We start from the raw sequence: 57671 nt of genomic DNA on the forward strand, positions 1-57671 counted from the left end.
TGGGCGGCATTGAAACCGACCAGAACTGCGAAACCCGCATCAAGGGGCTGTTCGCGGTCGGCGAATGTTCCTCCGTCGGCCTGCACGGCGCCAACCGTCTCGGCTCCAACTCGCTGGCGGAACTGGTGGTATTCGGCCGCGTCGCTGGTGAGCACGCGGCGCGCCGCGCGCTGGAAACCGCGCCGGCCAACGGCGCCGCGCTGGATGCGCAAACCCGCGACGTCGAAACCCGCCTGGGCAACCTGATGAAGCAGGAAGGCAACGAAAACTGGGCGAAGATCCGCGACGAAATGGGGCTGTCGATGGAAGAAGGCTGCGGCATCTACCGCACGCCGGAGCTGATGCAAAAAACCATCGATAAGCTGGCCGAGCTGAAAGAGCGCTTCAAACGCGTCAAAATCACCGACAACACCAGCGTGTTCAATACCGATCTGCTGTACACCATCGAGCTGGGCTACGGCCTGGACGTCGCCGAATGCATGGCGCACTCCGCATTTAACCGCAAAGAGTCGCGCGGCGCCCACCAGCGCCTGGACGAAGGCTGCACCGAGCGTGACGACGTCAACTTCCTCAAGCATACGCTGGCGTTCCACAACCCGCAGGGCGCACCGCGTCTCGAATACAGCGACGTGAAAATCACCAAGCTGCCGCCGGCCAAACGCGTCTACGGCGCAGAAGCCGAAGCGCAGGAGAAAAAGAATAAGGAGCAGGCAAATGGCTGAGATGCAAACCCTGAAGATCGACGTCATGCGCTATAACCCGGAAAGTGACGCCGAGCCGCATTTCGTCACTTACGCCGTGCCTTATGATGAACAGACCTCGCTGCTTGATGCGCTGGGCTACATCAAGGATAACCTGGCGCCGGATCTCTCCTACCGCTGGTCGTGCCGCATGGCGATCTGCGGCTCCTGCGGCATGATGGTCAACCGCGTGCCGAAGCTGGCGTGCAAAACCTTCCTGCGCGACTACGTCGGCGGCATGAAGGTCGAAGCGCTGGGCAACTTCCCGATCGAGCGCGATCTGGTGGTGGACATGACCCACTTCATCGAGAGCCTGGAGGCGATCAAACCGTACATCATCGGCAACGATCGCAAACCGGAGGATGGCCCGAACGTGCAGACCCCGGCGCAGATGGCCAAATACCACCAGTTCTCCGGCTGCATCAACTGCGGCCTGTGCTACGCCGCGTGCCCGCAGTTCGGCCTCAACCCCGAGTTTATCGGCCCGGCGGCGATCACGCTGGCGCACCGCTATAACCTGGACAACCGCGACCACGGCAAGAAACAGCGCATGCCGCAGCTCAACGGCCAAAACGGCGTCTGGAGCTGCACCTTCGTCGGCTATTGCTCTGAAGTCTGCCCGAAACACGTCGATCCCGCCGCCGCCATCCAGCAGGGCAAGGTGGAGAGCGCCAAAGACTTCATGATCGCCATGCTGAAGCCGCAATAAGGGAGAAAAATTGCCATGACAACTCAACGTAAGCCCTATGTGCGCACCATGACGCCCACCTGGTGGCAAAAGCTCGGCTTCTACCGTTTCTACATGCTGCGCGAAGGCACCTCGGTGCTGGCGGTGTGGTTCAGCATCGTGCTGCTCTACGGCGTGTTCGCGCTGAAGGGCGGCGCCGAGAGCTGGGCCGGCTTCGTCGGTTTCTTGCAGAATCCGCTGGTGCTGTTGATCAACGTCGTCGCCCTGCTGGCGGCGGCGCTACATACCAAAACCTGGTTCGATCTGGCGCCGAAGGCCGCCAATATCGTGGTCAACAGCGAGAAAATGGGGCCAGGCCCCATCGTGAAAGGGCTGTGGGCCGTCACCATCGTCGTCAGCGTGGTCATCCTGGCCGTGGCCCTGTTCTAATCCGGAGGAAACATGATAAATCAAGCACCTAAACGTTCCGACGAGCCGGTTTTTTGGGGATTGTTCGGCGCCGGCGGTATGTGGGGGGCGATCGTCGCGCCGGCCATCGTACTGCTGGTCGGCATTCTGCTGCCGCTGGGGCTGTTCCCCGGTGAGGCGCTGGGTTACGAGCGCGTGCTGGCGTTCTGCCAGAGCCTGATCGGCCGCCTATTCCTGCTGCTGATGATCATTCTGCCGCTGTGGTGCGGCCTGCACCGCATCCACCATGCGATGCACGATCTGAAGATCCACGTGCCGGCCGGCAAGTGGGTGTTCTACGGTCTGGCGGCGATCCTTAGCGTCGTCACCGTCATCGGCGTCGTCACGCTGTAAACCGCTCAGGCGGCCAACGCCCGTTGGCCGCCCTTTTCTCATCGGCTACACTGTCTACTCGCCCCCGGTAAACAGGAGTCACCGATGCGTTTATGGTCAAAGCTTAGCGTCATGCTTTCCGCCCTGCTCTCCGTCGCCTGCAGCGTCTCCCCGCCTAAAGACATCAAGGTCGTGACCCCTTTCGACAGCCAGCGCTATCTCGGCACCTGGTATGAGATTGCACGTCTGGATCATCGCTTCGAACGCGGTTTACAGCAGGTGACCGCCCACTACAGCCCGCGTGCCGACGGCGGACTGAAAGTCATCAATCGCGGCTTCAATCCGCAGAAACAGCAATGGCAAGAAAGCGAAGGCAAAGCCTACTTTATCGGTTCACCGCAGATCGCGGCGCTGAAAGTGTCGTTCTTCGGTCCCTTCTATGGCGGCTACAACGTGATTGCCCTGGATCCGGCGTATCGCTACGCGCTGGTTTGCGGCCCGAACCGCGACTATCTGTGGATCCTGTCGCGCACGCCGACGCTTGACGCCGCCGTGCGCGACCGCTTATTGCAGACAGCCAAAGGCTACGGTTTCGCCACCGACAAGCTGATCTGGGTGCAGCAGTCCGCCGGTCAGTGACTGCTAAACTTCAGCCCGAGTATGCCGACCACGATCAGGCACAGGCTGATGATGCGCGCGATATTGGTCGATTCCCCCAACAGCACCATGCCCATGATGGCCGCGCCCACCGCGCCGATGCCGGTCCACACCGCGTAGGCGGTGCCGGCGGGCAGCGTTTTCATGGCGTTGGCCAACAGCAACATGCTGACCACCATCGCGGCGATGGTGATAATGCTCGGCGTCAGCCGGGTAAAACCGTGGGTGTATTTCAGACCGATAGCCCAAACCACTTCGAGCAAACCGGCGATAAGCAGAATAATCCAGGCCATGAGACGGCCTCCCTACCACTGGGGTCGTCCCCGATAAAATGACGCGTAAACGGGCCGTCCCGTTCAGCGAGGTGATGCATGACGGGTAACCTCACCCGCACTGCGGCAGGATAGCAGCAGCGTTAACGCTCAGGCAAGGGATAGAAATGTGGCGGCTCTCCGCAGCCGGAACGCCGCCGGGTGGAATGCGGATTATTCCGCGCTGCGCTGAATAGCCTTGCCGCCGGCCTGAATGTCTTCACCCACACCGCGGGTGGTATTGCAGGCGGTCAGCGAGCTCAAAATCATCAAAGAGAAGATCGCGATAATACTTTTCTTCAGCATAAGAAAGTCCTTATTTGTCGTTGATGAAAAAGTACGGCTTTCTAAGCGTAGTCAAAATTGACGGAGGGTGTGGGATCGTGACCGGCTTTGTGGCGCAAATACATCGGGTTAAAGGCGGGATCAGCTGGCCGTGCGGGAGATGGCGCCGCCGAGATGCTGAACGTCTTCGCCGAAACCGCGAAACGTATTGCAACTGCTGAGGGAGAAAAGGAACAACAGGGAGAGCACGGCCAACAGCGTTTTCTTGAACATGCGGATTTTCTGCCAACGAACGAGGATGGGATAAAACAGAGGAACCGCGGGGGTTCCTCTGTTTTGAAACTTACTTAACGCGAGAGACGTATTCGCCAGAGCGAGTGTCAACTTTGATCACTTCGCCGATCTGGACGAACAACGGCACTTTTACTACGGCGCCGGTGCTCAGGGTCGCCGGCTTGCCGCCAGTCCCTGCGGTATCGCCTTTCAGGCCAGGATCGGTATCGGTGATTTCCGCTTCGATGAAGTTCGGCGGCTGAACGGCGATTGGACGGCCATCCCACAGGGTGATGATGCACTCTGCGTTATCCTGCAGCCATTTGGCCGCGTCGCCGACGGTTTTGCCGTCAACCTGATGCTGTTCGAAAGACTCAGGGTGCATGAAGTGGTAGAACTCACCGTCGCTGTACAGGTAGTTCATGTTGGTGTCCATCACGTCTGCGCCTTCGCAAGAATCGGTAGACTTGAAGGTTTTTTCCACGCGGGTGCCGGTCAGCAGACGGCGCATTTTCACGCGTGCAAACGCCTGGCCTTTGCCCGGCTTAACGAACTCACTGGCTTCGACGGCGTAAGGTTCGCCCTCGAACATGATTTTAAGACCCGGACGGAAATCGTTGCTAGAATAAGTCGCCATGATGGCCCTCTGAATATTTGAACTGGTAGCTTAGCCAAAAAAATGGCACACATTATAACCCAAAGTACGGCACATAGAGAAGATTGGTTGCATCAACTCGCCGATGTTATTACCGATCCCGATGAATTACTGCAGCTTTTGTCACTGAATACGCACCCGGAACTGCCGCAGGGGCGCGATGCCCGCCGGCTGTTTGCCCTGCGCGTGCCGCGCGCCTTCGCTGCGCGCATGCGCCCCGGCGATGCCAACGACCCATTGCTGCGCCAGGTGCTGACCGCCAGAGAGGAGTTCATCAACGCCCCAGGGTTCACCACCGATCCACTCGATGAGCAGCGCAGCGTGGTGCCGGGCCTGCTGCACAAATACCGTAATCGCGCGCTGCTGCTGGTCAAAGGCGGCTGTGCGGTCAACTGCCGTTACTGCTTCCGCCGCCACTTCCCCTATCAGGATAATCAGGGCAACAAGAACAACTGGCGGCAGGCGCTGGATTATATCCGCCAACACCCGGAACTCGACGAGATCATTTTTTCCGGCGGCGATCCGCTGATGGCCAAAGACAGCGAGTTGGAGTGGCTGGTCGGCGAACTGGAGACCATCCCGCACCTGAAACGCCTGCGCATTCACACCCGTCTGCCGGTGGTGATCCCGGCGCGCATTACGCCGGCGCTGTGCCGCCTGCTGTCGGCCTCGCGCCTGCAGGTGCTGATGGTCACGCATATCAACCACGCCAACGAAATCGACCGCGAGCTGCAGAGCGCCATGGCCCAGCTGCGCCTCGCCGGCGTCACGCTGCTCAATCAAAGCGTGCTGCTGCGCGACGTCAACGATGACGCCGACACGCTGGCCGCGCTCAGCAACGCGCTGTTCGACGCCGGCATCCTGCCCTACTACATTCACGTGCTGGACAAGGTGCAGGGCGCGGCGCACTTCATGGTCAGCGACGATGAAGCGCGCGTCATCATGCAGGCGCTGCTGAGCAAGGTGTCCGGTTATCTGGTGCCGCGCCTGACGCGTGAAGTGGGCGGCGAACCGAGCAAAACACCGATCGACCTGCGCCTGATGCAGGAGTGATGCGCGCCACATGGCCTGATGGAACGAAAAGAGGAATGCCGTGGCATTCCTCTTTTTTTATCTCTGTGCGGCGTTTGGCCTCAGCGCCTTACGGGCACTTGTAAACCTGGCCGACCATTTTGCTGTCCAGCGGCGCGAAGCTGGAGAGCAGGTTCTGGCTTGGGCTGTTGGCGCCGTAGATCACGTTGCCGCCCATTGCCGCCGCCTTGTTGCGCAGATCGTTGGCCGCACCGCGCATGGAGCTGCCCTCACCGCCGTTGCCGGACAGCCAGTTGCTCTGGGTGCCGGTCACTTCCCCCAGCAGCTGGCATTCCGCCGCCGGCTTGCTGTCGGTGAACTTGATCTGCTGACCCGCAGCGGTCAGTTCATGAGTGGTGCTGCAACCCGCCAGCAGCACCGCTGCCGAAAGACCCAGTAAGGCTTTAATCCGCATCTTGTTCCCCATTCGATGTTGAGAATTACGCAAAATCTTCTACCCGTCGCCTTTCAAGCTGTAGCGTTGTTGACTGCACTCGCTCACCCCAGTTACTTACTCAAGTAAGCGCCTGGGGACTCACGAGCTGGCCGCCTAGCTACAACTTGAAATTCATAGGGTATATCAGAAAGCGATGCCATCTCTTAAGCATCCGTTGCCGCGCGAGCGGGCCAACGTCTTGAGCGACAGCTGATGACTAACCAGTTTACCAGCTAAATCGCCCCGGGCGGCAAAAATATCATCAAATACAGAGCGGCGGCATTATACCCAGCCGGCACCGGCCGCCGAAGCCGACGCTTCCGGCTCTCCCGCCAGTTGGAATACCGCCACCGCCTGCGCCAGCAGGGCCGCCTGCTCCTCCACGCCGACGGCGGTGGTCGCCACCTCTTCCACCAGCGCGGCATTCTGCTGGGTTACCTGATCCATCTGGGTCACCGCCACCCCGACCTGCTCAACGCCCTTGCTTTGCTCTTGCGACGCGTACGAGATGTTATCCATCAGCGACGTCACCTGGTTCACCGAGCCGACGATGGCATTCATCGTCTCGCCCGCCTGTTCCACCAGCCGCACGCCGGCGGCGATATCGCCGGTGACGCCGTCGACCAGGCTGCTGATCTCCTTGGCAGAAGTCGCGCAGCGCTGCGCCAGATTGCGCACTTCGCCGGCCACCACCGCAAAACCCCGCCCCTGCTCCCCGGCGCGCGCGGCCTCGACGGCGGCGTTCAGCGCCAGAATGTTGGTCTGGAAGGCGATGCCGTCGATCACGCTGGTAATATCCCCCACCTGACGCGCGCTGTCGTTGATCGCCCGCATCTTGTCGACCGCGCTGGCCATCAGCGTTTCGCCGTTGCGGGCAATGCCGGCGGTCTGATTGACCATCCCGGCGGCCTGGTTGGCGTTATCGGCGTTTTGCCGCACCGTAGCGGTGATCTGTTCCATGCTGGCGGCGGTTTCCGTCAGCGCGCTGGCCTGTTCTTCTGTGCGGCTGGAGAGATCGGCGTTGCCGACGGCGATCTCATGCGTGCCGTGGTTGATCGACTCCACGCCGTCACGCACCTGCTGCACGGTGGCGCTCAGCTCCTGCTGCATCGCCTGCAGGCTGACGAACAGCATGCCAATCTCATCGTTGCTGCGCGCCACGATCTTGCTGCGCAGATCGCCACGCCCAACCTTTTGCAAATGTTCGGCAATCTGGCGCAGCGGCAGGATCAGGCGCCGGCGGAAATCACGCTGTACGGCGACCAGCAGCAGCAGGATCGCCGCCAGGGTGCCGCTCAGCAGGCGGGCGAACACTTTCTGAGTCTGCTCCGCCTCCTCCACCGCCAGACGGTGGGCGGCCACCGTGGCCCGCATGTAGTCGGCAAACTGGCCGTCCAACCGTTGGCGCACCTGACGCTTCTCGGCCGCCATGGCGTGCAGCCGTTCAATCAACGATGCCTGCGGCGTCTCGGCCAGCAGCATCAACTCTTGCTTCAGCACTCTCTGCTGCGCCAGGTAGACCTTTTTCATCGCCTCGCCCAGCTCCGGGCGCGATACCGTCAGGCCCGGCGTATCCCAGAACAGATTGAAAGCGACATCGGCGCCGCGCAGCTCGCCGCGCGCCTCATCAATGCCCTGCTGAATATCGGCTCTGCTGGTTTGCGCCATACGCTCGAACGCCAGGTTGTCGATCAGCGTCTGCGTTTGCAGCAAGGAACGCCAGCTGCGGTTCAGCGCCGCTTCCTCGTCGGAGAAAGTGCTCATCCTGCCGATGCTGTTGCCGTTTTGCTGCATGAAATAGAAGGCGATGGCGCCGGTTCCCATGGGCATCAAGCCCAGCAGCAACAGCATCAACATCAACCAGGTGGCTATTTTCATATTTTTCAGCATAAGTCGTCTCCGTTGACAGTCACCCCGGCGGGGGAAAATTCCCCGCCCGGTAGGGGCTATATCGGTACGAAACGACAGCGGTTTAGGGCAAAAGCAAAATAATGCAATAATTCATTCAGTGAACTAATAACGCGCTAAACAAACATTCTTTTTATTGATTTTTAAGATAAAAAAACCCCGGTCGTTTGACCGGGGTTCTCAGCACACAAGCGTGTGGGGGGATGATTACATCATGCCGCCCATACCGCCCATGCCGCCCATGCCGCCTGCTGCGCCCAGATCCGGTGCGTCAGCCTTCGGCAGGTCGGTGACCATGCATTCGGTGGTGATCATCAGGCCAGCCACGGAAGCCGCGTACTGCAGAGCAGAACGGGTCACTTTGGTTGGATCCAGGATACCCATCGCGATCATGTCGCCGTATTCTTCAGAGTAAGCGTTGTAGCCGTAGCTGCCTTCGCCCGCTTTCACCTGGTTGGCGATAACGGAAGCTTCTTCACCGGCGTTAACCACGATCTGACGCAGAGGGGCTTCCATTGCGCGCAGCGCAACTTTGATACCCACGTTCTGGTCTTCGTTGTCGCCTTTCAGCGCGGCGATTTTGCCTGCAACGCGGATCAGCGCGACGCCGCCGCCGGCAACCACGCCTTCTTCCACTGCAGCGCGGGTTGCGTGCAGGGCGTCTTCAACGCGGGCTTTCTTCTCTTTCATTTCAACTTCAGTCGCTGCGCCAACCTTGATAACGGCAACGCCGCCGGCCAGTTTCGCTACGCGCTCCTGCAGTTTTTCACGATCGTAGTCAGAGGTCGCTTCTTCGATCTGCTGACGGATCTGAGCAACGCGGCCCTGGATGGTCGCTTCGTCGCCCACGCCATCGATGATGATGGTGGTGTCTTTGTTGATGACAACGCGTTTCGCCTGACCCAGGTCTTCCAGGGTGGCTTTTTCCAGCTCCAGACCGATCTCTTCAGAGATAACGGTACCGGCAGTCAGGGTCGCGATGTCCTGCAGCATGGCTTTACGACGGTCGCCGAAGCCAGGCGCCTTAACGGCAGCCACTTTCACGATGCCGCGCATGGTGTTGACCACCAGGGTCGCCAGCGCTTCACCTTCAACGTCTTCAGCGATGATCAGCAGCGGTTTGCCTGCTTTGGCAACGGCTTCCAGCACCGGCAGCATTTCGCGGATGTTGGAGATCTTCTTGTCAGCCAGCAGGATGAACGGGCTTTCCAGCTCAACAGAACCGGTTTCCGGCTTGTTGATGAAGTATGGGGACAGGTAACCGCGGTCGAACTGCATACCTTCAACCACGTCCAGCTCGTCTTGCAGGCCGGTGCCTTCTTCAACGGTGATAACGCCTTCTTTGCCCACTTTCTCCATCGCTTCCGCGATCAGTTTACCCACGGTTTCGTCGGAGTTGGCGGAGATGGTGCCCACCTGAGCGATAGCTTTGGAATCGGAGCAAGGTACGGACAGTTTTTTCAGTTCTTCAACCGCAGCGACAACCGCTTTGTCGATGCCGCGCTTCAGATCCATCGGGTTCATGCCGGCAGCAACCGCTTTCAGGCCTTCGGTGATGATGGATTGAGCCAGTACGGTTGCCGTGGTGGTGCCGTCGCCCGCCGCGTCGTTCGCTTTGGAGGCCACTTCTTTCACCATCTGTGCGCCCATGTTCTCGAACTTGTCTTCCAGCTCGATTTCACGCGCAACGGAAACGCCGTCTTTGGTGATGGTCGGTGCGCCGAAAGATTTATCCAGCACTACGTTGCGGCCTTTCGGGCCCAGGGTCACTTTTACTGCATCAGCGAGAACATTCACGCCGCGGAGCATTTTCACGCGAGCGTCATTGCCGAATTTTACGTCTTTAGCTGCCATTGGTATTTCCCTTCAACTCGTTCAGTTCAGAAGATAAAGCGCAATTACGCTTCAACAATTGCCAGAATGTCGCTTTCGGACATGATCAACACTTCTTCATTGTCGATCTTCTCTGCTTTCACGCCGTAGCCGTCGTTGAAAATCACGATATCGCCAACTTTCACATCCAGCGGTTGGATGTTGCCGTTTTCCAGCACACGCCCTTTACCCACTGCAACCACTTCACCGCGAGTGGATTTACCCGCAGCAGAGCCAGTCAGGACGATGCCGCCAGCAGATTTTGATTCAACTTCTTTGCGCTTGACGATAACGCGGTCATGCAATGGACGAATACTCATTGAACGCTCTCCTGTAAGAAGGTCTCTATCAGATTTAGGGTTGTACACCGGATGGTTGTTATTACCGGCCTCGTGGCATTTGAGATGGGGGCGTTCCAGCCCCCTTCAAGGGGGCTAACGAAAAAAATTTCGCATTTTTGGTTCGGCGAGTGCCGCAGAGATGAAAAACGCGGCCTGGGCCGCGTTTGCTTAACGATCGTGAGGTTTGCGATCCTCGTCCGGGCGGTGTTCCAGCACCGGGCGCTCGTCGTCCTTGCGCTGGAATTCGCCGTCAAAGGTGTTGCCGTTGGCGGCGTCGCCGCCCGTCCAACCGCCGGGGCGATACACCGACAGATGCGGCATCAGCTTCAGCGTCAGCGATTTTTGCACCGGCGGCAGCAGCAGCAGCAGGCCGAGGAAGTCGGTGAAGAAGCCCGGAATCAGCAGCAGGAAGCCCGCCAGCACCAGCGAAACGCTTTTCACCATTTCCGCCGCCGGGCTTTCGCCGGCCGCCAGTTTTTGCTGCATCTGCACGAAGGTTTTCATGCCCTGATTGCGCACCAGCGAAATGCCGACGCAGGAGCTGAATACCACCAGCAACAGGGTGACAGCCACGCCGAGCACGGCGGCGACTTTGATAAAGATGGATATTTCTATGTAAGCCAGCAGAAATATCAGCAGTAGCGGTAACCAGCGCACCTGGTTCTCCTATCGGTAGGTAAAGCGCGGCCGCCACGGGGGCGACGGCGCGAAAAAAGAGGCCGTAAACGGCCGACACTATTACAATGAGGGCATCCCCCCACCATTTCAACCGAGAGCCGGTTTTTATTGCTAAAGTTCACAAACGTGAAAGAAGTCACAGAACCGGAAAAGGGCATATCCTTAAACACCATAAGGTGATCTGGATTCAGTCATTTCTTATCAACCAGCATATGATCTGGGCAGCAACGGGCGATTTGGTTAATCGTTTCACGCCCCAAGCCTTCGGCAATATTAATTTAGGCTGTGCCCTTTAGCCTTGACCTGACAAATTATTAATTCGGCAGCAACACATAGAGAAGGTTCTCATGTCAAACAACATTCGTATCGAAGAAGACCTGTTAGGAACACGTGAAGTCCCCGCAGACGCTTACTACGGAGTTCACACTCTGCGTGCGATTGAAAACTTCTACATCAGCAACAGCAAAATCAGCGATGTTCCCGAGTTCGTTCGCGGCATGGTGATGGTGAAAAAGGCCGCGGCGATGGCCAACAAAGAACTCAAAACCATTCCGCGCAAAATCGCCGACGTGATCATCCAGGCCTGCGACGAGGTGCTGGATAAAGGCAAGTGCATGGATCAGTTCCCGGTGGACGTATTCCAGGGCGGCGCGGGCACCTCGCTGAACATGAACACCAACGAAGTGCTGGCGAACATTGGCCTGGAGCTGATGGGTCACCAAAAAGGCGAATACCAGTACCTGAATCCGAACGATCACCTCAATAAATGCCAGTCCACCAACGACGCCTACCCGACCGGGTTCCGCATCGCGGTGTACGCCTCCAACCAGAAACTGATCGACGCCATCAACCAGCTGCGCGAAGGCTTCGATCGCAAGGCGAAAGAGTTCGAAACCATCCTGAAAATGGGCCGCACCCAGCTGCAGGACGCGGTGCCGATGACCCTCGGCCAGGAATTCCACGCCTTCAGCGTGCTGCTGAACGAAGAGACCCGCAACCTGCACCGCACCGCGGAGCTGCTGCTGGAAGTGAACCTGGGCGCCACCGCCATCGGCACCGCGCTCAACACCCCGGAAGGCTACCAGCCGCTGGCGGTGCAAAAACTGGCGGAAGTCAGCGGCCTGCCGGTGGTGCCGGCGGAAGACCTGATCGAAGCCACCTCCGACTGCGGCGCCTACGTGATGGTGCACAGCGCGCTCAAACGCCTGGCGGTGAAACTGTCCAAAATCTGTAACGACCTGCGCCTGCTCTCCTCCGGCCCGCGCGCCGGCCTGAACGAAATCAACCTGCCGGAGCTGCAGGCGGGATCGTCCATCATGCCGGCCAAAGTGAACCCGGTGGTGCCGGAAGTGGTCAATCAGGTGTGTTTCAAGGTGATTGGCAACGACACTTGCGTTACCATGGCGGCCGAAGCGGGCCAGCTGCAGTTGAACGTGATGGAGCCGGTGATCGGCCAGGCGATGTTCGAGTCGATCCACATCCTGACCAACGCCTGCTACAACCTGTTGGAAAAATGCATTAACGGCATCACCGCGAATAAAGAAGTCTGCGAACACTACGTCTTCAACTCGATCGGTATCGTCACCTATCTGAACCCGTTCATCGGCCACCATAACGGTGACATCGTCGGGAAGATCTGCGCCGAAACCGGCAAGAGCGTGCGCGAAGTGGTGCTGGAACGCGGCCTGCTGACCGAAGCCGAGCTGGATGACATCTTCTCCGTGGAGAACCTGATGCACCCGGCCTATAAAGCCAAACGCTATACGGATGAAAATGAACAATAACAGACCTACCCGGTAGCCCTGAAAGGCACGCTAAATCCTCTGGATAGCGTGCCTTTTTACTTTTAGGCGCCCACAAAATTTTAACGTTTTATTTTCAATTTACACCCTAAATCATTGGGACTGCATCAAGGCGGCAAGAGCGCAAGTCCCCAGGAGCTTACTCAAGTAAGTGACTGGGGTGAGTGCTCGCAGCCAACACCGATGCAGTTTCAAGGATGACGGGAAATCTCATTTTAAGGAGTAAACACTATGCTAGCCTTGGAATTGGTTATCGTTCTGCTGGCCATCTTTTTAGGGGCCAGGTTGGGCGGTATCGGTATCGGGTTCGCGGGGGGGTTGGGCGTTCTGGTCCTGGCGCTGATCGGCGTCAAGCCGGGCAGCATCCCTTTCGACGTGATTTCCATCATCATGGCGGTGATCGCGGCGATCTCCGCCATGCAGGTCGCCGGGGGGATGGACTACCTGGTGCAGCAGACCGAAAAGCTGCTGCGCAAGAACCCCAAACATATCACCATTCTCGCCCCTATCGTCACCTACTTCCTGACCATCTTCGCCGGCACCGGCAACATCTCGCTCTCGGCGCTGCCAGTGATCGCCGAAGTGGCGAAAGAACAGGGCATCAAGCCTTGCCGGCCGCTGTCGACCGCCGTGGTCTCCGCCCAGATCGCCATCACCGCCTCGCCGATTTCCGCCGCGGTGGTGTACATGTCTTCGGTGATGGAAGGCCACGGCGTCAGCTACCTGCACCTGCTGATGGTGGTGATCCCGTCCACCTTCTGCGCCGTGCTGGTGATGTCGCTGCTGGTGACCTGGCTGTTCGACTCCAAGCTGTCTAACGATCCGGTCTACCTGAAACGCCTGGAAGAAGGCCTGATCACCCTGCGCGGCAACAACGCGCTGGCGATCAAACCGCGCGCCAAAGCCTCGGTGCTGCTGTTCCTGCTGGGCGTGCTGTGCGTGGTCGCCTACGCCATCATCAACAGCCCGGGCCTGGGCCTGGTGGCCAAGCCGCTGATGAACACCACCAACGCCATCCTGATCATCATGCTGAGCGTCGCCACGCTGACCACCCTGCTGTGCCGCGTCGACACCGACATGGTGCTGAACTCCAGCACCTTCAAGGCCGGCATGAGCGCCTGTATCTGTATCCTCGGCGTCGCCTGGCTGGGCGACACCTTCGTGCAGGCCAACATCGATTGGATCAAAGAGACGGCCGGCAGCGTCATTCAGGCGCACCCGTGGCTGCTGGCGGTGATCTTCTTCTTCTGCTCGGCGCTGCTGTACTCGCAGGCCGCCACCGCCAAGGCGCTGATGCCGATGGCGCTGGCGCTGAACGTGTCGCCGCTGACCGCCGTCGCCTCCTTCGCCGCCGTTTCCGGCCTGTTCATCCTGCCGACCTACCCGACGCTGGTCGCCGCGGTGCAGATGGACGATACCGGCACCACGCGCATCGGCCGCTTCGTGTTCAACCATCCGTTCTTCATTCCCGGCACCATGGGCGTGATCTTCGCGGTGGTATTCGGCTTCCTGCTCGGCAGCGTCATGCTGTAACGCTTCGACCGGGGCTTCGGCCCCGGTTTTCCTTCTGGCGATAAACTCGCCTTCTAGCCAATCCGCCTTCAGGGTATAGTGCCCATTCGAACCGATGAGAGGGCTGAAGATGTCTGATTGCGAAGCTGTCGTCATACTCTGTACCGCACCCGATGAAGCCAGCGCCCAGGAACTGGCGGCGCGGGTCTTGGGCGATAAGCTGGCGGCCTGCGCCACGCTGCTGCCCGGCGCCACCTCGCTGTATTACTGGGAAGGGAAACTGGAACAGGAATACGAGGTGCAGATGCTGTTCAAAAGCGATCGCCGCCGTCAGCAGGCCCTGCTCGACACCCTGAAACAACATCACCCCTACCAGACACCCGAGCTGCTGGTATTGCCGGTGATGGCCGGAGATAAAGACTACCTGTCATGGATCAACGCTTCATTAAACTGATTTTGCTGCTGTGCAGCCTGTTCTTCCTGCCGCAGGCGGCGCAGGCTTCGCTGTTCGCACCGACGGGCGGCAGCCAGTTCGTGCCCGTCGATCGGGCCTTCGCTTTCGATTTCAAACAGCAAGGCAACCAGGTAACGCTGAACTGGCAGATCCGCCCCGGCTATTACCTGTATCGTCAGCAGATCAAACTGGTGCCCCAGCAGGCAACGCTCGGCGCGTTTACCCTGCCCGAAGGGCTAAGCCACAAGGACGAGTTCTTCGGCGAAGTGGCGATTTTCAAACAGCAGCTGAATCTGCAGGTGCCGCTGCAACAGGCGGCGGCCAACGCCAGCCTCAGCGTCACCTATCAGGGCTGCGCCGAGGCCGGCTTCTGCTATCCGCCGGAAACCCGGGTCATCCCGCTGGACGCGGTCAGCGCCGGCGCTGCCGCGCCGCTCCCGGCGGCTGCCTCTGAGCCAGCCGAACAATCCGCAACACCGGCCAGCCTGCCGTTCTCGCCGCTGTGGGCATTGCTGATCGGCATCGGCATCGCCTTCACGCCGTGCGTGCTGCCGATGTACCCGCTGATCTCCGGCATCATTCTCGGCCGTGACCGGCCGCAAAGCAGCGGCCGCATTCTGGCGCTGGCGGTGGTTTACGTGCAGGGCATGGCGCTCACCTACACCCTGCTCGGGTTGGTGGTGGCCGCCGCCGGGCTGCAGTTCCAGGCGGCGCTGCAGCATCCTTATGTCTTGATCGGCCTGTCGGTGCTGTTCATCGCCCTGGCGCTGTCGATGTTCGGCCTCTATTCCCTGCAGTTGCCTTCCGCACTGCAAACCCGGCTGGCTAACTGGAGCAACACCCAGCGCGGCGGCTCGCTGACCGGCGTGTTCCTGATGGGCGCCCTGGCCGGGCTGATTTGCTCGCCCTGCACCACCGCGCCGCTCAGCGCCATCCTGCTGTATATCGCCCAGAGCGGCAATCTGTGGGCCGGCGGCGGCACGCTATACCTGTACGCGCTGGGGATGGGCATTCCGCTGGTGATCGTCACCCTGTTCGGCAACCGCCTGCTGCCGCGCAGCGGCCCGTGGATGCAGTACGTGAAAGAGGCCTTCGGCTTCGTCATTCTGGCGCTGCCGGTGTTCCTGCTGGAGCGAGTGATCGGCGATCTGTGGGGCATGCGCCTGTGGAGCCTGCTCGGCCTGGCGTTCTTCGGTTGGGCCTTCGCCCTGAGCCTGAGAAGCGCGCGCGGCTGGGCTCGCGCCCTGCAACTGCTGCTGCTGGCGGCGGCGGTGATCGCCGCACGGCCGCTGCAGGACTGGGCTTTCGGCGCCGACCAGGCGCAGCAGGCCGCTCAGCCACACCTGGCCTTTACCCGCATCAACAACGTCGCACAGCTCGATCTGGCGCTGCAACAGGCGCGCGGCAAGCCGGTGATGCTGGATCTGTACGCCGACTGGTGCGTAGCCTGTAAAGAATTCGAGAAATACACCTTCAGCGATGCGGCGGTGCAGGCGAGCCTGGCCAACGCGGTGCTGCTGCAGGCGGATGTGACCGCCAACAGCGCGGAACAGGCGGCGCTGCTGAAGCATCTGCAGGTGCTGGGGCTGCCGACGATCCTGTTCTTCGATCCGGCGGGCCAGGAACTGACGGCGCAGCGGGTCACCGGTTTTATGAAGGCGGAAGCCTTCAACGCGCATTTGCAGAAAGTGATGCGATAACTGACACTGAAGATCGGAAGTGAATGGGAGGAAGCACAAGTGCAACGTGAACACGTCCTTGATACCGCGCTGGGTCTGTTGGAACAACAGGGCCTGGCGACCGCCACATTAGAGATGCTGGCGGAAAAACTCGACGTTCAGCCCGGCGATCTCAAACGGTTCTGGCCGGATCGCGAAGCGCTGCTGTACGACTGCCTGCGCTACCACGGCCAACAGATCGACACCTGGCGCCGCCAGCTGCTGCTGGACGAAAATCTGAGCCCGCAGCAAAAGCTGCTGGCGCGCTATGACGTGCTGGCGGAATACGTGCAGCAAGACCGCTATCCCGGCTGCCTGTTTATCGCCGCCTGCAGCTTCTTCCCGGAAACGGACCACCCGATCCACCAGCTGGCGGAGCAGCAAAAGCTGACCTCGCTGGAGCTGACCCGCGAATTGCTGCGTGAAATGGACGCCGACGACGCCGACATGGTGGCGCAGCAAATGGAGCTGATTCAGGAAGGTTGCCTGAGCAAACTGCTGGTAAAACGCCAGCTCCAGGACGTATCGGTCGCCAAACGGCTGGCGGAAGACATCTTGCAGGTGGCGCAGTGCCGCCGCAACGGGGCGCTGAGCTGAATCGGCAGGGTTGGCAGCGCCACCAACCCGAGGCGATAGCCACAACAGGCGCATTTTTTGCGCCCTTTGCCTGAAAAGCCAGCAACCGGAGGCATTTTCGCGTATTTCACGCATAAAGCCGTTGACGGCTTTCGGCCAATACGGTTTAATGCTGCCCGTTGCCCGGATAGCTCAGTCGGTAGAGCAGGGGATTGAAAATCCCCGTGTCCTTGGTTCGATTCCGAGTCCGGGCACCATATTTAGAGAACCCAGCCTATGGCTGGGTTTTTCGCTTTCTGGGGTACGGACTCTCCATCGAACTGCGTTCGATTATTCGGCCAGAGGCCTCACCCTGCGGGCCAGCGCTGAAGCGCTGTTCAACGCGGCGCCAGCGCCGGTTGTCCGAGTCCGGGCACCATATTTAGAGAACCCAGCCTATGGCTGGGTTTTTCGCTTTCTGGGGTACGGACTCTCCATCGAACTGCGTTCGATTATTCGGCCAGAGGCCTCACCCTGCGGGCCAGCGCTGAAGCGCTGTTCAACGCGGCGCCAGCGCCGGTTGTCCGAGTCCGGGCACCATATTTAGAGAACCCAGCCTATGGCTGGGTTTTTCGCTTTCTGGGGTACGGACTCTCCATCGAACTGCGTTCGATTATTCGGCCAGAGGCCTCACCCTGCGGGCCAGCGCTGAAGCGCTGTTCAACGCGGCGCCAGCGCCGGTTGTCCGAGTCCGGGCACCATCTTCAGAAGAACCCGCCTATGGCGGGTTTTTCGCTTTCTGGGATACGGACTCTCCATCGAACTGCGTTCGATTATTCGGCCAGAGGCCTCACCCTGCGGGCCAGCGCTGAAGCGCTGTTCAACGCGGCGCCAGCGCCGGTTGTCCGAGTCCGGTCGCCCTATTCAGAAGAACCCGCCTATGGCGGGTTTTTCGCTTTCTGAGATACGGACTCTCCATCGAACTGCGTTCGATTATTCGGTCTTCCGCTTCCTCGGTGGGATCAGCCCAATCAGCGCCAGCACACAGGATTTGGCGGCTAATACCAGATTGAGATGCCCGGGGAAAGCGACGTTGATAAACCAAAAGGCCAGGAAGATCGCCAGAGAAACCGGCCAGGCGAGCACGAAGAACCGGGTATCGCATAACCGCTGGGCGCAAAACAGCAGCGTCAGCACCACCGCCAATAGCCCGAAAGGAAGATACAGAATCAGTCTCAGGTAAGGGGCGATAACATCAGCGAACGAAACGTTATTGATGACGGAAATCGTCAACTTCTGAAAAAATAACGTATCACGATTATAAATCTCTAAAAGATTTAGCCACGCAAAGCTGAACCCTATCGTTAACGACATCCATACTGCGTATTCTTTGCGGGATAGGGGATTGGTGATCAAACTCAGTCTCTCGTTCAGCCAGCGGTTCCGAACAAAGGATATAGCATAACAACGCTGAACCGGCGGTAAACGGCGGTTCAGCGTTGTTGTTCAACTCGTCCGAACAGACGATCTTTTTCTCACTCCGTCATTGTCTCCGTACGCGCAAAATGAATAAACTCAGGCGCCGCAATACGCAGATAATCCTGCGCATTGAGCACCACGGAGCGTTGCAGATCGCCGGCGTTAAACGCAATTTCATCGTAACGGTCAAACAGCTCCGGATCGGCGACCAGCCTGAGCTGCGGGTGGAAGCTGAACGGCGGGATCGCCCCCGGCACGCAGGCCGTCAGGGTCGTGATTTCCGCCGGGCTGACCAACGATGCCTTTTTACCGCCCAACTCGGCCGCCAACCGCTGCAGATCCGCCTGACGGTCCGCCGCCAGCACCGCCAAAATGTAATGCTTGGCGCCGTCGATGCGCGTTTGGCAGACCAGTGCCTTGGCGCCCTGCCCCTGTTCGGTGCCGCGCAGCGCCGCCACCGCTTCGCAGCGCCCCTCCGCCGGATGTTCTATCACCCGGAATGCGGCCTCTCCGGCGCTCAGCAGCGCCATGACCTGCTCAAATACTGTCTTGTCTGTCACCATGGTTCTCTCTCGTCACCCGCCTGTTTCTATTGACCTGCCAGCAACTCGCCGTAGCGGCGAATGTCGACGTTGCCACCGCTGATGATCACACCGACGCGTTTTCCCCGCAGCATCGATTTATGCGCGCAGGCGGCGGCGAATCCCAGGCAGCCGGTTGGCTCCACCACCATTTTCATTCGTTCGGCGAAAAAGCGCATGGCGCTAATCAGCTCATCGTCGGTCACCGTCAGAATGTCGTCAACGTCCCGGCGGATAATAGGGAAAGTATATTGGCCCAGGTGCTGCGTCTGCGCGCCATCGGCGAGGGTCTGCGGCGTCTCAATGTGAACGATGCGGCCGGTACGGAATGATTGCTGCCCGTCATTGCCCGCCAAAGGCTCTACGCCATAGACTCGGCAACCCGGCGACAGCCGGCGCCCGGCAAGCGCAGAACCGGCCAGCAACCCGCCGCCGCCCAGACAAACGAACAGCGCGTCCAGTTCGCCAACCTCGTCGAACAGCTCTTTAGCTGCGGTGCCCTGCCCGGCGATCACCTGCGGATGATCGTAAGGCGGGATCAGCGTTAATCCCTGTTGCTGCGCCAGATCCCGGCCGATCTGCTCGCGATCTTCATGATAACGGTTGTACTCCACCACTTTGCCGCCATAGCCGCGCGTCGCAGCCACTTTGGCCGCCGGCGCGTCGTGCGGCATGACGATCGTGGCGGGAATGTCGAGCAGCCGGGCAGCCAGCGCGATCGCCTGCGCATGATTGCCGGAAGAAAAGGCCACGACCCCGGCCTTGCGCTGCGCCGGAGAAAACTGCAGCAAAGCATTCATCGCACCGCGAAATTTAAAGGCGCCCATGCGCTGCAGGTTCTCGCATTTGAAAAATATGCTGGCGCCGAAATCGTCGTCAACCGTGCGTGAAGTCTGCACCGGCGTGCGGTGAGTATAATCATTGATGCGCGCGGCGGCGGCGGCCACGTCGTCATAAACGGGTAAAATCAAATCGGTCATAGCGTTACCTGTCAGTAAGGGTTAAAGGGCGGCCAACGCGACAGCTTCCACTTCCACGGCGGCGCCATAATGCAGTTGCGATACGCCGGCCACCGCGCGCGCAGGGCGAAACTCGCCGATCCATTCGGCATACAGCGCATTGAAGGTCGGCCACAAATCGATATCCGTCAGATAGACGCGCACCTGAACCAGCTGCGCGCGGCCGACGCCGGCCCCTGCCAGGCAGGCATCCAGATTGGCCAGCACCTGGCGGGCTTGCCGCGCGAAAGGTTCGTCGGCAAGACTCTCACCGGAAAAGGCGATCGGCAATTGACCAGAGATATAGACCGTCCCATTGGCCGTACAGCTGGGCGAATAATGACCGGCGGGAGGAAAGCCGCCGGCGGCGTTGTAAACCACATCATGCTTCATATTTAATCCTTGCACAGGTTCGAAAAGCCCTGCGGAAACGGCGCAGGGCGGCATTCAGACGGGTTTGCGCGCAGCCGCTTCAGGCAGCCTCGCCTGAAAACCCACACGCTCTTTCTGCCAGTAAGAAATCGCCATGGTCGCCACGCCGTTGCCGGCCACGTTGGTCAACGTACGCATGGTATCCATCAAGCGATCCACGCCGAGAATCAGCGCCAGCCCCTCCATCGGTATCTCTGGAAACATCAACAGCGAAGCGGACAGCGTGACGAAAGCGCCGCCCGTCACGCCGGCTACGCCTTTCGAGGTCAACAGAAACACCATCAATAGACCGGCCTGTTGCGCCAGGCTCAGCTCCAAACCGGCGGCCTGAGCGATAAACAGCGCCGCTAACGTCATGTAGATTGAAGAGCCGTCCAGATTCAAGGAGTAGCCGGTCGGCACGACAAAACCGACGGTGGCTTTACTGCAGCCGACCGATTCAAGTTTTTTCATCAGGCCAGGCAAGGCGGCTTCCGATGAGGTGGTGGTAAAGGCGATGATCAGCTCTTCCCTGATGAGTTTTAAGAAACTGAACAGGCTAAAACGGGTCAACCAGGCCACCACGGAAAACACCACCACAATGAGGAACAGACACCCCAGATAGACCAGCCCCACCAATTTCATCACCGGCATCAGCGCGCCGATGCCGTATTTGCCCAGCATGAACGCCGCCGCGCCAAATACGCCAACGGGCGCCAGCTTGAGGATGATATTGACCACTTTGAAGGTGGCGTCGGTCAGCAGATTCACCAAATCAACCACCGGCTTGCTTTTATCGCCCATCGCGTACAGCGCATAGCCAAACAGCAGAGCCACCAACAAGATTTGCAGCATGATGCCGCCGGCCAACGCATCAACCACCGTTTTCGGGATGATGCTCATCACGAAATCCATGCCTTGCAGGGGCTCCGCCGGTTTAAGCGCCGTGGCGGCATCGGCATGCAAGACCAGCCCCTTGCCCGGCTCAAACAGATTGCCCATCGCCAGGCCGATCAGCAGCGCCAACGTGCTGACCACTTCGAAATAACAGACCGAGATCATGCCCAGGCGGCCAACGCCGGCACCGCGTTTAACCTGCGCAAAACCGGCTACCACGGTGAGAAACACAATCAGGCCGGCCACCATTTTGATCAGTTTGACGAAGGCCGCCGCCAGCGGATTGAGCTGAGCGCCGATTTGCGGCCACAACAGGCCCAGCGCGCTACCGGCCGCCAGCCCTACCACCAACTGAAAGGTCAACGTGTAATAAAAAGGTTTTCGTGCAGAACCGACGACTGAAGTTGCAGACATTATTGTTCTCCATGCCCTTGCGGGCCGTTGAAGCTAGCGCTGAAAAACCCCGGTGTGTGCGATACGGCTTTTAACGCACGAACATTGTCATATTTAAAACAAATAATCTAAAATTAGAAAATAAGTCCAAAAATGATGTTATATACCTGCGCGACGGCCAAATGCCAATCGGGAAGTGCAGAATTGGGAGCAAGATCATTTTTAGTGCCGCCAGGCGCCAGATGAAAACCGCCGTGCGCCGCACTTGTGGTATGTTCTTCATCTGGCTCGAAATGAGCCAACGCCGCCAAGAAAGTGATCGGAGTGCCCTATGCCTGAAGTGCCGGAAAACCTGTTGTTATCCCAGTTGAATGTGATTGCCGAGGGGCTGAGCGCCACCTTCGCGCCGTTTTGCGAGGTGGTGGTTCACGATCTGCAAAATCCCGAACACGCCATTTTGGCGATCCACAACAACCTGTCCGGACGAGAAGTCGGCCAAGCGGCGACGGAACTTGGCCTGGCTCGCATCGCTTCGGCGGAGTTTCCCAGCGTGATCGCCAACTACGGCAACCTGTTCGCCGATGGCCGCCCGGCGAAAAGCACCTCGATCGGCATCAAGAATGCGCAGGGCGACTACGTCGCCGCACTCTGTTTGAACGTTGATATGACGCTGTTCCGCGGCATGCAAAACGCGCTGGCGCAGTTCACGCAAACGGCGGCCGGCGCGGTGACGGAACACCTGGAGCCCAGCGGCGCGGAGGCCATCCGCAACCGTATCGATCGCTTCGCCGCACGCCACGCCACCACGCCGCGCGCGCTGAAAACGCCGGAGAGAAAGCGGTTGATTCAGGAACTGAGGGAGCAAGGCCTGCTCGAGGTGAAAAAGGCGATGGAGATTGTGGCGCAGCACCTCGGCGTTTCCCGCGCTTCGGTGTATCTCTACGCCAAGGAAGAGTGAAGTTCAGGAAACGGCCAGGCGCGGATTGACGAAAAGCAGGCAGACGGCTGCCAGCAGCGACGGCAGCGCGAAAGCCATAAAGTTTTGCTGAAGCGTCAATTCACTATCAATCAACAGACCCCCCATGAAGGGCCCCAGAATCGCGCCAATACGGCCAATGCCCAGGCCCCAGCCAAGGCCCGTCGAAGTCATGGTTCCAGGATAAAAACGGGCGACATAAGAACTCATCGCGATTTGCGTACCAATGGTGCTTGCACCTGCAATAATCAGCAGCAAATACAGGATGTACACCGGCGTCTGAGTACCCAACAACACTAAAGTGGCGGCGCCCAGCAAAAAATACCCAATAAGAATACGTCTTCCATTCATTCGGTCCATCAGCCAGCAACTGCTCAACGCCCCGACAATGGTGCCCAGATGCAGCGCAAACAGGAACGACAGGCTGGAGCCTAATGGATAGCCAGCCTGCAACATCAACTTAGGCAACCAGGAGGTCATGCCGTAGATGACAAACAGCGACATGAAGAAAACCAGCCAGAACATCAACGTACTTAAGCCTCTGCGTTCAGCGAACAGATCCTTCAGGGTCGCCTTTCCCGCTTTTATACCTGCCGAGGAAGAGCTGATAAACTTCGTACCGGGTTGATGGATATAGTCTGGCGCAATCTTTTCCAAAAGGCGTTTTAAACGGTCATGCTGTTCGGTTTTCACTAAAAATGCCGCCGATTCGGGCAGGTGGCTTAACATCCATGGCAAAACAATGAGTGGCAAAGCGGCAATATAAAATATAGATTGCCACCCCGCGACCGGGATCAAATAAATGCCTGACAGCGCCGCGAGCATGCCGCCGATGGAATAACCACTAAACATCAGCCCAACCATCAGGCTCCGCTTACTTTTAGGTGAATATTCGCTGGTGAGGGCCGTAACGCTGGGCATAACGCCTCCCAGCCCCATGCCGGCGATAAAACGACACCAGCCGAATTGGCCAGCATTAACGCTAAAGCCGCAAAGAAAAGTAAATAAGCTAAAGGTGATAATACACAAACTAATGGTTTTCTTCCTGCCTATTTTATCTGAGAGCGGACCCAATAAAATCGCGCCGAGCATCATGCCTACTAAGGTATAACTGCCCAGCAGGCCCGCCTGAGCCGCAGTGATGCCCCAGTTCGCCATGAGTTCAGGAAGGACCACACCCAGTACTGCAAGATCGAAACCGTCAAAAACAATAATAAAAGCGCACCATAACACCGTGAGTCGGTGCATATTATTCAGTTTCGCGTTATCTATTATTGGATTGATATCCACGACATAAATATTAGCTTGCGACATATGTCCTCCCGGAAATGAAATCGGCACCAACCATAAATATCAGAGCAAACCACCAATAATAGGTTGAGCTTATGTATTTCACTTATATAGACGAGTTGGATTTAGCTAAAAAACTTATTCTTTAATAAAAATTAAAAACCACCTATGATGAGTGGCCAATACATATTTTATTTTCATTCGCGACGATATCGCTCATGGGCGCGCTCGTCTAACACCCATTTTGCATCGTATTGATACCTTAAAGGCATAATCTTGGAGCTGCGTCATTTACGCTATTTTATCGCCGTCGCGGAAGAGCAGAATTTCAGCCGAGCGGCTGAGCGGCTGCATATCAGCCAACCGCCGCTCAGCCGGCAAATTCAGCAGTTGGAGGCGAGCCTGGGGGTGAGGCTGTTTAAACGCGGCGCCCGTCCTCTGGTGCTGACCGCGGCCGGGCGCTTTCTCTATGGGCACGCACTGCAATTCCTGGCGCAAAGTCTCGAATTGAAGACCATGACCCAGCGCGTGGGGCAAGTAGAGCGCCCGCTGTCGCTCGGTTTTGTCGCCTCAACGCTCTATGACATCCTGCCGCAGCTGATTCGCCGTTTCCGCACCGCTCACCCCGAAGTAGGTCTGAACCTGCATGAAATGACCACTCTGGAACAGATTCGAGCGCTCAAGGAAGGGAAAATTGATGTAGGATTCGGTCGCATTCGCCATGAAGACATGCATATACGCCGCATTATCCTGCGAGAAGAGCCTCTGATGGCGGCCTTAGCGGCCGATCACCCGCTGGCTCGTTCGGAGGGATTAACGCTGCGCGCCCTACAGGCGGAAACGCTGATCGTTTACCCGCAAACGCCGCGCCCAAGCTTTGCCGATCAGGTGCTGGCGACCTTTCGCGATCGTGTGTTAGTCCCCAGAAAAATCATGGAGGTGCGGGAACTGCAGGTCGCATTGGGGCTGGTAGCCGCTGGTGAAGGCATCGCGTTGGTTCCTCACTGCCTGCACAGCCTGAAGCGCCCGGACGTGGTCTACAACATATTGAACGAACGGCGCCTGGTTTCCCCGATCATCATGAGCACCCGACAGTTGGATGAATCTGAAGAGATCAGGACACTGTTGCGGATGATTTACACTCTGTATGACGAACAAGGCATTGCCTACATCAAGCCTGAACGGCAAGATTGAGATACCTATGGCGGGCAAAACGAAGAAAAAGCCCACCATAGTCGTGGCGGGCTTAATTACATACATCCTTACTGACAAATCGAAGCGTATTTCTTCATAAACGGGCTGGCGCAAATTGACGCGTAAATGTCTTTTTGCAGTTGGCTGGCGCTAGAATCCGGCTTTTGCGAACCGCCAACGTTTACACCGGTGCCGTTGTTGCCGTTGTTGCCGTTAGTGCTGCCGTTAATGCTGACGTCAACTGAAGCACCGTTGCCGCTGCCGATATTGCCATTAAGACCACCTTCAATCACCAGCTTGGCCTGAGCCAGCTGCGAACACATCAGCAGTGTGCAACCCAGTAATGCGATTTTTCTTCTCATCATGTCCTTCTCCTTGTTTATTGAATTACCCGTTTGTATTTATTTCCCTGTGCGGCAGACCCTGTACCGGTTTCCTGTTGCGGCTAATGCCCTCTTCCACCTATCGCCAATCGCCTTTTCTTCATACGCTGATCGTGTTTGAAAAACGCATATAAACTCAGAAAAAACAAAAAAATCGCCAGATAAAAAAGATCCACTTTACCTTCCCTGGGTACACCTCGGCACCACACAAAATATAATATTCACTTGATAAATAGTTTTTCATAACTCATAAGCCATAGCGCGTTATGAGCCAAAAAAAGCAGGACTCATTCCTGCTTATCGATAAGAAATTATTAGCAAATCCCCAGCAGACTCGCCCACTGCCGTGTAGCGGTCTAATTCAAGCTTGAAACAACAGAGAGAACTAGGGTAACAACAAATAAGCAATAGACCATCCCTAATCAAGGTTAGGAATACTCTTCCATTCAGGATACCTTCTGTAACCTAGTAAAGCATTAAGATCACTTTTTCATTGAATGGATACCACAATTGTAGCGCTCCCTTGAAAATCACCCACTTCACCAGAGTAATTAGCCAGCGTTGAGGTCAAATTAACTTTCGTACCGGCCGACCCGGCATCAATAAAGGCACCTTTCGAGAAGGGACTCCCGTTGATCGTTACGATGCTACGAAAGTTACTGGCTTTACTCAGGCTAATAAAGTCAGTGGCATTCGCTTCTGCCGCGACAATACGCACCGGCAAAGTTTCATTGCACCAAACGGTAATCTGTGCCGAAGCCTGACTGCCGTTAACTTTGTCTGGTGCAACCAACCCATGTCGAATATCTACCTGGGGCTCACGAATATTACATTGAGTAGGGTGCACTACAGGCGCCTCGCAAGCCGGATAGCGATTCGCATCTATGGCACCACCAAGAATAGTGCCTTTAATCACAGCATGGTCAGAGTACGCTAAGTAGGCACACAGCCCCCAACCACTCACTGATCTAACAAGATATCGAGTCGCATTCGGTCCGACCAGCCCCTGTTGTTGAGCCCCCAGAGCCACTTCGCCAAGCGTCTTGCTGTTGCTAAGCCAGCCTCCTGTGTCGGCAAATACCTGAGCATCATGACCTGATCCCCACCAAGGCAACCTATACCGCAGATGGAGAGCACAGCTGTTACAGCCGTACATAGGGTTAGGCCTGAGATCATTGGTATCCCATTGGTTAATATAAACGTGCCAGATTCCCTGAACAGCCGGTCCCTGCCCTGGTGAGTTGGGGGGTATAATTTCCACTTCTGCCGCCGTTTTCCAATCAGCTATAGCGCTGATTGGAAAAAAGAGCAAGGCTCCCACTTTCAACGCTAATATAAATCGCAACTTAATTCGTCCCTTCAACATCATCGTGCTCCAATATCAAAAACCAACCACCTCATGCGGTTATTAACAAGATATCTCAGCTCGGTACTATTTCCCAATGCCCAACCACAAATAGAAAGAGCCGCGGATGGAAAACAGGAATGAAATATATCAACTTTCAGTATATTCATCACCATGAAGCAATAACCAATAAATAAACTCATGATGCCGATTTAACATTAACTTTCTCATTATCGAGCGTTTATGGCTATGAATCGTCTTGACGCTTAACCCCAGCAACCTAGCAGTATGGGATTGATCGAATCCATTACGAAGATAACCAACCACCTGCCGCTCTCTGCCGGTTAAGATTTGCCGCTTAGCGGTAGCCGGGAACGCAGAACAGGACAATGCTTCAGACAATAACTCAAACAGCTTGTTCTGATTATCTGTTCGGTACAGCACGCCAGAGATACCCCTCGCAGCTAAAACAGGCCGTTCCTTAACGGTAAGGATAAACGGTGCGCCTGAAAGATTCGCCCTGCGCCAGCGTTGCGCACGCCGCAGTGAAGAAGCAACAACCATGTCGGTATGCCCCTCACCGTCCGGTGATAAAAAATTGACGGATTTATTGCGATTCTGCGCATACTTTTCAATACTGAGTCGAAGCCCCTCAGCAAAATAGCGATTCTCATCATCTATTACGATATTAAATGTTCCCATGTAACACCTCTTGTCGGCCAAGATAATTTTATTCCGTACAAAATTGGTATTCTGCTCGGCCTGTTTTAAAGTTTTCCACCGGATATATTACGATATTTATTCTACTCGTATCGCTTACAGTCTATTATTCGTAATCAAGTAAAAATGTAGCCGTACTGACAAATTCTCCTCTGGCGATACTTTTGTTTTTAATAGCCTCAGGTTCACCACGCACATAAGCTTTAAGCGTAATTCTATTGCTTCCTTCCTGTAGTCGCAGTTTCCCCGAAGGCTGATTCAAGGGTAATAGCTCACCTGAAACATTCTCCAGGCCAATGGCGATGCCGCTCGCACCACCGCTACTGATAGCCAGCAACCCCGGCAGCGCAGCGCTTTCCGTACCGCTGAAGGAAACGCTTACCGTTTCGCCAAGGCTGAGATCGCATTCCGTCAGCTGTAGAGAAAACGCTTTCCCCGCCGTACGCTGATTGAGATAAAGATATTTATCAATCACCGTGCCAAAATCCAGCTCGATATTTTCCTCTCCAGGGGGGATCACGCAAGGCTCCGCCACCAGCTCACCACGGTAGTTAACCGCCACCGTAGGCGGGGCACCCCAACCGGTATGGCTAATACACAGCAATGCCATCGCTAACGCTGTCTTTTTCATCCCTTTCTCCTGGTTGATATCGTATAAAAACGCTTATATCCGCGATGTGCACAGTCATAATCAAGATGGAGTGATACCCTCTGTCACAAATGCCCATCACCAGCCACATATTTGTCCGATTCGCCAGGCAATTAATTAAAAAATCGGAAACATTACTACTCGCAAATGCCATTCTCAGATTTAAAAGCACACTGTTGCTTCGCCACATATATCTGTTCAACCAAGTCGTCACGCTGTATCGCGATGACGACGCGGCACAGAGGGAGAGACATCTCGTTACCTATCGGTCTCCAAAATATTCTAGCCTATGGATACCTAACGTATTTATAGCAGCGCCTTGTGTGGCAAGGTAAGCAGCACCTTTAAACTCCATTATAGAAATATCAGTGCTGCTGTTTCTCATGAAAGTCACGGCGAAAATACCCATGCCGATTACGGTAAAGAAACAATGATCGTTTTAGATCCCTGAAATACCCCAATACTGCCATCATACCCCATCAACGTGGAACTTAAGGTTAGCGACACCCCTTGCGGCGTTGCCTCAACAACTTTCCCTTCACCTAAATCCTTGCCATCTATTTTCAGTTCACTCCGGAACTGTTTCCCACCATTAAAGTAAACGCTGCCGACTCTGTCTGCCGACATAATTCGCACCGGATATTTGGAACTGCACGTCACATGCAGCGAGGTGCTAACAGTCTGACCATTCACCTCCTCGTCGCGCAGCACGCCATGACGCAGCTCAATCTCTTTTTCCGCCAGGTCACAATAGGTGGGATCAATCACCGGCGGAACGCATTGCATCCCCCCAGGAAAACGAGCAGGGCCATAAGCCCCTCCGGGGTACCTCCCCCAATAGCCAAAAAAGACACATACATTTTTGTCAGGAAAGCCTTGTCGACTATAGAACTCCCTATTAAAGAATCCTGAATTAGCAAAGCTTTGCGCCAGTTCCCCCATGGTCTTGCTGGTCGTGAGTCCTGGGAAACTCACTTCGTTCATGGGAGAACCCGTCGTCCCAGCGGCTACTACCCAAAAGGTGACACTACATAGATCAGAACAACCATACATTGGATTCGGCGTGACATCACCAGTATCCCAGTAAGTGACTTTGGCAAAATACTGTTTTTCTCTGGGGGAATATCGAATGTCAGCACTCCACCCCGCCCACGCGCCTGAAGTATATAAGAGCAGTAATATAAAAAAACTTCTTACTACATTTGATCTGGCTAACGTGTTAACCATTATATTGAGTCTCGCTCACTGAACCTATTAAGAATACGAGGCATGAGTCAGCTACCGTGAATATCAATTTCAGGCAACTGTAGTCACACCGGCATAAGCATCTTGCTCTCTTTCTCGTCATTTCCCCTCGCGCAGTTAACAACTGCGAGCTCACTCATATTTAAGCAGGAACGATGCGGAGGCATTGAACGCACCCGGCACCAGCTCCGTATTCACTTTCCGGACAGGCACCACCTGGAAATTAAGATCCATATCAGCCAGACCGTTAATCGCACCGCCGACGCCAAGATCAACAAAAGCGCCATTTTTTTGCCACTGCGCCTTAATCCCCAACCCCTTGACGTTAGTGGCCAACGCCGCCGTATCAAAACTACTGGGTTGACCGACATAGTAAATCTTATAGGCAACATCGAATTCCGCCGGGCAACTCACCTTCACCGAAAACGACTTCTTGTAACGCTCCCCATCGATTTTATTAACGCCCACCGTTTCAAAATCCACGTTTATCGGTTGCCCATCATTGAGCTCACAGGGCACATCCTCGCGTAGCGTCCCTTTGAAACTCATGTTTTCCACTGCTATCCCCTCTCGAGCAGTGATACCCAATAGGATGAGGCAAACTATGCCAAGCTTTTTCATCGTTGCCTCTCCTCTATTGATAGGCTAGCAGCAGGGTGGCGCCGGCAGTAAAGTCACCGCCGGGCAGCTTCGCATTCGCTCTTTTTACCGGAACAGCCTCTAATGGCGGAGCCTGACTACCCGAGTAGGTGAACTTCAGCCAGCTATTAATGGGCAATGGCTTCCCATCAGAACGAAATGCCACCCCGAAGTCGCTGATATTAGTCCGCAGCGCGGAAGCATCGAACGCGGTCGCACCGCCTTGAATTTTCATCTGCATGGCATTGGACTTAATGCCCGAACATTTCAGCGTATAATCAACCGATTTCTTATAATTGTTGCCATCCACCTTGACCGTCAGGATCTCGCCGAAGTCCACTTCGATGGTTTTATTGTCGTTAATCACGCAAGACGGTGTTTCCAGTACGGTGACGCTGACCGTCACCGTGGTCGCCGCATTGGCCAATGGTGACATTCCCACACAGAGAAGACACATCGCCGCATTGCGCCAAAGGCTGCAACTACCGGCCGGGCTGAATATGTGCGCCATACTTCTCAACTCCTTAGTCATAGCTCAGGCTAAAATCCACCGTGGCACGATAGGCTCCGGCCGCCAGACGGGCCGCCGTGCGTTCCGGCGCCACGCTATAGCTCAAGGTATTCTGCCCCGGCGTCAGCAGCAGCGGTTCCCCGCGGCTGCCCAGCCGCACATCCTGTCCACGGCTGTCGGTAAGACGCAATCCCAACCCGGCAACACCCTGAGCCCTGACCAGCTGCGGATTATCCGCATCCTGCCCGGCGCGGAAAGTGACCGTTACCGCCGGTTGATCATTGGCCCAGGTTAAGGCGCCGGTACGTGAATCCCGGCTGCCGGCCGGGCTGCGCAGGCAGTCTCTCAGCCGTAACTCAAAGGCTACCGGCGCGCCGCGGTCACCAATATTCTGCAGGCGCCCGGTGCCGATCTCCCCCAGGCTGATAACCTGCCAGGCGCTTTCCATCTCCAGCCGACAGGCGCTCTCCGTTAGCGCACCGCGCACCTGCAGCACGCCATTGGCGCCGTCTGTGTACCAGTTATCCGCCACCTGCCCTTGTGCAGCCGGCATCAGCCACAGCATCGCCCCGAGGGTGAGAGGCACCATCAGCGCCAGCCCACCCAAGGTGCCGTAATACCGACAGTCGTGACGCTCCGGCAGGTGTTTTCTCAGTTTCTCGCTCATCCATTGCATCTTTATTCCTCCCGATGACCCGCCGCAGCCGGTGGTGTTACGACTTGCTCTTTTCCGGCACGACCTGGCAGGCGTTGCCGCTGCAGTTAAAGCTCAGCTGCGGGCGACCGCCGTAGTCGTTGATATAGGTCAGCACCGGGCCGTTACCCAACGCGCTGGCGTTGACGCCGAGCGGCGCACTGCTCTTCGGCGGCACCATCAACGGCTCGAAACCTTGCACGCCAGCCACGCCTTTCCTGGCCCCTGCGTCCACCAAAGTGACGTAATAAGGCGTCGGGTTATTCACCACATACTTGTCGCCCTGCTTGCTCAGCGTCAGCTGCTCTTGCCATGGCGCGGCATTCTGCTGCGGTGCAATCGCCGACGGGCGATAGAACAGCTTGATGCGCGTCTGCAGCGCAATCTGCAGCGTATTCGGCTTGTCGCTCTTCGGCGGGATCTCACGCAGGTTGAAGTAGTAGAGCGACTCCCTGTCCTGCGGCAGCTGTTTGGTCGCCGGCAGCGCCTGGATCTTCACCTGGCTCGGCTTGCCCGGCTCCACGCGCTGCACCGGCGGCAACACGGCCAGAGGGCTCTGAATCTTGTTGCCCTTTTCGTCCTCCAGCCAGCCCTGCGCCAGGTATGGCAACTGCTTGTTCTGGTTGCTGATATTCAGGCTGACAGACTTTTCGCTGCCGTCGAAGATCACCCGGGTGCGATCCAGCGCGATAGCGGCCTGCGCCTGCGGCGCCAGCAGCGCGCCCAACAGCGCGGCGGTCAGCAATTGATGTTTGCTCATGGTAAAGTTCTTTTTCATACGTTTATCACTCTTACAGATTCAAATAGGGTGTTCGCGTTCATTACGCCTCTGGCTCATTGGCCGGCAACGCCCGGCACGGCAGCAGCAGGTTGCTCATCATGTCAGCCGGCAACGCTTGCGGCAGGCTGATGGCGCACTGCGCCGCGCCGTTCCAGTGCACGGTCATGCTTTCACCTGGCCGGATGCCGCTCAGGTAGACGCTGCCGCCGTCGTTCACAATCCCTGTATCCTGTTTGCTGGCGTTCATCACCGTGGCGCCGAACGGCGGCGTGCTGCCGTCCGCCAGCCGGATAACCGCCATCGCCTTCTCCCCGGCGATCACATCAAACTTGCGATAGCCGATTGCCCCTTCGGTCAGGGTGGCCTGCACCACCGATTTGGTAGCCTCGGCGTTTTCTCCCAGCTTGTTCAGATCGATGCTGGCCTTGTTGCGGTAGTAACTGTTAACGTCTGTCACCACCGCCTTGCCCCAGCGGTTGGTATCTACGGTGCTGCCGTAACCACGCACCGGCACCCCGGCCACGCCGCCGGTATCCAGCAGCAGCCGGGTACTGCCCGGCATGCCGATGCGGTGCAGCGCTCCACCTTCTGCCGTTAAGGTCGCACCGCCCTGCGCGCTGAAGCCCAGCGCGCTGTAGCTGCCCTGCTGATAGCTGGCGTTGGCACTCAACTGGGCCATATCGCCCTCACGGTTGTAATAGCCGCTGAAGCTGGCGCCGTTTCTGGCGCTGCCGACGTTCAGCTGATAGTTGCTATGCTCATCCAACCGATCGTAATACCCCACTCGCTGGCTGCTGTCGTGACGGTTTACCGTCGCGCTGTAGCTCAGGTTGGCGCTCTGTCCCCACGGCAGCGACAGCGACAGGTACATGCCGTCGTCGTTGGTGTTTTCGTACTTGTTGCGGTAACCGGTCAACGACAGGCTCAGGTTACGGAAGCGGCCGATATCGAAATAGCGCGACAGCGTCAGGTTGTAACGATCATTAGCCGGCCGATCCCAATAGGTCTGGTGGTCATAGTTCAGGTACAGGCTCAGGCCGATATCCCGGAACTGCTGGTTAAAGGTGATGGTGTACATCTCCTTGTTGTTGCCCACCCGGCCGCCGTAGTAGCGCGCGTCCAGATACTCGCTCATGCTCATAAAGTCCTGCTCCGAGAAGCGGTAGCCGGCGAAGGTCACCTGGCTGTCGGTCTCGTCGAAGGTCTTCGAATAGCTCAGGCGGTATGAACCGCCGCTCAGCGTGCCGTCCTGCTGCGGCAACCGCGCCCGCGACTGGGTGGCGTCGAACGACAGCGCGCCCAGCGCCATCAGATCGCGGCCGATACCCAACGAAGCCGCGTTGTAGTCGCCGCCGAACAGGCCGCCGCCGTACAGCGACCAACCGTTGCTCACCCCCCAGGAAAACTCGCCGGTGCCGAACAGCGGCCCATTGCTGCGATGCTGCCAGTCTGAAGGTTTGCCCGCCGCCATTTTGAAGCGCCAGGAACCAGGGCGCGTCAGGTATGGAATGCTGGCGGTGTTCATCTTGAACGCCTGCACGCTGCCGTCTTGCTCCTCCACCCGCACGTCCAGCTCGCCGGAGACCGCCTCGCTGATATCCTGGATGCGGAACGGCCCCGCCGCCACCTGAGTCTCATAAATCACCCGCCCCTGCTGGCTGATGGTGACTTTGGCGTTGGTTTTTGCCACCCCGACCACTTCCGGGGCATAGCCGCGCAGGTTCGGCGGCAACATGTTGTCGTCAGACACCAGGCTAACGCCGGTGAAACGGAAGCTGTCGAACAGGCCGGAGTTGAGGTAGTCCTCACCCAGCGTCAGGCGCGAGCGCAGCGCAGAAACGGCCCGATAGGCGTAGTAACGGCTCCAGTCCAGCCGCTGATCGGTACCCTGGCCGCTGCCGGTTTGGTGATTGAGCTGCCCCTGCCAGTCAGCGCGCAATCGCCAGGCACCGACGTTGGCGCCGGCGGTGCCGTTGCCGCTCAGGCTGTTACTCTGCCCACCGCTCCGCTCCTGGCGCTGAGTCTGGCCGTTAACGTTATAGTCAAACAGCAGGCCCGGAATGCCCTCATCCCAGCGCGACGGCGGATCCCAGTCAGGCGAGGAATATTCCAGATAAGCCTGCGGAATGCTCAAATACAGCGCCGCCGTGGCTAAATCGCCGCGCGCCTCCATGCCCTTCAGGCTGGCGATATCCAGACACTCGTCCTGATGCCACCAACGCAGTCCTTTCAACGCATCCGGTTTCAGCCCCAGCTGTTCCACCAGCGCCGGTGAAATACAGGCCTGGCTGCCCTGAGCATCGTCATCCGGCGGATAAAAACTGACGCTCTGTTCCGGCAATTCATTGTTATTAAGATGAATCACCATGGCATAGGCGCCCGGCATGATATAGCCGCTGCGTGAAAACTGGCTCAGGTCGATATTTTTTCTATCGTTCACGTCCAAAATATCGGTATTAAACTGAATGCCATCCTCGGCTTCTGCCTTTGGCGTTAAATGCGCTAACGCCAGAAATATACCGATACTTAGCGCATGAGGACGAAACAGCTTCCATGCAGGAGAAAAAAACATATCCACGACCCTGTTTATTTAATAGTATTTATCGGCAGAGCTCAGCCTCAGTAATAGTCCATTTTAAAACGCACCGCAGAATAATACTCTCCTGCCTGCAGTGGCTGATTATTAGCGACCAGCCGCATTTGGTAGTTAAGCAGCATTCTTTCCGGCAATACTTCTCGAATGGGCAATGGGTTTCCTGGGTGGGCAATATTTCCTTCTGCATCGACGATTTGCAATCCGATGCCTTTTGCCCCACCATGCATCTCAAATAACTCCCCGTCGGCATCCCCGTCAAAAGTCACCCGAAAACCACTCCAGTCTGGCAAATTACTCTCAGCCCGAGATAAAACACAGTTAATTAGCTCAATGGAGAAATAACTAGCTCCCCCGCTGCCGTCACGAATAATATCTGCAACCGGTGTGACATCCATATCGATTAACTGTTCCCGACTGCCGGCGGCAATAGCGCAGGCGGTATTGATAATGGCTCCTTGCATATTGACCTGTCCCCATCCTTGACTGGGGCGAGCGGCCTGAACGTTATCCGCGATTAACATTAAGGACAATAGGCAGGGAAGCATTAATTTTGCAGGAAAATAACTCATTGAATGCTCCCTATTCACAGAATTTCCACCGCTCGAATCCCGGGAAAAGCATGCGGGCAAGCCCGCATGCTGCATTATCACTGCACAACCGGACTTACTGGTAAGCCAAGGTGAAGTCAGCCACGGACTGGAAGTCACCCGGGGTGATAACAGCGTTAGAAGCCTTGTTACCCTGCAGGTAAGCGGAGAAGCTCAGGGTGTTATTGCCATTGCCCAGCGTTTGCGCTGAAGAAGCTTTACCCAGCTCGATCACCTTGCCGGAACCGTCGGTGATGGCGATGCCAGCGCCTTTAGCAGTACCGGTAATGCCCAGCAGCTTAGCGTCCTCTACTGAAGCTGCACCGGTGAAGGTGATAGCTACAGCATTATTCTTGCCAACGCCATTTGCATCACCAGCGTTCAGCTCGCAGTTTTCCAGCTTAATCTGGAAGTTTTTCGGCGTAGACTGGCCGCCGTTTTTCAGCGCCACGTTGGAAACCTGGCCCAGGTTAACGGTCTGGTCTACGGTTTCCGGGGTAATTGAGCAAGGTGCGTCAATGATCGCGCCTTTAAAGGTTACGGTGCCGTGGCCCTGGTCTTTTGCGTGAGCCACAGACGCTACGCCGAAAGCCAATACTGCTGCCATCATGATTTTATTCAGTTTCATATTAAATCCCTTACATTCCTTAGTAAGAAAGAGGTACTCATTGACGTCAATTAGATCAACAATTCACTCTTGATGTTTAACGCGCCGCTTTATTATCGAGCGCAGATTCTTTCGCTGATACCTGCCTTTCAGCGTTCCGTATCAGTGGCAACAAATTTACCCCGCCCAGATCAAAAATAAAACGTTATGTCGCAAAAAGACAAAAACACAGGATTTAAATATGAAAAATACACATTAAATAGATTTAAATACCAAAAAATAGAAATTAAATGACCTTATTTATTTTTTAATACTTATACACTTAGACCCGGATTAATATAATTATATGAATAGAGGGAAAAATCCTATTGACCATTAATACGAAGGATTGAAAAAACAGCACGCAGGTCTCAGAATCATCTCTCGACAGGTAAGTTGACAGGTTGAAAAAATGATCTTCCATATAAATAACAACGTTCTCTATGATGAAGATGAGAACACATTGTCGCATATTGATAATGCGGCAACTAAAATAGTCTTACTTAGACCCAGCGCCAGGCTGTTATCACTGTTCATCCGTAACAATAATGTGTTATTAATGCGTGAAAGGCTGCTTAATGATGTCTGGGTTGAGCATGGTCTTAAGGCCTCGAACAACAATCTGAATAATTATGTATCAGGGTTACGCAAATCGCTGGCGCAGTTCGGCGAAGAGGCGCTTATTGTCACCTATCCGCGTCAGGGGTTTAAGTTCACCGCAGATATCATTCATGAAGTAAATAACAATGAGGAGGTAAAAAAACCGGAAAACAATCCAGAGGGAGATAATGAGGTCAGTAAACTAACCAATAAAGAAGTGCTGCATAATGGCACCAATAGCCCATTCAGGCGTCTTCTGCTGGCATTTTTAGCCTGCCTGGTGCCGTTTGCCGCTATCGTGCTTTATCAAAACGCCACCCGTATCAGCATGTATCCTTTAGGTGACTACGATCGCTGCCAAATATACAGCATGAATTCGGGGAGCGGCCACTTATCCGAAATCAAGCGATTTATCCAGCGCGCTGGTTTTAATTGTAGAAGTAAAGCTGACGTGTATTACTATGATAACATTCGCGATGAGGCTTCGCAGAAAGGCAAAGAGCTGTTAACCTTCTGCCCGCGAGAAAAAAGCAGCCCGTGTATCTACAATTATATCGACAAAGAATAGCATTGATATTGCAAGATGTTACCTCACCAGGCCATCTCACTCTCAGGATCCCCTTGTCCTAACCAAGGGGATTCATCTTAGGGTGTAGCACACACAAATAACGGCGCATGGTTATCGGCAAACAAGAAATGCCGGCTATCAATTTGCTCGATACGCCAGTGTAACTGCATACCTTCCACCGGCAACCGCCGATTAAAATCCTCAAGCCTTATCGAGTCATGCGGTTTCTTGATATTTTCCTTCACCCACAGCGTATAGTTATTGCCCTGCCATCGATAATCCAGAACCAGAGTACGTGAGACAACATAGTGCTCTTTACCGTCATAGACTCTGCCGTTCAATAATATGTTGATACGCCGCGGGCCATCGGGAACCACATTTATCAGAACAATGCGTTCAACGCTGCGGCCGGCAATGTTGTCAGTTACGTGTTCAACCGCCCGGCACTCCGGGATTTGCGGTCTGAAAAATAAAAAGTAACCGGCGATGGCGCAGCACCCCATAGCCAGTAACGCCGCAATCGCGTAACCATATCGTTTCATCGCTTACAGGCCCCAGCTTTCATAGAAACTCTCGCATTGCACCTTGTTATCCGCCATTTGCGACTCTGGGCAGTAATAGAAATAGGACGTTCGGGTTCTCCCGGCGCCGTTTGGCACCAGTGTTTGCGTGTCGTAGTAGAGCAGCGTCGCCGGTTCGTTGCAGTGAATCTGCGGCCGCCGCTTCAGCATGTCGCGCAGATGATCCAAATCGACCTTGTTGATTGCCGGCTTGTGATAAGTGGTGATAAGGCGCACGCTGCAGCTGTCGATGCGCCCCCCGTCGATCGTGCTGATCGGCTGATAGCCTGCATCGCACCACGCCCAAATACCGCTGCCCAACGCCAGAACCAACAAAGCCGCCAGCCCGGCGGCTTTGAAACGCGTATAGCTGCGTACAGCGGCGGAGCCTACCTCAGAGGGGATACCCACATCCTGGCCCACCTCCGGAGCCGGATCCTCTGCGGGCGCCTGGCTGTCCGCCGTTTTGATCGTAGCGGCGGTGAACATAAAACCTTGCCGCGGCAAGGTGACGATGATCTCCTCCTCGCCAAGCGAAGAGAACGCCTTGCGTAAAATTGAAATGGTATTGTTGAGGTTATTACCGGAAGCGACCTGACCGTGAGCCTCCCACACCTGCGTCAACAACGTCTCTCTGGATAACACCAGATTGTTGTTTCTGACTAATGTGGAGAGCAGGCGGTTCAGTGTGGCCGTCAGCATAATCGGCGGGATATCGTCATGCACCGAGACCAATTCCGATCTATCTTCGTGATATTTAATATTATTATTAATTATGTATCTCATACATTCCCTGCGCTACAAACCATGTCAACGCCAATTCCCCACCAAACAACATGATATTAGCACAGCAATTATAATAAGAAAATTCTTACAAATTAAATATAAGTTCATATAAAACAATGAAATATAAACAGCAAATCATAGAGAACGGCGGAACCTTGGGCGCAGTTAAGGCTCCCGGCCTTCGCTTGATGCGACAACGTTCATTGCGATATATATAAAAAAACCCGCCATAAAGGCGGGCTAATTCTGTTTGAAATTTATCAAACTAAGCGAGTGATTTGCCGATCCTGCCAGCGCCCGAACAGCAACAGGCCGCATATCGCCCCGAGCAGCGCGCAGAACATGTCGGACTGGGTGTCCCACGGGTCGCCCTGGGTGCCGAGAAACTCGTCAGCGCCCTGGCCCAGCGCCAGTGCCGCCCACCATTCGATCAGCTCATACAGGGCACTGATGGCGAGCGCGATGCAGCACACCACGAAGCCCAGCATCTTGCGCCCCTGTACATAACCACCGCGCAGCAGGATCTCGCGCGCCGCCAGCGCCGGCACCAATCCCTGAAAGAAATGCCCCAGTTTGTCGTACGGGTTGCGATCAAGATCCAGCCACTGCTGCACCTCAACCCCCAGTGGCACGCGGGCATAGCTGTACATGCCGCCAAAAATCAGGATCAGCGCGTGGAAGAAAATCAGCGTGTAGAGCAGCGGCGTCAGCGGGTAACGGCGGTGGGTGAGCCACAGCAGCGGCAAAACGATCAAGACCGGCGCCACCTCCATCAGCCAGGTGGTGCGATCGTAAGGGCTGATGCCGCTGTGGATCAGCGCGGCCAGCAGCAGCAGAGTGATAACGGACAACAACAGCGGAGAGCGTGAGACGGGCATAACCAACGTTCCTTCGGGTCAATAAGGCAATCCACACGTTATACCGCAGATCGCACGGCGAAAAAAAACAGGCGGAGCGTCGCCGCTTCGCCTGTTCGGTGTGCTTACCTGGGTGGGATTATTTCAGCACGACGCGGATCACGTCGTCCGGCGCGGTCGCTTCTTTCTCGCGGCTGGAAGCCTGCTTGACGCTGACATACAGCGTTTGGCCATCAGGCGACAGCGCCAGGCTGTTCGGATGGGTCGGCGTCTTGATGGTGTTCAACACCTTGTAGCTCTTGGCGTCGATCACGCTCACTTCGCCCGCCTGACGGTGGGTGACGTACACTTCATTGCGCGCCGGGTTGAACAGCACCGCCAGCGATTCCGGCACGTCGATCTTGCTCAGGATGTTGCCGTTACGGGTATCCACCACCAGCACCTGTGGCTGCTTGGAATCAGTGATGAAGGCGCGATGGGTGGCGGTATCCAGGCTGATGTTCAGGAAGAAGTGCTCTTTGGACTCATCCAGTTTCTTGCGCGACAGCACCTTGTTGCTCTGGGTATCGATGGTCACCAGTTCGCCGTCGGCGTTGGTGACGTACAGGCGTTTGGCGGCGGCGTCCAGCGCCAGGCCAGTGCCGTACTTGCCGGTGTCGGTCACGGTGGCGCGCAGGGTCAGATCCTTGCCGTCCACCACCCATACTACGCTGGAATCCCCCAGCCCGGTGATGTACAGGGTATCGCTGTCGGCATCCGCCACCAGTTCACGCGGCGCCAGCGGCTTGACGGTTTCGGAGCGCTGGCGCGCGTCCAGCACCAGGCGACCTTTCACGTCGCCGGTCTTGGCGTCGATGGCGGTCACCGAGTTATTGACGGTGTTACCGAAGAACAGCGTGCCGGTCTTGGCGTTGACGGCGGCGCCAAACGGCTTGATGTCGTTATGGATAATTTGGGTCACGTCCAGCGTGGTCGGATCCAGACGGTAAACGATGCCGCCCTTGTCCAGCTTGCGGCTCTGCGAGGTGGCCAGGTAGAGCGCGTTCTCGCTCGGGCTGTAGGCCATTTCATAGGCGCCTTTGCCGACCGGCTTGCGCAGCACTTCCGGCGCGGTTTGCGCCTGCAAAGTGTTGGAGAACAGCAGCGTAGACAGCAGCATCAGCGGAAATGCCGCACGTTTTCCCTTGGTGATCAAAGTATTCATCAAAATCTCCTTATAAAGCCAACAGGGTGGCCGAACGGCCGCCCTCTGCTCGTGATTAAAATCAGGCTTTCTCTTCGGAAAGCAGCGCCCACCAGCTGTCGATGGTCGGGTTGCGCGCCAGCGCGATAAAGTCGATGTCGCCGCGGATCTTGCGCCAGCGGGTCGCCAGTTCCATGATGCGCACCGAATCCAGGCCGTAATCGATCAGGTTTTCATCGTTGCCCATGTCCTCGCTGTCTTCGTCCAGCAGCGGCAGGATCTGCTGACGCAGCGCATCAATGCTGGCGATGCCGGCCGCCGGCAGCAGAGACGCGGTGGTCACCACCCGGCCGCAGCGGCCGGCGGTGTAGCGCAGCGCCATCAGGTGTTCGTCGCGCGAGAAGTCCGCCAGACCGTCGGCCACCATGAACGGCTGGATGTTGCGCATGAAGGCGTCGATGGCGGTGGTCAGGCAGCCGATGTGCGCATACACGCCGCAGATGATCAGCTGATCGCGGCCGGACTCCTGCAGGATTTCCTGCAGCGGCGAGCGATGGAAGGCGCTGTAGCGCCATTTCACCAGCACCGTATCGTCTTCGTCCGGCGCCAGCGCGGCGGTCACCGCCTGCTGCTCGGGGTGTTTGTTCAGACCCGGCCCCCACATGTCGTTCAATAGCGCGCGATCTTCATCGCTCTGCTGGTTCGGCTGCGCGGTATAGAACACCGGAATGCCCTGCTGTTTGCAGTAACGACGCAGGTTGGCGATGTTCTCCACCACCTGTTTAATCAGCGCGCTGTCCTCGCCCCAGAAGTTGAGGAAATACTGCTGCATATCGTGGATCAGCAGCGCGGCGCGCTGCGGTTCTACCTGCCAGGTGACTTTATTTTGCGGCAGTTCGTCCGCCGTCGGCAGCGCGTAATCATTAAGTTTTGGAATGGCCATCGATTAATCTCCCTGAGCCTGAGTCTGTAGTTGCGCGTCGAGCTGCTGGCGCAGCCGTTTTTTGTCCACTTTGCCGACCGGGGTCAGCGGCAGGCTGTCCACCTGAATAAAGCGATCCGGCAGTTTGAAGTCCGCCACGCCCTGTTCACGCAGGTGACGGCGCAGCACCACCGGTTTCAGCGGCGCGTTGGCGATGATATAGGCGCAGCTCTTCTCCCCCATCAGCGCGTCCGGCATCGACACCAGCGCGGCGTTGATCACGTCAGGATGACGCAGCAGCAGGTTCTCGATCTCCTCGGCGGCGATCTTCTCCCCACCGCGGTTGATCTGGTCTTTTTGCCGCCCCTGCACGGTGATGTAACCGTCTTCGCTGATGCTGATCAGATCGCCGGAGCAGTAGAAACCGTCGGCGTCGAAAGCATCGGCGTTGTGCGCCGGGCTCTGGTAGTAACCGCGGAAGGTGTAAGGCCCGCGCGTCATCAACCGCCCGACCTCGCCCGCCGGCAACGGATTGCCGTCGTCATCCGCCACCCACACTTCGTCGTCCGGCGACATCGGCCGCCCTTGCGTCGCCAGAATGTGGCGTTCGTCATCGTCCAGCCGGGTGTAGTTCACCAGCCCTTCCGCCATGCCGAACACCTGCTGCAGTTGGCAGCCGATTTCGTTCTGAATGCGCGCCGCCAGCGTTTCGCCCAGCTTGGCGCCGCCCACCTGCAGCAGTTTCAGGCTGGCGAGCTGGGCATTGCCGCCCCACTCTTCGATCGCCTGCAGCCACAGCGTGACCGCCGGCGGCACCAGCGCCGTCACGTTGATTTGGTGCTGTTCGATCAGGCGGAAGCATTGCCCGGCGTCCGGATCGGCGGCGAACACCACCAGCCCGGCGCCATAAAACACGCCCAGCACGCCCGGCGAACTCATCGGGTAGTTGTGCGCCACCGGCAGCGCGCACAGATAGCGGGTCTGCGCGTCGAAGCGGCAGATCTCCACGCTGCGGCGAATGCTGTAGTAGTAATCATTGTGGGTGCGCGGGATCAGCTTCGGCGTACCGGTGCTGCCGCCGGAAAGCTGGAAGAACGCCACCTGATCGGCCGCGGAAGGCTGCGCGACGAAACCGTCGCTCGCTTCGTTCAGCCAGGCGGCCAGCGCCAGCTCGCCCTCGGCCTGACTGCGCAGCGCCACGACGCGCAGCGAAGGATGCGCATCGCGGAAGGCGTTCAGGAATTGATCGTCGGCAAACAGCGCGTGCTGGCGATCGGCGATCAGCAGCGCCGGTTTGATCTGCTCGGCATAGGCGTTCAGCTCACTGCGCTGATGGCTGAACAGCGCGTTGACCGGCGCCACACCAATTTTCAGCAGCGCGAAGAACACGATATAGAACTCCGCCACGTTGCCCAGCTGCACCAGTGCGGTGTCGCCGGATTTCACGCCGCGGCGCAGCAAAGCGGCTGCCAGGCGATCGGAGCGCTGCTGCAGCTCGCGGTAGGTCAGGCTGCCCTGGGCGTCGATGATCGCCGGGGCGTCGTTGTTGGCCTGGCGGTCGAGGATCTCGGTCAGCGGTTTGTCAATCCAGTAGCCGCGCTCGCGATAGCGGCTGGCGAACTCCGCCGGCCAGGGGGTAAAGGCAATGCTCATCTTGTCGTTATCCTTGATTTATACCAAAGGCACGCAGAATGGTGCTGAGTTTGGTGCCTGTTTCATGCCATTCAGATTCGGGTGAAGAGTCTTCCACGATGCCGGCGCCGGCGAACAGCCGCACCCGGTTGCCGTCAACGGTGCCACAGCGGATGGTGACCACCCACTCGCCGTTGCCTTCATCGTCGCACCAGCCGACGATGCCGCCGAACAGGCCGCGATCGAACGGCTCCAGCTTGCCGATCAGGGCGTGCGCCTGGGCCGTCGGCATGCCGCACAGCGCCGGCGTCGGGTGCAACAGGCAGGCCAGCGACAGGGCGTTTTCGTCGGGAGATGCCGCCTCGCCGTCGATCGGCGTGGAGAGATGCCACAGCGTGGTGGTGGTCAGCAGTTCAGGGGTTTGCGGCACGTTCAGGTAGCGGCAGCGGCCGGCCAGCACGTCACGCATGCTTTCGGTGACGATGCGGTGCTCGTGGCGATCTTTCGCCGAGGCCATCAGCCGCTCTCCCACTTCGCGATCGCGCTCTGGGTCGGCCTCGCGCCGGGCGGAACCGGCCAGCGGGTTGGAATAGAAACGGCCGCCGTCCTGGCGCAGCAGCAGCTCGGGGCTAGCGCCCAACAGCGCGCCCTGCTCCAGCGGCACATGGAAATGGAAACCGTGCGGGTTTTGGGCAATCACGCGCGCCATCAGCGCATGGCGATCCACCGGCTGACGCGTTTCGATCTCCAGCAGGCGCGACAAGACCACTTTGTCCAACTCACCGGCCTTCATCGCGTCGACGGCGTCGCTGACCATATTCATGAACGGCTGCTGTGGCGGCAGTTCCGTTACCCCGGCCAGCTCCGGCCCATCCGCCGCCGGCCTAACGCCGGCCATAAAGGCGGCGCGATCGAACCAGCGGCTCTGCTGCGGAATAAACAGCGCCGAAGGCTGCCGGGTATCGAACGGGATGGCGCCGCACAGCAGCGGCTTTTTGATGCCGGCCTGGCGGGCCTCGGCAAACGCCTGCCGTACGCTGCGCTGGAACTCGCCGTTCAGATCGGCGCCGTCTGCGGCCGGCAGGCGAATGCGGCTGAAACAACCGGTGGTGGTCAGACTACGGAAAGGAGAAGTAAAGAAGAAGCCCGACGCGGGAGAAAAATCAGCGGCAAATCGCTGCTCTTCGCACTCCTGCACTTCCTTTCGATTGATGTCGTTCACGGCAGTATCCATCGCTTCGCCCTCAAGAATTTGAAGTGATAACCAATATAATAATGATTATCATTTGAGTTAATTCCGCGCTAAATTACTCGCCGATATTTGCTATGTCAATAAACGTAAGCACTTCTTTCATTTCGAAATCATGACATAAACGCTGTGGGTTTTACGCATGCCGATGATAAGCATTGCTATTTGATCCCACAGCGTTGTTTTAACGCGTTCGACTACTTTTCTGTGGCGGGCTGCGGCTCCGGTTTGTGCAGCGTAACCTGGCGCAAACCGGTCATGGCGAACAGCAACAGGATGCCGAGCAGCGCCGCGCCGAAGCCGAAACCGCTGGCGCTCATCGCCGGCAGCATAAAGGCGCCCATCGCCCCCAGCAGCAACGCGCCCAGCGCATCGCCCACCACGTTCTGCGCCGTCCACAGGCCATTGATGCGGCCGAGGAAGTTGTCCGGCGTCAGGCTCTGGATCAGACCGTATTGCAGCAGCGAGTTCAGCGCGCTCAGGTAGCCGAACGCCACCAGGCACAGTAACGCCAGGCTGTACCACGGCATCAGGCCGAACAGGCCGATGGCGGCGAACGCCGCGATCGCCGTCAGCAGCATCACCCAGCCGGGGCGCGCCACATGCGCCACGCGCCCGCTGGTGAACGCGCCGATGGCGGCGCCGAGCGGCACGGCGGCGTACATATAACCGAGGTGGGCAGCGTCGATGTGCCAGCCTTCCGCCATCGCCGGGTACAGCACGCGCACCGCGCTGGCCATGGTCAGCAGCGCGCCGATCAGTGCCACCATGCCGATCACCTTGTTCTGGAACAGGAAGGCGAAACCGCCCGCCAGCGCGCGCAGCGGGTGTTCACGCGGCTGCGGCGGCGGCATCAGCTGCGGCAGACTCAGCAGCGGCAGCAGCGTCAGCAGGGTGCCGAACGCCGCCAGACCGTAGTTCCAGGTGATGCCCATATGGGCGATCACCAGGCCGCCGATCGCCGGAGAAAGAATCGAGCCGAAGCGCACCGTCAGCATGCTGATGGCGCCCGCCTGCACGATGTTTTCGCGGCCCACCAGCGCCGGCGTGGCCGCCAGCAGCGCCGTCACCCCCACCGCGCCAAAGAAGCCGTCCCACACCGCCAGCAGATAAATGGCCGCCAGCGAAGGCGACGGCAACAGGGCATTGAGACACAGGCCGACAAATCCGACGCCGCAGGTGGAACGCGCAAACAGAATCAGCCGGCGTCGCTCATAGCGATCGGCCAATACGCCCCCCATCAGCAGCCCGGCGAACATGCCGCCGCCGGCCAGCGTCACCGCCAGCCCGACCTGCAGGGTGGAACCGGTCAGCGCCTGGATCTGCACCGGGATGGCGATCGCCATCAGTCCCAGCGCCACAATGGAGATAAAGCGCGCGCAGAACACCGCGCGGAAAGCCCGGTTGGTTTTCAGCAGGCTGAAATCAAGCAGGATGGAGGGTTTGCTACTCATCGGTTGTTCACCACATCTTTAAACGGGGATTCTGCAGTTGCGGAGCGCTATGCTAGCACAGATGACGAAATCAATAATGATAATAAAAATCATTGATATTCAATTGTTAGCGACCGCAAGAAACGCCGCCAAACGCGGGGCAATCCCCGTGCCTGGCGGCGGGATGAGGGCGTCATTACAGCGTGCGCAAGATCCGGTTCAGCAGCGGCCCCAGCACTTTGAACGACGCCGGCGAAACGATATCGACGTGCGCGCAGTCCAGCTCGTGCGCCTGCAGCGCATCGACATACTGCGACCAGGTTTGCTGCACGTCCATCCCTTCCTGCAGCGTGCGTTTGGCGACGAACAGCGTCGCCTGGCCGTGGAAACGGGCGGTCCGCGTGTGCGACAACAACCGCACCGAATCGGCGTAGTTGGCTTCGATGTTGTCGAACATCGCCGTGCGCGTCTCACCCAGCGCCGGATCGAGCGTGTCCTGCGACACCGCCAGGAACTGCTCGCGCTCGCGCTGCACTTCCTTCAACACGTTGTCGTCCAGCATCACGTCCCAGTTTTGGGTCTCCGGCGGATAGGTATCCAGCAGGCCGAGGAACGCCACCTGCTCGCCGAGCGCCTGCAGCCGGGCGGCGATGCCCTGCGCCAGCGTGCCGCCCAGCGAATAACCGATGAAGTGGTACGGCCCGTGCGGTTGGACCTGCAACACCGTCTGCAGGTGAGCATCCACCACCTGATCCATGTCTTCGCTCAGCGCCAGCGGGCCGTCCGGCCGCGGCGACTGGATGCCGACCAGCGACCAGTGCTGGTCGAGATAGCGCGGCAATACGCTGAACTGCCAGGAGAAGCCGGATGCCGGGTGCAGGCAGAACAGCGTCGGCCCCTCGGTAACGCGCAGCGGCAATACGCTGTCGAAGCCACTGCGATCGGCCTCTTCCTGCGTGCGATCTTCCGCCAGCAAGGCGGCCAGTTGCTCAACGCGCGACGCCACCATCACCTGGCCGACGGACACCGCCTTGCCCAGATCGCGGCGCAGCTCCGCCGCCAGGCGCATCGCCAGCAGCGAGTGGCCGCCGAGCGCGAAGAAATCGTCGTCGGCGAACACCTGCTCGCGCTGCAGCAAGCGGGCGAATACCGCCGCGATCTCGCTTTCCAACCCGGCCTGCGGCGTCCGCCCCGCCTTGCGCTCACCGCCCTGCGGCTGCGGCAACGCCTTGCGATCCAGCTTGCCGTTGGCGCTCAGCGGCAAATCCTGCATTTCCACCAGCGCCACCGGCACCATGTGCGGCGGCAGGCGGTCGGCCAGCGCCGCGCGCAGGGCTTCCGCATCCCAGCTCGCGCCTGGCTGCATCACCAGATAGCCCACCAGCTGGCGCGCATCGCCGCCGGCGTCCACCGGAGTGCCCTGCAACACCAGCGCGTGCGTCACCGCCTGGCGCACGCCCGGCAGCGACAGCAAGGCGTGATCGATTTCACTCAGCTCGATACGCTGCCCGCGGATCTTCAGCTGATCGTCGCTGCGGCCCAAATATTCCACCGCGCCGTCCGGCAGCCAGCGCGCCACGTCGCCGGTACGGTACATCCGTCCGCCCTCGCCGAACGGGTCGGCGACAAAGCGGCTGGCGGTCAGATCCGGCCGGCCAAGGTAGCCGTGCGCCAGCTGCACGCCGGTCAGATACAGATCGCCCGCCACGCCCGGCGGCACCGGCCGCAGGCGCGCGTCCAGAATGCGCAACCCAGTGTTCCATACCGGCAGGCCGATCGGCACGTTGGCGCCGGTCACCTTCGCCAGCGCGTCGCCGTAGGCCGGATGCCAGGTCACGTCCACCGCCGCTTCGGTCGGGCCGTAGAGGTTGTGCAACGGCACCGCCGTGCGGCTTTGCCACAGGCGGCACAGCTCCGCCGGCAGCGCTTCGCCGCTGCAGAACACCTGACGCAACGCGGCGCAGCTCGCCACCGCCGCGTCGTCGTCCAGGGCGGCCACGAAAGCCGCCAGCATCGACGGCACGAAGTGCAGCGTGGTAATGCGATGTTGGGCGATCAGCTGTTGCAGCTGCTGCGGATCGCGATGCGCCTCCGGCGGCGCCATCACCAGCCGGGCGCCGACCATCAGCGGCCAGAAGAATTCCCACACCGAGACGTCGAAACTGCACGGCGTTTTCTGCAGCACCGCGTCGTCCGCCCCCAGCGGATACTGGTGTTGCATCCACAGTAGGCGGTTGACGATCGCCTGATGGCCGACCAGCACGCCTTTCGGGCGCCCGGTGGAGCCGGAGGTAAAGATGATATAGGCCGCATGATCCGGCGTCGGGCCCGCGATCGCCACCCCGGCGGCGTGATCGGCCGCCAGCGGTGCGTCATACAGCAAAATTTCGCCCTTGTCGGCGAAACGCGCCTGCTGCGCCGGGCTGGTGATGACCAGCCGGGGTGCGGCGTCTTCCAGCATCATCGCCAGCCGCTCGTCCGGATAACCGGTGTCCAGCGGCAGGTAGGCGGCGCCCGCTTCCACGATCGCCATCAACGCCAGCGACAGGAACACCGAGCGCGGCAGCGCCACCGCCACGATGTCGCCCGGCCGTACGCCCTGCACAACCAGCTGGCGCGCCAGCGCCGTGACCTGTTCGCGCGTTTCGCGGTAGGTGAAGCTGAAATGCGCATCCGCCAGCGCCGGCGCGTTCGGCGTGCTTTGCGCCTGCTGCGCCAGCAGTTGGCTCAGCGTGGTCGCCGGCACCGGATGCGCCGTGTCGTTGACCCGCGCCAGCAGAGCGCGATCGTCGGCGGTCAGCATGTCGGCTTCGCCGATCGGCAACGTTGCCTGCGCGGCGAACTGCGCCAGCAGCAGCGGCAACCGCTGCAGATGCGCCAGCAGTTCCTGACGGCTGTAACGCTCGGCGTTGGCCAGCAGCTCCACCTTCAGCTGATGGTGTTCGTCGATAAACAGCGCAATCTCCAGATCGCGCACCGGCCCGGAGGCCAGATCGTGGGTAATGCCTTCGATACCGGCGAAGTCCAGCTGGTAATCGAACATTTTGAAGTTGAAGACCGTACCGTACAGCGGTTCGCCGTCGCCGATGCGCCCCAGATCGCGCTGCACCTGTTCGGCGTCGTAGCGCTGATGGCGGCGCACCGTTTTCAGCTCGCGGCTGATGCGGGCGGCGGCCTCATACAGCGTGGCCTGCGGCTCGAGGTGCATCTCCATCGGCAACACGTTGATCACCGGGCCGGCGGCGCACAGGGCGGCCGATCCGGTACGGCGCATGAAGATAAAACCGGCGCTGAAGCTCGGTTGGCCGCTCAGACGCGACACCCACAGCGCCACCAGCGCCACCGCCATATCGGCGGCGTTCAGCTTCTGCTGCGCGCCGCACTGCACCAGTTCGGCGAAGGCCTGCGGATCGCAGCGCTGTTCCAGCCGGTGGATGCGCGGCGTGGGCGTTTGCCCGGCCAGCGGCTGCGGGCAGATCGTGGCCGGCGGCGGCAGCTGCCGTGCTTTTTCGCGCCAGAAATCGGCGTCGCGTTGCCAGGCCGGCGCCTCCCGGTAAGCCTGGTATTCCGCCACCACGTCGCTGAACGCCGTGAAAGGCGTCGGTTCCAGCGCGTCGCCGCGGCAAAGATGGGTGTAAATCGCCGCCACGCGGCGCGCGATGGCGGTGAAGCTGAAACCGTCCACCAGCAGATGGTGATAGCGCTGATACCAGAACCAGCGGTCATCCGCCAGACGCATCACCACATGACGATACAGCGGCGCGCCGCTGCCGGCGCGCAGATCGCTCGCCAGATCGATGTCCATCAGCGCGCGCGCGGCGGCTTCAGGATCCGGCGACGTCGTCAGATCGACAAGTTCCGGCGCGTGCACCACCAGCGTGTCATCCAGCCATTGCACCGGCACGCCGTCGCGTTCCGCAAAACGCAGGCGCAGCATGTCCACCTCGCCCAGACCCTGGATGATGGCCTGCAGCAGAGGCTCCACGGCGACAGGGCCGTTGAGTTCGATGGCGTGAGCCACCGCGTAGGCATTGCGATGCGGGGAGATTTGATCGGCGACCCAGATGCCGGGTTGTGCCGCGACCAGCGGCCATTCGCCCGCAAGCGCCGGGCCGCTGAGAGAGTTAGGGGTGTGTGACACTGCTTATTGCTCCCGTGATTACCTGGCGCCGGTCACGCCTCGCGTGCTGCGACCGGCAGAATATCTTGCCAATGCTGTTCCAGCCATTCGGCGCACTCGAGGCGCGCCGCCGGGCCAAAGACGATCGTCCACTCGGACGGAATGGCGCGGAAATCCGGCCACAAACTGTATTGTTGTTGTACGTTGCGCAGCACCAGGCTGCGCTGCTGTTGATCATCGAACGGATTCAGGCTTTCCATCATGTGTTCCTCGTGCCGTCGCCGATGCCGGGTAAGCGGTGGCGAAAGCGGAAGCCCATACCGCCTGCAGCCCATCGGTCAGGCCGCTGCGCCAGCACAGCGCATCGTGCCCGCCCTCCACCACCCGGTAGTGCACCCGATGGCCGGCGTCGCTCAGGCGCGCCGCCATTTCGCCACTGACCCGATGCACCAGTTTTTCCTGCGAACCGGCTTCCATAAAGACCTTCAGCGCGCCGTGGTTGCCCAAGCCGTGCCGTTCTACCTGTTGCATCAGCCAGCAGGCGTCGTCGGGAATGCTCGGCAGCTGCAGCATGTCGCGCCGCGGCCACCAGTAGGAACCGGACTGGGTGATCACCGCGCCGAAGCGCTGCGGCCAGCGCAGCCCGGCATACAGGGAGGCCAGGCCGCCAAAGCTTTGCCCCGCCACCACCGTATCGGCCGGCTTGTCGCTGTGCGGCGCCCAGTCGGCCAGCTGCGGCATCAGTTCTTCCTGCACCGCCAGCCAGAAATCGTCCTTGCAGGTTAATTCTCGCGCCCGGTGCGGCAGATCGATGATGTCGATCAGCACATAAACCGCTTCCGGCAACGCCCCCTCGCGGGTCAGCTGCATCAGCGGCGCCCAAACCGGCATCTGCTTCGCCCAGAACTGGCCGTCGAGCAAGATCGCGAGCGGGCGCTCGGCCGGCTTGCTGTCGCCGGTGGTGTAGATCCAGACATCGCGGCTGTTGCCCAGGCGCTCGCTCTGCCAGGTATGCCGCTGCAAACGCGCCGGCAGCGGCGGCGTGCAGCGCCCGCTGGCGATCTCATATTCGTCGAACGAACGCCATACCGGCTGCGGCGGCGCATCCGGCATGTGCAGACCGGAGACGCTGTGACCGCTGGCGCTTTGCCAGGAGCGATACGGGTTGAGCAGATCGGGGGTAGCGCTGGCGAACACCTGATGCCACCAGTGACGCAGGTTGTGCATGTTGGCGTGCGCATCGTCGCCGCTGAACGCCGGCGGCCGCTCGTCAAAGCAGGGGATAAAGCAGTAGCTGCCGCGCCAGGCGCCGCTCAGTTCGGTCTGCCAATACCACACGTCGGTGCCGGCCAAACGCTGCAGGCTTTGCGGCGGATTCGGCTGATGGTGGTCGGTCAGGCAGTTAATGTTGATCCACACGCGACGGTAGGCGGAGGTCAATTCGCATCCCTGGGGATCGCGCCAGAAAAAGGTGGTGCGCCAGCGGCCGTTACCCGCCGGTTCTACCCATGGCGTACCGCGTCGTGCCACCGTCAACCACCACCCTGGACTGCCCGCATTGCTGCTGGCCAATAATCTGCTGCTTTCTGACTGTAGTTCTGTATTCACAACGCCTACCCATTTTGTAGTTGGCGGCACCGGGAACGTCGACTTTTCCCTATCGCCGGCCACCGCCCGAACGCACTGTACGCCAAATACTATTGATAATAATTTGCATTTGCAATAGTGTGTAAGGCTTGGAGATCGTGCTGGTATTGCGCGCAACGGACAGGGATCGGGGATACATCAATGGCATCCCTTGCCGCAGCCGATTTTCTATTTCCGACTACACAAAAACTACAACCGCCCTTCCCCCCGTTCGGCGAGGGATGGCAGCAAGGTAGGACACTCAGATGAAAAGCAAGCTATCACGTTATTCTTTAGCCACTCTTATCGGCTTGGGATTGGGCGCGTCCGCGTTCGCCAGCGCCGCGCAGCAAACCGACACCACCACCACGGAAGAGAACAGCGGCGCCACGGATAAAAAGCCGCGCGGCGAAGACACCATCGTCGTGACCGCCGCCCGGCAGAACCTGCAGGCGCCAGGGGTGTCCACCATCACCGCCGACGAGATCAAAAAACGCCCGCCGGCGCGCGACATCAGCGAACTGATCCGCACCATGCCCGGGGTTAACCTGACCGGCAACTCCACCAGCGGCCAGCGCGGCAACAATCGCCAGATCGATATCCGCGGCATGGGCCCGGAAAACACCCTGATTCTGATCGACGGCAAACCGGCCTCCAGCCGCAACTCGGTGCGTCAGGGTTGGCGCGGCGAACGCGACTCCCGCGGCGATACCGCCTGGGTGCCGCCGGAAATGATCGAACGCATCGAAGTGCTGCGCGGCCCCGCTGCTGCACGCTACGGCAACGGCGCCGCGGGCGGCGTGGTCAACATCATCACCAAGAAAGCCGGCGATGCGCTGCACGGCTCGCTGAACGGCTACTTCAACGTGCCGCAGCACAAGCAGGAAGGCGCCACCAAGCGCACCGATTTCAGCCTGTCCGGCCCGCTGAGCGATTCCCTGAGCTTCCGCCTGTTCGGCGGCTACAGCAAAACGCAGGCCGATGCCTGGGATATTAACCAAGGCCATCAATCCGAGCGCACCGGCAGCTATTCCAATACCTTACCTGCCGGACGTGAAGGGGTGGTCGATAAAAACATCGACGCTCTGCTGCACTGGGATTTCGCCCATCTGCAGTCATTGGAGTTCGAGTACGCCTATGGCCGCCAGGGCAACCTGTACGCCGGCGATACCCAGAACACCAACACCAACCCCCTGGTGCAGAGCAATTACGGCAAAGAGACCAACCGCATCTACCGTGAAACCTTCGGCCTGACCCACCGCGGCGCCTGGGACAACGGCGTGAGCACCAACAACTACGTGCAGTTTGAGCGCACCCGCAACACCCGCCTGAACGAAGGGTTGGCCGGTGGCACCGAAGGCATCTTCGACACCAATAACACCGGTTTCGGCACAATCAAGCTGGACGACTTCCTGGCGCACAGCGAAGTCAGCGTGCCGTTTGAGCTGGGCGTCGCGCAAACCGCCACGCTGGGTACCGAGTGGTCTCAGCAACGGATGAAAGACGGCACCTCCACCAGCCAGTCTCTCACCGAAGGTGGAGCGATCCCTGGAGTGGACAGCTCTAACCGTAGTCCTTATTCCTCCGCACATATCTTCTCGCTGTTCGCCGAAGACAATATCGAGCTGACCGACACCACCATGCTGACGCCGGGCCTGCGCTACGATCTGCACTCCGAATCCGGCAACAACTGGAGCCCGGCGCTGAATCTGTCGCAGGAACTGGGTGATTACTTCACGTTGAAAATGGGGATCGCACGCTCCTACAAAGCGCCCAATCTGTTCCAGAACAACGGTAACTATATCCTGTATAGCCGTGGTCAAGGTTGTGCAGCCAGTGCTGGCGCTTGCTATCTGATGGGCAACGACGATTTGAAAGCGGAAACCAGCGTTAACAAAGAGATCGGGCTGGAGTTCCATAACGACGGCTGGCTGGCCGGCGTGACCTACTTCCGCAACGATTACCGCAACAAAATTGAGGCTGGCTATGCGCCAATTTCCTCAAACAGTCTTAAAACCGATATCTATCAGTGGGAAAACGTGCCGAAGGCGGTGGTGCAGGGGCTGGAAGGCTCGTTGAACGTGCCGGTCAGCGAGACCGTCACCTGGAGCAACAACGCCACCTACATGATCGAGAACAAGAACAAGACCACCGGCGATTACCTGTCGGTGATCCCGAAGTTCACCGTCAACTCGACCCTCAGCTGGCAGGCCACGCAGGATCTGTCGATGCAGTCCACCCTGACCTGGTACGGCCGCCAGAAACCGAAGAAGTATAACTATAAAGGAGAGAGCGCTGTCGGCTCAGAAGCCCGCGAGGTCAGCCCTTACGCCGTCGTCGGCGCCAGCGCGACCTATGACCTGACCAAAAACGTCAGCCTCACCGCCGGCATCGACAACCTGTTCGACAAACGCCAATTCCGCGCCGGTAATGCACAAACTGTCGGTAACGCGAAAACCAACTCCTACATGTATGGCGCAGGCGCAGCCACCTATAACGAATCGGGCCGTACCTACTACATGAGCATCAACACCCACTTCTGATGACATGACCCAACGAAAAAGGGGCGCCGCGGCGCCCCTTTTTTTACCTTTGCAATTCAGTTACCTGGTGTGCAGCTGAATGCGCACCACGCTTTCCGGCTTGCCGGCCTTGGTGGCAGCGCCGTCGTTTTTCACCGTCACGAACAGCGCGTCGCCTTTCGGATCCAGCGCCAGGCTGTTAGGGTGCGGCGGCAGGTCTACGGTTTGCAGGCGCTTGAGGGTCTTGGCGTCGAACACCGTCAGCGTGCCGGCGCCGTGATCCACGCGCACGCCTTTGCGGTTGGCGACATACAGCCGCTGGCTGCGCTCATCGAGCAACAGGCCGATCGGCACCTCATCCGTCAGCTCGCTGGCCAGCACTTTTCCGCTGTCCGCATCCAGCGCGAATACCCGGTGGCCGCTACTGCGCTTCACATAGTCGTGCCCCAGATGATGATTGCGGTAGTCGTCGCGATCGATGCCCTGATCGACGCCCAGCAGGCGATTGCTCGCCGGGTCATACACCAGGTTCAGCAGCTGATCGGCCTGTACTTCGTGCGTGGCGGTGATCGCCAGCGTGTCGGCGTTCAGGGTGATCACCTGCCCCTGCATGTTGGAGACGAACACCCGGCGGCCCTTCTCATCCAGCGTGATGCCCACCGCGTTGTAGCCGAAGCCCGGGATCACTTTCTCCAGCTTGCCGGCCTTGGTATCGACCACATACAGCACGCTGTCGACGCCGAAGCCCAGACCCGGCAGGAACAGACGGCCGCTTTGCGCGTCATACTTGAGCTCGCGGAGGCGGTACAGGTAGTCCTCGGTGATTTTAAACTTCTTCAGCTCCGCCAACAGGAAATCCAGACGCTTGCCGCTGATGCCCGCCTGCTTGTAAGCCTGCTCCAGCACCGCTTTGTCCAGCAACTTGATGCTGCCCAGCGCGTGGTTGGTGGTGGTGTCCACTACCCCGACTTCGCCGTTGAAGGCCTGCGTCAGGTACAGGCGATTGCCCGCGTCGTTCAGCGCCACGCCGAAGCCTTTCACCTGCAACGGGATCTCCGCCTTGATCGCCAGGGTGTTGGGATCCAGCCGCAGCACGCGGGAGCGCGCCTCTTCCTTCCAGTCCGGCGCGCTGACGAACAGCGCCTGTTGCGAGGTGCTGTAGGCCATCTCCACCACCGTCGACGACAGCGCCTGGCGCTTGATGTCCTGCGGTTTGATGCCGGCATCGTCGGCCTGCGCGGCGCCGGCGACCACCAGAGAGGCCGCCACCAGCAGCGACAGTAACGCGCGCGGGGTTGCTAGGGTTCCAGACATCCTTTTATCTCCTTGAAAATCATGCTTTCGGTTAGAGTGAAACAACGTCATGCCTGCGGCCCGGGCGGCAGCGCCGCCAGAGCGATATCGCCAGCGATGTGCTGCGCAAACTGGGTAAAGACGTGCTGAACGCCGTCGGCGATCAGATTGGCCTGCTCCCGGCTGTAGTGATCCTGGCGGTAGGTCATCATCACCCGCAGGGATTTCGCCCCCCCCAGATCGTCTTCCATCACCTCAAACTGCAGGCCGAGCAACGATTCGGCTTTCTCCGGCTCCACCTGACGGTAGGCGATCGCGCTGCCGTCCTGCAGCCGGAACTCGCCGTTCAGTTTGATGCGGCTGTGGATCTGGATGAACACTTCAAACATGTGGTTCTTGCGGTCGGCGTCCACGCCGAACAGCCCTTCTTCCACCAGATCGATCGGAATGTCGGTGTATGGCAGCGAGCCGTTGATGGTGTTTTTCACCTGGCTGACCAAGCCGGCCACCGTCAACCCTTCGTCGAAGCGCACGCGGTGCACCACCACGGTGGTGAAGTAGCCGACGGTATCGAAGAACTCGGCGTCGTTACGGCCGGAGGTCGAAGTGCCCACCAGCAGATCCGCCGGGCCGCCAAGCAGGCGCAGCGCCGAGGTGATCCCGGCATACACCACGTTGAACAGCGAAGCGTTATTGCGGCGAGCGAGCTGATACAGGCCTTCCGCCACAGCGGGATCGACCTCGAACTCCAGCCAGCCGCCGTTGACGTCCGCCGGCGCCGGCACTGCCGGGTGGGTAGAGGGTTCTTGCCGGAAGATCGGCTGGCCGACCGGCGCGCCGCGCAGCGCATCGAGCCAGTAGTCCAGATGTTGCTGCTGCACCCCGGAGGCCCGCTGCTGCCGGGCGAAGGTGTGGAACTGCGGCGGTTGCCCGCTCCACTGCGGCGCCTGGCCGACGACGCGATGGCGGTAGGCGATGCCCAGCTCATCCATCATCAGGTTGAGCGACCATTCATCCAGCACCACATGGTGGAACAGCAGCGACAGCAGCTGCTGGCCGTTGTCCGCATCGCGCAGCAGCGTGACGCGCAGCGGCAGCTCGGCGGCCAGATCGAACCGGTGCTGGCCGGCGTCGGCCAACAGGGCGGCGGCGTTGCCCGCCGGCGTCTCGTGAGAGAAGCGGAACCATGAGTAATCCGGCAGTTCGGCGGCCGGCACCACCACCTGCACCACCTCGCCCAGCTGCTCAACAAAGCGTGAACGCAGCACGGTATGGCGAGTCATGACGTCGATAAACGCCTGATGCAGCGCCGTTTCATCCACCGCATCGAAGAAGCGCAGAGAGAACGGCAGGTTGAAAATCTCGTCATGGCCGAAGGCTTCATACACCTTCCACAGCGATTCCTGCGCCAGCGACAGCGGCGCCTGCGCGCGATCATGATCGTCGGCGGCGGCCACCGGGGCATTCGGCTGCGCGACGTTCAGACGTTTGGCGTAGCCCGCCAGCCCACGCGCCGTCGGATGGCTGAACAGATCGTTAATGTTGATTTCGATCTGATGCAGGCTCAACAAGCGGCCGATCACCCGGGTGGCGACCAGCGAATGGCCGCCGCGATCGAAGAAGTCTTCATCCAGGGTCATTTCCGGCGCCACCAGCGCCTCACGGAACTCCTGCAAAATCAGCGGTGCAACGCTTTCGTCCGCCTCGCCGTTCGTCGCCGGCGCGGCCATCGCCGGGGAAGCGGCCTCAGCCGCCGGCAAGGCGACGGCAATCCGCTGCCCGGCCAGGAACGCGCTGAACTGCTCCAGCAGGAAAGGCGCCACATGGGGAGACAGGCGCGGATCGGTGACCAGCTCGAGCGTCAGCGCTTCCGCCTCTGGCAAGCCCAACAGCAGCGCCAGTTCAAACGGCGTATGCAGCGGCGGCAGCAACATGCGCTCGGCGTGAACGCCTTCCAGCCGCCACTCTGCGGCCAGATCGTCGCGCCAGGCCACCAGCAGCTGCGCCCGTTGCGGGTCCGGCTGTTCAGCCACGGCCTGCACCAGCAGCCGCTGCCCGACGTCGCTCTCGCCATGCTGCACGGTCAGGCGCATCAGCGGCGGCGCCGTCAGGCCAAGCTCCAGGCCGACGAACTCCGCCGTTTCCGCGGCCGGCACGCACAGCTGCACCGCTTGGCCGCCGGCCTGCGCGGCGACGAACTCGGCAAACCGCGCCGCCACCGCCGCCAGCAAGGCCCGCGGCGTGTCGTTGGCGGGCAACAGCGAGCGATCAATGCGCGTGACCACGCGCGCGCCCATCGGCGGCAACGCTTCAGCACGCGGCGCCGGGCTGCGGTAATCCTGCAGCGAGACCGCCTGGCGCGCCCAGGGCAGTTGCGGCTCCGTGGTTTCCGCCAGCTCGACCGGCTCCGCCGCGAAAGGCAGAGGCATCACATCCCCGTTGTAACGGGCGGACAGCATCGCCGGCAGGTGGCGCCAAGGCAGCGTTTCCGCCAGGATGTCATGCAAGACCACGCCCAAAATCACGGCATCGCCCGGCGTGAGCAACAGCAAGCCGCGCAGCGGCGCTT

General features: G+C 58.7%; 55 protein-coding genes and 1 tRNA gene (2 of these 56 only partly in view). 16 read left to right on the forward strand and 40 right to left on the reverse strand.

From position 1 onward, the window contains the following. The 5 genes from frdA to blc all read left to right on the forward strand — a co-directional run. Window positions 1-722, forward strand: partial view of a fumarate reductase (quinol) flavoprotein subunit gene (frdA, locus tag GT753_RS22825; RefSeq protein WP_015376381.1) — the 3' end only. Its footprint begins 1075 nt before the window's first position; only the last 722 of its 1797 coding nucleotides appear in the window; its start codon lies off the left edge, out of view; it ends in the stop codon at window positions 720-722. Then, window positions 715-1449, forward strand: a complete 735-nt coding sequence (locus GT753_RS22830) for a succinate dehydrogenase/fumarate reductase iron-sulfur subunit (RefSeq protein ID WP_004929676.1) — start codon at window positions 715-717, stop codon at window positions 1447-1449. The genes frdA and GT753_RS22830 overlap by 8 nt, the downstream gene beginning before the upstream one ends. A gap of 15 nt (window positions 1450-1464) precedes the next feature. Then, on the forward strand, window positions 1465-1857 hold the full coding sequence (gene frdC, locus GT753_RS22835; protein ID WP_025305010.1) for a fumarate reductase subunit FrdC: 393 nt from the start codon (window positions 1465-1467) through the stop codon (window positions 1855-1857). A 12-nt stretch (window positions 1858-1869) separates the two neighbouring features. Then, on the forward strand, window positions 1870-2229 hold the full coding sequence (frdD, locus tag GT753_RS22840) for a fumarate reductase subunit FrdD (RefSeq protein WP_004929672.1): 360 nt from the start codon (window positions 1870-1872) through the stop codon (window positions 2227-2229). Window positions 2230-2313: 84 nt separating this feature from the next. Next, window positions 2314-2847: an outer membrane lipoprotein Blc gene (gene blc / locus GT753_RS22845; RefSeq protein ID WP_015376378.1), complete on the forward strand. Its 534-nt coding sequence runs from the start codon at window positions 2314-2316 to the stop codon at window positions 2845-2847. Here the strand turns inward: blc and sugE are convergent. From sugE to efp, 4 genes are all read right to left on the reverse strand, one after another. After that, window positions 2841-3158 (reverse strand): quaternary ammonium compound efflux SMR transporter SugE, encoded by a 318-nt coding sequence (sugE, locus tag GT753_RS22850; protein ID WP_004929669.1) that lies wholly within the window; start codon window positions 3156-3158, stop codon window positions 2841-2843. The genes blc and sugE overlap by 7 nt on opposite strands. Before the next feature lie 192 nt (window positions 3159-3350). After that, window positions 3351-3482 (reverse strand): entericidin A/B family lipoprotein, encoded by a 132-nt coding sequence (locus GT753_RS22855; protein WP_004929668.1) that lies wholly within the window; start codon window positions 3480-3482, stop codon window positions 3351-3353. A gap of 120 nt (window positions 3483-3602) precedes the next feature. Next, the gene (locus tag GT753_RS22860) at window positions 3603-3734 is read right to left on the reverse strand and encodes an entericidin A/B family lipoprotein (protein WP_004929667.1); all 132 of its coding nucleotides are present in this window, start codon (window positions 3732-3734) and stop codon (window positions 3603-3605) included. 70 nt (window positions 3735-3804) lie between these two features. Continuing rightward, window positions 3805-4371 carry an elongation factor P gene (gene efp / locus GT753_RS22865; RefSeq protein WP_004929666.1) on the reverse strand — a complete coding sequence of 189 codons (567 nt, stop codon included), beginning with the start codon at window positions 4369-4371 and terminating at the stop codon, window positions 3805-3807. Between the two features lie 42 nt (window positions 4372-4413). Here efp and epmB point away from each other — a divergent pair, with 42 nt between their 5' ends. After that, window positions 4414-5442: an EF-P beta-lysylation protein EpmB gene (gene epmB / locus GT753_RS22870; RefSeq protein ID WP_004929665.1), complete on the forward strand. Its 1029-nt coding sequence runs from the start codon at window positions 4414-4416 to the stop codon at window positions 5440-5442. A gap of 88 nt (window positions 5443-5530) precedes the next feature. Here epmB and GT753_RS22875 read toward each other — a convergent pair whose 3' ends face one another. The 5 genes from GT753_RS22875 to GT753_RS22895 all read right to left on the reverse strand — a co-directional run bounded on the left by GT753_RS22875 (window position 5531) and on the right by GT753_RS22895 (window position 10674). Then, on the reverse strand, window positions 5531-5875 hold the full coding sequence (locus GT753_RS22875; RefSeq protein WP_004929664.1) for a DUF4156 domain-containing protein: 345 nt from the start codon (window positions 5873-5875) through the stop codon (window positions 5531-5533). A gap of 303 nt (window positions 5876-6178) precedes the next feature. After that, window positions 6179-7786 (reverse strand): methyl-accepting chemotaxis protein, encoded by a 1608-nt coding sequence (locus GT753_RS22880; protein WP_160125981.1) that lies wholly within the window; start codon window positions 7784-7786, stop codon window positions 6179-6181. Between the two features lie 225 nt (window positions 7787-8011). Next, on the reverse strand, window positions 8012-9658 hold the full coding sequence (gene groL / locus GT753_RS22885) for a chaperonin GroEL (RefSeq protein ID WP_004929662.1): 1647 nt from the start codon (window positions 9656-9658) through the stop codon (window positions 8012-8014). A 44-nt stretch (window positions 9659-9702) separates the two neighbouring features. Then, complete coding sequence (locus GT753_RS22890; RefSeq protein WP_004929661.1) at window positions 9703-9996, reverse strand: co-chaperone GroES; 294 nt, start codon at window positions 9994-9996, stop codon at window positions 9703-9705. 189 nt (window positions 9997-10185) lie between these two features. After that, window positions 10186-10674, reverse strand: a complete 489-nt coding sequence (locus GT753_RS22895) for an FxsA family protein (RefSeq protein WP_004929660.1) — start codon at window positions 10672-10674, stop codon at window positions 10186-10188. Between the two features lie 368 nt (window positions 10675-11042). Here GT753_RS22895 and aspA point away from each other — a divergent pair, with 368 nt between their 5' ends. From aspA to GT753_RS22925, 6 genes are all read left to right on the forward strand, one after another. Further along, window positions 11043-12479, forward strand: a complete 1437-nt coding sequence (gene aspA, locus GT753_RS22900) for an aspartate ammonia-lyase (protein ID WP_004929659.1) — start codon at window positions 11043-11045, stop codon at window positions 12477-12479. A 249-nt stretch (window positions 12480-12728) separates the two neighbouring features. Further along, the gene (locus GT753_RS22905; protein ID WP_004929658.1) at window positions 12729-14030 is read left to right on the forward strand and encodes an anaerobic C4-dicarboxylate transporter; all 1302 of its coding nucleotides are present in this window, start codon (window positions 12729-12731) and stop codon (window positions 14028-14030) included. A gap of 109 nt (window positions 14031-14139) precedes the next feature. Continuing rightward, entirely contained in the window at window positions 14140-14463 is a 324-nt protein-coding gene (cutA, locus tag GT753_RS22910) for a divalent cation tolerance protein CutA (RefSeq protein ID WP_015376376.1), read from the forward strand. After that, the gene (locus GT753_RS22915; RefSeq protein ID WP_015376375.1) at window positions 14439-16163 is read left to right on the forward strand and encodes a protein-disulfide reductase DsbD; all 1725 of its coding nucleotides are present in this window, start codon (window positions 14439-14441) and stop codon (window positions 16161-16163) included. The genes cutA and GT753_RS22915 overlap by 25 nt, the downstream gene beginning before the upstream one ends. Before the next feature lie 39 nt (window positions 16164-16202). Continuing rightward, complete coding sequence (locus GT753_RS22920; RefSeq protein WP_016929381.1) at window positions 16203-16778, forward strand: transcriptional regulator; 576 nt, start codon at window positions 16203-16205, stop codon at window positions 16776-16778. A gap of 160 nt (window positions 16779-16938) precedes the next feature. Then, window positions 16939-17014 (forward strand) — tRNA-Phe (locus GT753_RS22925). A 715-nt stretch (window positions 17015-17729) separates the two neighbouring features. On the opposite strand, the gene GT753_RS22930 is transcribed toward GT753_RS22925, so the two are convergent. The 5 genes from GT753_RS22930 to GT753_RS22950 form a co-directional block, all read right to left on the reverse strand. Further along, window positions 17730-18152, reverse strand: a complete 423-nt coding sequence (locus tag GT753_RS22930; RefSeq protein ID WP_230857971.1) for a hypothetical protein — start codon at window positions 18150-18152, stop codon at window positions 17730-17732. 119 nt (window positions 18153-18271) lie between these two features. Then, the gene (locus GT753_RS22935; protein WP_015376372.1) at window positions 18272-18778 is read right to left on the reverse strand and encodes a YbaK/prolyl-tRNA synthetase associated domain-containing protein; all 507 of its coding nucleotides are present in this window, start codon (window positions 18776-18778) and stop codon (window positions 18272-18274) included. A 26-nt stretch (window positions 18779-18804) separates the two neighbouring features. Further along, window positions 18805-19776: a threo-3-hydroxy-L-aspartate ammonia-lyase gene (locus GT753_RS22940; protein ID WP_015376371.1), complete on the reverse strand. Its 972-nt coding sequence runs from the start codon at window positions 19774-19776 to the stop codon at window positions 18805-18807. 21 nt (window positions 19777-19797) lie between these two features. Continuing rightward, on the reverse strand, window positions 19798-20187 hold the full coding sequence (locus GT753_RS22945) for a RidA family protein (RefSeq protein ID WP_015376370.1): 390 nt from the start codon (window positions 20185-20187) through the stop codon (window positions 19798-19800). Window positions 20188-20241: 54 nt separating this feature from the next. Continuing rightward, window positions 20242-21516, reverse strand: a complete 1275-nt coding sequence (locus tag GT753_RS22950; RefSeq protein ID WP_015376369.1) for a cation:dicarboxylate symporter family transporter — start codon at window positions 21514-21516, stop codon at window positions 20242-20244. A 310-nt stretch (window positions 21517-21826) separates the two neighbouring features. Here GT753_RS22950 and GT753_RS22955 point away from each other — a divergent pair, with 310 nt between their 5' ends. After that, complete coding sequence (locus GT753_RS22955) at window positions 21827-22453, forward strand: transcriptional regulator (protein WP_076740816.1); 627 nt, start codon at window positions 21827-21829, stop codon at window positions 22451-22453. 3 nt (window positions 22454-22456) lie between these two features. Here the strand turns inward: GT753_RS22955 and GT753_RS22960 are convergent, their stop codons facing one another. Then, on the reverse strand, window positions 22457-23785 hold the full coding sequence (locus GT753_RS22960) for an MFS transporter (RefSeq protein WP_088381163.1): 1329 nt from the start codon (window positions 23783-23785) through the stop codon (window positions 22457-22459). A gap of 252 nt (window positions 23786-24037) precedes the next feature. Between GT753_RS22960 and GT753_RS22965 the strand changes: the two genes are divergently transcribed. Further along, the gene (locus tag GT753_RS22965) at window positions 24038-24955 is read left to right on the forward strand and encodes a LysR family transcriptional regulator (RefSeq protein WP_160125982.1); all 918 of its coding nucleotides are present in this window, start codon (window positions 24038-24040) and stop codon (window positions 24953-24955) included. A 68-nt stretch (window positions 24956-25023) separates the two neighbouring features. Here the strand turns inward: GT753_RS22965 and GT753_RS22970 are convergent, their stop codons facing one another. From GT753_RS22970 to GT753_RS23025, 12 genes are all read right to left on the reverse strand, one after another. Next, a complete protein-coding gene (locus GT753_RS22970) occupies window positions 25024-25320 on the reverse strand; it encodes a hypothetical protein (RefSeq protein ID WP_015376365.1) in 297 nt (98 codons plus the stop codon). A gap of 508 nt (window positions 25321-25828) precedes the next feature. Beyond that, window positions 25829-26704 carry a hypothetical protein gene (locus GT753_RS22975; protein WP_015376364.1) on the reverse strand — a complete coding sequence of 292 codons (876 nt, stop codon included), beginning with the start codon at window positions 26702-26704 and terminating at the stop codon, window positions 25829-25831. A gap of 129 nt (window positions 26705-26833) precedes the next feature. Beyond that, on the reverse strand, window positions 26834-27385 hold the full coding sequence (locus tag GT753_RS22980) for a LuxR C-terminal-related transcriptional regulator (protein ID WP_160125983.1): 552 nt from the start codon (window positions 27383-27385) through the stop codon (window positions 26834-26836). Between the two features lie 124 nt (window positions 27386-27509). Then, window positions 27510-28034, reverse strand: a complete 525-nt coding sequence (locus GT753_RS22985; protein ID WP_160125984.1) for a fimbrial protein — start codon at window positions 28032-28034, stop codon at window positions 27510-27512. Between the two features lie 432 nt (window positions 28035-28466). Next, window positions 28467-29036 (reverse strand): hypothetical protein, encoded by a 570-nt coding sequence (locus GT753_RS22990; protein ID WP_160125985.1) that lies wholly within the window; start codon window positions 29034-29036, stop codon window positions 28467-28469. A gap of 393 nt (window positions 29037-29429) precedes the next feature. Continuing rightward, entirely contained in the window at window positions 29430-29918 is a 489-nt protein-coding gene (locus GT753_RS22995) for a fimbrial protein (RefSeq protein WP_015376360.1), read from the reverse strand. Between the two features lie 13 nt (window positions 29919-29931). Next, complete coding sequence (locus tag GT753_RS23000) at window positions 29932-30447, reverse strand: fimbrial protein (RefSeq protein WP_015376359.1); 516 nt, start codon at window positions 30445-30447, stop codon at window positions 29932-29934. Window positions 30448-30460: 13 nt separating this feature from the next. Then, window positions 30461-31123: a fimbrial protein gene (locus tag GT753_RS23005; RefSeq protein ID WP_060558242.1), complete on the reverse strand. Its 663-nt coding sequence runs from the start codon at window positions 31121-31123 to the stop codon at window positions 30461-30463. Between the two features lie 37 nt (window positions 31124-31160). Continuing rightward, entirely contained in the window at window positions 31161-31919 is a 759-nt protein-coding gene (locus GT753_RS23010) for a fimbria/pilus periplasmic chaperone (RefSeq protein WP_075686649.1), read from the reverse strand. A gap of 43 nt (window positions 31920-31962) precedes the next feature. Beyond that, a complete protein-coding gene (locus GT753_RS23015) occupies window positions 31963-34494 on the reverse strand; it encodes an outer membrane usher protein (protein ID WP_160125986.1) in 2532 nt (843 codons plus the stop codon). A gap of 47 nt (window positions 34495-34541) precedes the next feature. After that, window positions 34542-35087 carry a fimbrial protein gene (locus tag GT753_RS23020; protein ID WP_031300205.1) on the reverse strand — a complete coding sequence of 182 codons (546 nt, stop codon included), beginning with the start codon at window positions 35085-35087 and terminating at the stop codon, window positions 34542-34544. A gap of 94 nt (window positions 35088-35181) precedes the next feature. Beyond that, the gene (locus GT753_RS23025) at window positions 35182-35733 is read right to left on the reverse strand and encodes a fimbrial protein (protein WP_015376354.1); all 552 of its coding nucleotides are present in this window, start codon (window positions 35731-35733) and stop codon (window positions 35182-35184) included. Between the two features lie 430 nt (window positions 35734-36163). Between GT753_RS23025 and GT753_RS23030 the strand changes: the two genes are divergently transcribed. Then, window positions 36164-36919 (forward strand): winged helix-turn-helix domain-containing protein, encoded by a 756-nt coding sequence (locus GT753_RS23030; RefSeq protein WP_015376353.1) that lies wholly within the window; start codon window positions 36164-36166, stop codon window positions 36917-36919. 77 nt (window positions 36920-36996) lie between these two features. Here GT753_RS23030 and GT753_RS23035 read toward each other — a convergent pair whose 3' ends face one another. The 11 genes from GT753_RS23035 to fes form a co-directional block, all read right to left on the reverse strand. Continuing rightward, window positions 36997-37461, reverse strand: coding sequence for a hypothetical protein (locus tag GT753_RS23035; RefSeq protein ID WP_015376352.1), 465 nt, complete (start codon window positions 37459-37461; stop codon window positions 36997-36999). Between the two features lie 3 nt (window positions 37462-37464). Next, window positions 37465-38205, reverse strand: coding sequence for a helix-turn-helix domain-containing protein (locus GT753_RS23040; RefSeq protein ID WP_230199824.1), 741 nt, complete (start codon window positions 38203-38205; stop codon window positions 37465-37467). 320 nt (window positions 38206-38525) lie between these two features. Next, entirely contained in the window at window positions 38526-39143 is a 618-nt protein-coding gene (locus GT753_RS23045) for a DUF2238 domain-containing protein (protein ID WP_075685541.1), read from the reverse strand. Window positions 39144-39261: 118 nt separating this feature from the next. Further along, window positions 39262-40281 carry a DUF5074 domain-containing protein gene (locus GT753_RS23050; RefSeq protein ID WP_370531156.1) on the reverse strand — a complete coding sequence of 340 codons (1020 nt, stop codon included), beginning with the start codon at window positions 40279-40281 and terminating at the stop codon, window positions 39262-39264. A 106-nt stretch (window positions 40282-40387) separates the two neighbouring features. Further along, window positions 40388-41248, reverse strand: a complete 861-nt coding sequence (locus GT753_RS23055; protein WP_004930014.1) for an isochorismatase — start codon at window positions 41246-41248, stop codon at window positions 40388-40390. Between the two features lie 3 nt (window positions 41249-41251). Continuing rightward, window positions 41252-42880: a (2,3-dihydroxybenzoyl)adenylate synthase gene (locus GT753_RS23060; protein ID WP_160125987.1), complete on the reverse strand. Its 1629-nt coding sequence runs from the start codon at window positions 42878-42880 to the stop codon at window positions 41252-41254. Window positions 42881-42887: 7 nt separating this feature from the next. Further along, window positions 42888-44093, reverse strand: coding sequence for an isochorismate synthase (locus GT753_RS23065; protein WP_015376346.1), 1206 nt, complete (start codon window positions 44091-44093; stop codon window positions 42888-42890). A gap of 212 nt (window positions 44094-44305) precedes the next feature. Further along, the gene (gene entS, locus GT753_RS23070; RefSeq protein ID WP_015376345.1) at window positions 44306-45562 is read right to left on the reverse strand and encodes an enterobactin transporter EntS; all 1257 of its coding nucleotides are present in this window, start codon (window positions 45560-45562) and stop codon (window positions 44306-44308) included. 175 nt (window positions 45563-45737) lie between these two features. After that, window positions 45738-49682 (reverse strand): enterobactin synthase subunit F, encoded by a 3945-nt coding sequence (locus GT753_RS23075; protein ID WP_160125988.1) that lies wholly within the window; start codon window positions 49680-49682, stop codon window positions 45738-45740. A 32-nt stretch (window positions 49683-49714) separates the two neighbouring features. Next, the gene (locus tag GT753_RS23080; RefSeq protein ID WP_004930023.1) at window positions 49715-49921 is read right to left on the reverse strand and encodes an MbtH family protein; all 207 of its coding nucleotides are present in this window, start codon (window positions 49919-49921) and stop codon (window positions 49715-49717) included. Continuing rightward, on the reverse strand, window positions 49896-51269 hold the full coding sequence (gene fes / locus GT753_RS23085) for an enterochelin esterase (RefSeq protein WP_074469401.1): 1374 nt from the start codon (window positions 51267-51269) through the stop codon (window positions 49896-49898). Before fes ends, GT753_RS23080 begins: the two co-directional genes overlap by 26 nt. 284 nt (window positions 51270-51553) lie before the next feature. On the opposite strand from fes, the gene GT753_RS23090 reads away from it, so the two are divergent. After that, the gene (locus tag GT753_RS23090; protein ID WP_015376341.1) at window positions 51554-53830 is read left to right on the forward strand and encodes a TonB-dependent siderophore receptor; all 2277 of its coding nucleotides are present in this window, start codon (window positions 51554-51556) and stop codon (window positions 53828-53830) included. A 60-nt stretch (window positions 53831-53890) separates the two neighbouring features. Here the strand turns inward: GT753_RS23090 and GT753_RS23095 are convergent, their stop codons facing one another. Then, a complete protein-coding gene (locus GT753_RS23095; protein ID WP_015376340.1) occupies window positions 53891-55123 on the reverse strand; it encodes a YncE family protein in 1233 nt (410 codons plus the stop codon). Window positions 55124-55170: 47 nt separating this feature from the next. Continuing rightward, on the reverse strand, window positions 55171-57671 hold the 3' portion of the coding sequence (locus tag GT753_RS23100) for a condensation domain-containing protein (RefSeq protein WP_160125989.1). 409 nt of this gene lie beyond the right edge of the window; 2501 of the gene's 2910 nt are visible here — the last part of the coding sequence; the start codon falls outside the window, past its right edge; it ends in the stop codon at window positions 55171-55173.

It is taken from the genome of Serratia sp. Z4 (assembly GCF_009900725.1).
GTDB lineage: Bacteria > Pseudomonadota > Gammaproteobacteria > Enterobacterales > Enterobacteriaceae > Serratia > Serratia nematodiphila.

What these genes read in the sequence shown, in the direction of transcription:
- GT753_RS22855 (WP_004929668.1), bottom strand. Translation starts at nt 3,482, where the DNA reads ATGCTGAAGAAAAGTATTATCGCGATCTTCTCTTTGATGATTTTGAGC.
- GT753_RS22980 (WP_160125983.1), bottom strand. Translation starts at nt 27,385, where the DNA reads ATGGGAACATTTAATATCGTAATAGATGATGAGAATCGCTATTTTGCT.
- frdC (WP_025305010.1), top strand. Translation starts at nt 1,465, where the DNA reads ATGACAACTCAACGTAAGCCCTATGTGCGCACCATGACGCCCACCTGG.
- efp (WP_004929666.1), bottom strand. Translation starts at nt 4,371, where the DNA reads ATGGCGACTTATTCTAGCAACGATTTCCGTCCGGGTCTTAAAATCATG.
- GT753_RS22940 (WP_015376371.1), bottom strand. Translation starts at nt 19,776, where the DNA reads ATGACCGATTTGATTTTACCCGTTTATGACGACGTGGCCGCCGCCGCC.
- GT753_RS23010 (WP_075686649.1), bottom strand. Translation starts at nt 31,919, where the DNA reads ATGAAAAAGAACTTTACCATGAGCAAACATCAATTGCTGACCGCCGCG.
- GT753_RS22880 (WP_160125981.1), bottom strand. Translation starts at nt 7,786, where the DNA reads ATGCTGAAAAATATGAAAATAGCCACCTGGTTGATGTTGATGCTGTTG.
- GT753_RS22955 (WP_076740816.1), top strand. Translation starts at nt 21,827, where the DNA reads ATGCCTGAAGTGCCGGAAAACCTGTTGTTATCCCAGTTGAATGTGATT.
- sugE (WP_004929669.1), bottom strand. Translation starts at nt 3,158, where the DNA reads ATGGCCTGGATTATTCTGCTTATCGCCGGTTTGCTCGAAGTGGTTTGG.
- GT753_RS23055 (WP_004930014.1), bottom strand. Translation starts at nt 41,248, where the DNA reads ATGGCCATTCCAAAACTTAATGATTACGCGCTGCCGACGGCGGACGAA.
- GT753_RS22995 (WP_015376360.1), bottom strand. Translation starts at nt 29,918, where the DNA reads ATGAAAAAGCTTGGCATAGTTTGCCTCATCCTATTGGGTATCACTGCT.
- GT753_RS23000 (WP_015376359.1), bottom strand. Translation starts at nt 30,447, where the DNA reads ATGGCGCACATATTCAGCCCGGCCGGTAGTTGCAGCCTTTGGCGCAAT.
- entS (WP_015376345.1), bottom strand. Translation starts at nt 45,562, where the DNA reads ATGAGTAGCAAACCCTCCATCCTGCTTGATTTCAGCCTGCTGAAAACC.
- blc (WP_015376378.1), top strand. Translation starts at nt 2,314, where the DNA reads ATGCGTTTATGGTCAAAGCTTAGCGTCATGCTTTCCGCCCTGCTCTCC.
- epmB (WP_004929665.1), top strand. Translation starts at nt 4,414, where the DNA reads ATGGCACACATTATAACCCAAAGTACGGCACATAGAGAAGATTGGTTG.
- GT753_RS22990 (WP_160125985.1), bottom strand. Translation starts at nt 29,036, where the DNA reads ATGAACGAAGTGAGTTTCCCAGGACTCACGACCAGCAAGACCATGGGG.
- GT753_RS22985 (WP_160125984.1), bottom strand. Translation starts at nt 28,034, where the DNA reads ATGAAAAAGACAGCGTTAGCGATGGCATTGCTGTGTATTAGCCATACC.
- GT753_RS23060 (WP_160125987.1), bottom strand. Translation starts at nt 42,880, where the DNA reads ATGAGCATTGCCTTTACCCCCTGGCCGGCGGAGTTCGCCAGCCGCTAT.
- GT753_RS23025 (WP_015376354.1), bottom strand. Translation starts at nt 35,733, where the DNA reads ATGAAACTGAATAAAATCATGATGGCAGCAGTATTGGCTTTCGGCGTA.
- GT753_RS23080 (WP_004930023.1), bottom strand. Translation starts at nt 49,921, where the DNA reads ATGGAAAGCCTGAATCCGTTCGATGATCAACAGCAGCGCAGCCTGGTG.
- GT753_RS22890 (WP_004929661.1), bottom strand. Translation starts at nt 9,996, where the DNA reads ATGAGTATTCGTCCATTGCATGACCGCGTTATCGTCAAGCGCAAAGAA.
- aspA (WP_004929659.1), top strand. Translation starts at nt 11,043, where the DNA reads ATGTCAAACAACATTCGTATCGAAGAAGACCTGTTAGGAACACGTGAA.
- GT753_RS22935 (WP_015376372.1), bottom strand. Translation starts at nt 18,778, where the DNA reads ATGGTGACAGACAAGACAGTATTTGAGCAGGTCATGGCGCTGCTGAGC.
- GT753_RS23015 (WP_160125986.1), bottom strand. Translation starts at nt 34,494, where the DNA reads ATGTTTTTTTCTCCTGCATGGAAGCTGTTTCGTCCTCATGCGCTAAGT.
- GT753_RS23045 (WP_075685541.1), bottom strand. Translation starts at nt 39,143, where the DNA reads ATGCCCGTCTCACGCTCTCCGCTGTTGTTGTCCGTTATCACTCTGCTG.
- GT753_RS23035 (WP_015376352.1), bottom strand. Translation starts at nt 37,461, where the DNA reads ATGAAACGATATGGTTACGCGATTGCGGCGTTACTGGCTATGGGGTGC.
- GT753_RS22945 (WP_015376370.1), bottom strand. Translation starts at nt 20,187, where the DNA reads ATGAAGCATGATGTGGTTTACAACGCCGCCGGCGGCTTTCCTCCCGCC.
- GT753_RS22860 (WP_004929667.1), bottom strand. Translation starts at nt 3,734, where the DNA reads ATGTTCAAGAAAACGCTGTTGGCCGTGCTCTCCCTGTTGTTCCTTTTC.
- GT753_RS22915 (WP_015376375.1), top strand. Translation starts at nt 14,439, where the DNA reads ATGGATCAACGCTTCATTAAACTGATTTTGCTGCTGTGCAGCCTGTTC.
- GT753_RS23065 (WP_015376346.1), bottom strand. Translation starts at nt 44,093, where the DNA reads ATGGATACTGCCGTGAACGACATCAATCGAAAGGAAGTGCAGGAGTGC.
- frdD (WP_004929672.1), top strand. Translation starts at nt 1,870, where the DNA reads ATGATAAATCAAGCACCTAAACGTTCCGACGAGCCGGTTTTTTGGGGA.
- GT753_RS22875 (WP_004929664.1), bottom strand. Translation starts at nt 5,875, where the DNA reads ATGCGGATTAAAGCCTTACTGGGTCTTTCGGCAGCGGTGCTGCTGGCG.
- GT753_RS22970 (WP_015376365.1), bottom strand. Translation starts at nt 25,320, where the DNA reads ATGATGAGAAGAAAAATCGCATTACTGGGTTGCACACTGCTGATGTGT.
- GT753_RS22950 (WP_015376369.1), bottom strand. Translation starts at nt 21,516, where the DNA reads ATGTCTGCAACTTCAGTCGTCGGTTCTGCACGAAAACCTTTTTATTAC.
- GT753_RS23020 (WP_031300205.1), bottom strand. Translation starts at nt 35,087, where the DNA reads ATGAGTTATTTTCCTGCAAAATTAATGCTTCCCTGCCTATTGTCCTTA.
- groL (WP_004929662.1), bottom strand. Translation starts at nt 9,658, where the DNA reads ATGGCAGCTAAAGACGTAAAATTCGGCAATGACGCTCGCGTGAAAATG.
- GT753_RS22975 (WP_015376364.1), bottom strand. Translation starts at nt 26,704, where the DNA reads ATGTTGAAGGGACGAATTAAGTTGCGATTTATATTAGCGTTGAAAGTG.
- cutA (WP_015376376.1), top strand. Translation starts at nt 14,140, where the DNA reads ATGTCTGATTGCGAAGCTGTCGTCATACTCTGTACCGCACCCGATGAA.
- GT753_RS23095 (WP_015376340.1), bottom strand. Translation starts at nt 55,123, where the DNA reads ATGTCTGGAACCCTAGCAACCCCGCGCGCGTTACTGTCGCTGCTGGTG.
- GT753_RS22905 (WP_004929658.1), top strand. Translation starts at nt 12,729, where the DNA reads ATGCTAGCCTTGGAATTGGTTATCGTTCTGCTGGCCATCTTTTTAGGG.
- GT753_RS23090 (WP_015376341.1), top strand. Translation starts at nt 51,554, where the DNA reads ATGAAAAGCAAGCTATCACGTTATTCTTTAGCCACTCTTATCGGCTTG.
- GT753_RS23005 (WP_060558242.1), bottom strand. Translation starts at nt 31,123, where the DNA reads ATGCAATGGATGAGCGAGAAACTGAGAAAACACCTGCCGGAGCGTCAC.
- GT753_RS22960 (WP_088381163.1), bottom strand. Translation starts at nt 23,785, where the DNA reads ATGTCGCAAGCTAATATTTATGTCGTGGATATCAATCCAATAATAGAT.
- GT753_RS22830 (WP_004929676.1), top strand. Translation starts at nt 715, where the DNA reads ATGGCTGAGATGCAAACCCTGAAGATCGACGTCATGCGCTATAACCCG.
- GT753_RS23050 (WP_370531156.1), bottom strand. Translation starts at nt 40,281, where the DNA reads ATGCTGCTGTCTACGCTGCTGTTCTCCAACACTTTGCAGGCGCAAACC.
- GT753_RS23030 (WP_015376353.1), top strand. Translation starts at nt 36,164, where the DNA reads ATGATCTTCCATATAAATAACAACGTTCTCTATGATGAAGATGAGAAC.